The sequence below is a fragment of the Serratia sp. H1w genome (assembly GCF_000633355.1).
In the GTDB taxonomy this organism is placed as follows: Bacteria; Pseudomonadota; Gammaproteobacteria; order Enterobacterales; family Enterobacteriaceae; genus Chania.
Genome location: NZ_AYMQ01000024.1, coordinates 1 through 48,195 on the forward strand (window position 1 = coordinate 1; position 48,195 = coordinate 48,195).

Genomic DNA, 48,195 nt, shown 5'->3' on the forward strand with positions numbered 1-48,195 from the left:
ACACATTGAATACTTGACCGTTTATGTCGCTGGTCAACGCCATTGGCACCAATTGCCTGTCGTTATTGTTGCAACAGCGCGGCCAACAGGCAGGAAGTGCCAGCGCCCTGGCGATCTCGTTGCAGTTTGGTATGGGCGCGCTGGCAAGCGTGGCCGTTTCCTGGTTGCAGGACGACACTCCGTTCGCCATGACGTTGGTGATGGCCGTCTGTGCGGCGTTAGGTTGGCTAGGGCAGCGGATGTCTGTGGCGCGGATTGGTTCGCAAGTACAGCAGAGTGGTTCTGAGTAACTGAAATCCCTCATTCGCATTCCGTTGCCGGCAATGCGAATGAGGAGTAGCGACGTAAACTTACTGGCTATTGGCAATAATACCGCGCAACAGCTTCTTCAAAATGCCGACTTCGTCTGCCGAGAAGGCGGACAGCACCTGTTCCTGTTGTTTGGCGGCAATATCTCTCAACACGCTGGCCTGACGTTCGCCTGCCTCGGTCAGGTGATGACCGCTCTCGGTGCTGGATACCAAGCCTTTGCGGCACAAGGCTTCCTGCGCCTCTTCGATCTCTCTGGTTGGCATCGCCATTTCTGCTAACAGGCAGGCCTTATCCAGACAGGCAGCGCTATCCAATACCAGCAGCATTCTGGCCTCGCTGGCCCGCAACCCGGTGGAGAGCTGCTTGGGCTGGTAACTGCTTTGATAGCTGCGCAACGCCTGGGTGAGCAAGTAGAAGACGTTGTTGTTCAAACGCTCCTGTCTGGCGCTGGGCACGGCGTCCTGTGCAACGCGCTCTGCCACCTGCGGATAAGGTAGCACCATGGAATAGGCCCCTTGGTGATACACCAGCGGCGCGCGGCCTAAATCGTCAAACGCCACGACTTTACCAATCAGGATCCAGTGGTCACCGCCGTCTACCTGCTGATATTTCTCACACTGAAAACGTGCGGCACAATGGTCGAGCAAAGGGGCACTGCCCGCACCGATACCAATTTCGATCCCAGCAAATTTGTCCTCGCTGGGGCGAGCGAAGCGATTGGAAATATCCATCTGATCGGCGGCCAGCACGTTTATGGCAAAGTGGCTGGCCTGCTCAAAAATCGAATAGCTGCCGGAACGTTTATCAATGCTCCACAAGACCAACGGCGGATCCAGTGACACCGAGTTGAAACTGTTGGCCGTGACACCCACCCGGGTGCCATCTGCCGTTGCTGCTGTTACTACCGTCACCCCGGTGGCGAAATTACCCAGCGCACGGCGAAATGCTCGGGGATCCAGATCAGGTTCTGTGTGATGTGTCATCTAATAGGTTCTCCTGCTCGTTACACCATCGTCGGATCGGGTTCTAGCCCCATCAGTTCGCGCCCCAGGATCTGCGCACAGACATCGTAATCGGTATAGGCGTGTGCCCCGGTCATATGAGCATCGCGGAACAGACGCTGGATTTCATTGCTTTCCATCCAACTGGTTGCCCCTGCGGCGCTGAACAAGCGATCGACCGATTCGATGCACATTTTGACCGCATAGGCCTGGTTGGTGCGCCAGAACGTCAATGTCTGGTGAGTGGGATATTGGTGCTGGCGGCCGTGTTCGGCATGTTCTTGCCAGGTTTTTTCCAAAAAGGCGCGGGCGGCGGCAACCTGGTGGGTCGATTCTGCCAGACGCATCAGCGCTGGGGTCGCCGTGCCCACGCTGGCTCCGGTATAGGCCCGCACGCGGTTTTGGGTTTTCTCTTTAAAGGCGACCAGCATACGTTCTGCCACGCCGAGGCTGATGGCAGCAAATCCGCAGGCAAAGTAAGGGCGATAAGGAGAGTAGAAGATATTGCTGTCTGGGTAGAGACCGTAACCCGATGAGCGCCCGTGCATCATGTCTTGAGCCGCTTCAATGCGGTGGTTGGGAACGAAGGCATTTTTGATGATCAGCGTTTTGGAACCGCTGCCGCGCATACCTACGGCAAACCAGTCATCGCGAATTTCGTAGTCGCTACGCGGGATCACGCCAAAGCTGTAGAGCAACTCGCCGTCGGCGTTTTTGCGGCGGAAGCCGACAATCGCCCATTCGGCATGGTCACAGCCGCTGCTCCAACCCATTTCGCCGCTCAGATAGACACCGCCTTCGGCCTCTTCAATACGGCCAAATGGGGCAATGCTGCTGCTGGCGGTTGCGTCTGGGTTATCACCCCAGATCTCTTGCTGTAGCTTGGGGGAAAACATGGCGATCTGATGGCTGTGGGTGCAAAGCAGGCTGAAGGCCCAGGCCGTTCCACCGCAGGCTCCTGCCAGCGCAGCGACACAGTCGGTGAATTCCGGTAAGGAGATTTCCAATCCACCGAATTTTTTCGGTTGGAACACCCGGTGCATACCTATGCTTTTTAACAAACGGATATTCTCTTCCGGTACTTTTCGTTCGCTTTCAGCCTGGGCGGCATTGGCAGCGATAAGTGGCAGAATCGGCAGTAATTTTTCCAGCATCGGGTTGCTAGTTTTCATCAGTTGGTTCCCTCGGTAGGGGTGGGCGTGCGATGAGTATGCGGCAAGGTTATTTTAATGGAATGTAACATTCAGGTAAAAAATTGTACTTTTCATGTTAAATGTTGCGAGTGTGATCTGGGGCAGGTCTGAGAGGGGGCTAGATGTGAGTCTCTCAGTCAGTCAGCTAATGTGTAATGGCTGAGATTGCATAAATATTAGTCATTATTTGGTTGAGTTATGCCGGTAACTTTCATAAAATCCGCACGATAGGAGGGGGCTTGTCAAGCCTCAGAAAAAATATCAACTAAGAGTTTTTACCATTGTTATTTGACTACATTTTTGTAAGTTTTCCCACCAGCCGATTTGAGTTGTACTAGTCATACCCTGGCGAGTAAGGGACTTTCAGGGGATATACATCTAAAAAGAGGGAATTTACATGGCAAATAATATCTACTTGACGATCAAAGGTAAGAAACAAGGACTGATCTCTGCAGGATGCTGTACACTTGACTCCATCGGAAATAAATACCAGATAAGGCATAAAGATCAAATTCTTGTGTTGCAGTTTGATCATGCTATCAGCCGTAGCCAGCATACTAACCACCATCCGATAAAATTCTGCAAACCTATCGATAAATCCTCGCCACTCTTTGGTATCGCAATCTCGAATAACGAAGAACTCGACCTTCTTTTTGATTTCTATCGCACGACCCAGATGGGGGCTCAGGAAAAGTACTATTCAATCATGCTCACTGGAGCGACCTTAAAGAATATTGCTGTTTCCTATCCACATGCTTTGAACCATGCTGATAGCCAACCGGAGGAAATGATTTCTGTTGCTTACCAGAGCATTGATTGGAAACATCATATCGCCGGAACCGGAGGCTATAGTATCTGGGATGAGCGAGTGTATTAATAGGGAGCAGAGACATGCGAGACAGTATAGTTGCACGGAATCAGTTCTGTGATATCACCCAAGTTGGGTTTAGAAAGTGGGATGAAATCGACGCGCTTTTCTGGAGGCTGACGAAAAGCAATCCAGAGAGAAAAAGTGGAGAGTTTTACTTAAACGCATATAAGGATGCCTATGTTCAATACAACAAAGACAGGATTAAAAATTACGCCTACCAGGCAGGTATTCTTCCTGAACTGTTAGGAGGAGTTGCGTGGATTGAGTCAGGAGGAATGCCTGAGGAATATAAGTTTCAGATATTCGAAGCAAAACGAGCTTTGGGTCTTAAGGCTTTTCCAGAGGATAAAACCTCTTTTGGTTCTGTTGCCATGCAAATTCAGGTCGCAGCAAGCACACTGGGGTTAGATCCTAATACGCTGACAACACGGGATCAACTTGAGCTTGCAACCTGTTTGATGGAGGATGATTTCAACCTGTGGATCGTTGCCCAACATCTGCGGGATATGACCCTCTACGACTATCCAAATGTGGCAAGCCTTTACCTGTCTGATGAACAGTACATGATGGCTGGGATTCGCTATAATCGTGGCATAGAAAGAAGGTTGAACGACTTTATTCGCTTCATCCATATGAAACCGGAAAGGGGTTCTGTAGAGTTTGACTATATCTCGTATGGTGCTCGATTATTACAGATTCGGAACCATATCAGAAAGTTGCTGGGACTAAACGCCTAAAATGAAAATGGATAAAGAAAAGGTTATCGATATTATTTCTATGCTGGGCTATTTTGTCCTTGCCTATTTTTCTATTGAGTTATTTTCTATCAACAAATATGACTGGATGATGGACGTGGGGGATACTGTGTGCAGTATTCCCCATCAATCGCTTAGTAATCGAACCCTCCAAGCATCTATAGCTGCATTTTTTCTGGTTACCCCCTTGCTGATTGCGTTACTGCGCAATATCTACATTCGAAACCGTTATAAAACGTGGCTTTACACGTCAGGGATACTAGGGGTTACTATTTATGGTGGCTGGATGTTCTTTGGAAGATTTATCTGGTGTTAGTTTAATGTTAAAAATAAACGTATCGAATTCAAATTGATAAAATCATCTAATGATTATCGATTCATCTTACTTGATTTTAGTATCATTTTTGATACTGACATTGATCGTAACCTGATGTAATAAAGCTCTTAAATAAGTAATTAAATTCATAACTATATGATATATATAAATAAAAAATAGCATGGCTGTCACTAATTTTAATCGGTCGAGAGAGAAGTGTGATTTACGTCCTGAAAATCTAAAAATTTAGACAAAATATTTGACTACCCCACTGGAGTTAGGGATAAAGTAGCTATCAGCCACGTTGGTCAGCAGATGTATCATTGTTGTAGTCTAATTTTATAGACAACACTCGGGTGGCAATCAATCAGATCCCTATAGAGGTAGGCAAATGATTCAGCAATGCTACACCATGCATGATATGGAAACCCTTTTTGAAACGCTGAAAACGTTTAACAAACCTGGCGAAATGAAGGGAATCACTCGCTTGGCTTACAGTAAGGAAGACGAAGCCGCTCATCAATTTATGGTTGAGACGATGGGGGAGCATGGCTTATTCGTCCGTAAAGATGCGATCGGCAATATTTTTGCCAGACTTCCTGGGCAAAATAGCCAGCTACCCGCGGTAGGAACAGGCTCTCATTTAGATACGGTCCCGCAAGGTGGGGCTTACGATGGAGCGCTGGGTGTCGTCACTGGCTTTTATGCGTTAATGCAATTTAAAGCAGGAGAGCTATTACGCGATCTGGAGTTAGTGATTTTCCGTGCCGAAGAGTCCAGCCGGTTTGGCTTCTCCTGTATTGGCAGCAAGGTAATGACCGGCAAGGTAAAAGCGGATCAATGGGCAGAAAACGTTGATGATGAAGGCCAGAGTTTTTTCCAGGTGAATGACGACGCAGGCTATGCCAGTGAAAAAATAGCCAGTTGCTGTTTACCTGATCATTATTTCTCAGCCTTTATTGAACTGCATATTGAGCAAGGTAAACGGCTTGAAAGTGACGGTTTGACCATTGGTGTCGTAAATGGTATCGCAGCGCCAACCCGATTTGCCGTGTTAGTCAGAGGGCATGCCGATCACTCAGGAGCAACGCCAATGTATCAGCGGCAGGATGCGTTAGTTGCGAGTGCAATGATCATTGAGGATATCAATCATGCCGCGTGCCGAGAATCTCCCTGGGGCACGGTGGCCACCGTGGGCAAAATGGAAATTCAGCCGAACTCAATGAATGTCATTCCTGGCGAAGTGACGTTTTATGTTGATATTCGTGGTATTGAAAAGTCCAGTATTTCCCGGGTTGCCAGCAGGCTGCAAGAGGCGGTGCATAAGGCTGAAAAAGACAATGATGTCACCATTACATTGAGAGAGATCTCGTCGGAGGAGCCGGTCAAGTTGGATGATGGCCTTTGTGATGTGCTAGCTCAGCAGTGTGAGAAAAATGATATCAGCTACATGAAAATGTTGAGCGGGGCCGGTCACGATACCATGAACCTGGCTCAGAGGTATCCGGCGGCGATGATTTTCACTCCGTCAAAAGGGGGTATTAGTCATCACCCGGACGAGTTTACCCATTTCTCAGATATTGAAGTCGCAGCAACCTTGCTAAAAGAGACCTTGAGGGAGTTGGGAAACCGTCAGTAGCGCTCAAGGGTTTTCTTTAGCAAATCGATAGCATCACTTTTTTTGGTGGATGTTTCCCAGAGCTTATTAAAGAAATGATGATAAGAGCTAATAGCTTCTTTTGAGTTGGTTACGGATGCTATTCCCGCAGAGACGTTCGGTAATTCACCCAGCCGAAATGGGCTGACGGCGACGGATAAAGGCATGGAGTGTTGATAAAAGATCTGGAAGGTAAGGGATGGGATCGCATCCTTGGAAATAGCTATTTCAAGGGGGCTTGAACCTTCTTCGATGACATCGATAAGATGCTTTATTTCATTCCTGGCGTGGAGAACACGTTCCATTCTGGTACTGGGGGGAAGGTTCAATGAACCAATCAGGCCAAGGTGAAGGAATTTTTCAATTTGTTGAATACCGATTAAATTGAATAGTTTTGGCGTGTGTTTATGTATGCTCTTTTTGCGTTGGCTCAGAATAGTAATAGTATTGAGTTCTTGCTGAGTTGGCTGAGATTTTTCCGCAGAGGTTTCGGCTAACATCAATTGCAGAAAATCATCGTATCTGTCTGATGTCAGCAAGTAAGAAAAAGGATCGAAATGAGAATAAATATGGGTAGATGATTCTTCCAGTTGTCTCATTCGCTCAAAGAAACCGGCGGCATTAGAGTAGTATTCGGTATCAACCCCTAACAAACTGAGTAAAGAGGTATTCAACAGTTGCGCTAATTTTTCCAGCGTTTCTATTTTAACAATTTCACCTTTTTCAAGGCGATATACGGCGGCTCGTGAAATACCAATATTATCAGCAATCTGTTCTGCTTTTAACCCAGCGGCTATCCGATAGGCTCGTAGCCGTTGACCAATGGTTTTGTAGTCGATCGTATCGTGTTTCATTGGCATGCTTAAAAAAATAAAATTTTCAATAATCTAACATAAAATGATGTTTTTTTCAACATTGATAAAATAACGGTCTATTCGTAACTTTTTGCAACCCGCTGTACTGGAATGATTATAAATAAAATGTGATTGACTAAAACTGGAGTGAATATGAATAACTCATATCAGAATACGGATCATTATTCTCCTGAAAACAAACTATCTCAGCAGCAACAAGACGGAGAGGAAGAAACCCATAGTTATAAGGTCAAGTCTGTCTTTACTTCGGTTACCGGACTTATGATTGAGGGTTTTGATTTGCTGATGATCGGATTTTTAATTTCGTTTATCACGGTGTCATTATCTGTCACGCCCGGAGAGGCCGGAGCCTTGGTCAGTTGGTCTCTGCTTGGAACGGTTGTCGGGGGGATCACCTTCGGTATTATCAGTGACAAGTACGGACGTGTCTTTGCGCTTCGGTGGGGCATTGTGCTGTACATGATAGCGACGGCACTGTGTTATTTTTCTGTCGGGTATAACGACTTGGTCGTATATCGTTTCCTGGTGGGGTTTGCCATGGGTGGGGAACTTGGCATTGGTATGACCCTGGTGGCGGAAGCCTGGCCTGCTAACAAACGTGCGCAAGTCTCCTCTTATGTTGGCCTGGGATGGCAATCTGGCGTATTTTTGGCCGCCGTTATTCCACCCTTGTTGTTACCTATCATTGGTTGGAAAGGCATGTTTCTGGTTGGCATTTTGCCGGCAATTTTGGCTTTCACGCTGCGTTCTCAACTGCAAGAGCCCAAAATATTCTTACGGAAGGTAAAGGAGCGGAAGGAATAAAATATCGCTCAAGTTGTTATTCAGCGATGCGACAACGACGAAGAACACCATTGGCATCATGATCCTGACCTCGGTACAGAATTTCGGATACTACGGCTTGATGATTTGGCTGCCAACATTTATGGCAAAACAGCTGGGTTTTTCTCTCGGCAAATCCAGCCTGTGGACAGCGGTAACGATTTTAGGCATGGGTGTGGGGATTTGGGTGTTTGGTAAACTCTCCGATTATTTTGGCCGCAAGCCAACCTTCATTTTTTATCAAGTCGGTGCACTGGCCATTATTCTTATCTATGCCCAATTGGACGACCCGATGACCCTGCTGTTTGCTGGCGCCATTATGGGCATGTTTGTCAACGGCATGTATGCGGGATATGGGGTTTTGATTTCTGAAAGCTACCCCACGGAAATCAGAGCGACGGCGCAAAATATTCTTTTCAATGTTGGGCGCGGGATAGGTGCGACTGGCCCTCTGGTGGTTGGCGTGCTGGCCAGCACTTATTCTTTTGCGTATGCGATTGCGCTGCTGGCTTCAATATATGTCCTGGATGTCATTGCTACGGTGTTTCTTATCAAGGAAAGCAAAGGCGTTTCCTTGAAATAATGGTTAGATGAGGTTTTATTATGGCTGCTACAGAGGGTAAATTCCGGGTGCTCGGTAACGATTGGGTCAATCAAGAATACAAGCATATGATTGTTGACGCCGGGCCGCTAGCATTAAACGTTGAACCTGGGCAATTCTTTAATCTATTGTGCCCGCAGACAGACACCGATAAACCTTTCTTTCGTCGCCCGATGAGCACTTATTATGCCGATGAAGGGACGAATACGGTTGAGTTTCTCTATAAGGTCACGGGGGCCGGCACACGAGGGCTGGCAACGCTAAAGGCAGGCGATGGCCTGCAATTTCTTGGCCCGCTTGGCAATGGCTTCACGGTAAAGCCGGACTATCAGCATATCATGGTAGTCGCGCGCGGGGTCGGTCTGGCTACGTTAGCTCCGCTTGCGGAACGGGCAGCAAAAATGAATATTCATGTGACGGCACTGCTCAGCGCCAGAAACCAGCAAAGCCTGATGTCCCAACAGCGATTTCTCAATATTGGGGCCACGGTGATCGAAGTTATTGATACCGATGATTCCAGTTCTGTTGCTAACGTAGAGGCATTAATTCGCCAGGTGCATGGCAAAAGACCGGTTGATGCCATCTATACCTGTGGCTCAGCACGAATAGCTCGGATGTTACAGGCATTGATTGCCGAAATTGATATAGCCGGAGAAGTGGCATTGGAGCAACACATGGCTTGTGGGATTGGCATGTGCTATTGCTGCGTGCGTCCAATAAAAGTCGGCAAGGCGCTAGCAATGAAGAGCAAGCGCGTTTGCTACGACGGCCCCGTTTTTCATATTAAAGAGGTGGTGTTATGACTGACTTATCAGTTAAGGTCAGCGGCTTGCCACTGCAAAACCCGGTAATGCCAGCTAGCGGTACTTTTGCTGAGGGATTGGCCGAAATCATCGATTTTAATCGCCTTGGCGGTTTTGTTACCAAAACGTTTACCGCGGGGAAACGCCCGGGTAATCCCGTCCCCCGGATCTGTGAACTGAACTCTGCCATGCTGAATGCTATTGGTATACCGAGTAAAGGTCTGGTGGATTACATTGAGCATACCGTGCCTTTTTATCAGCAATTCCAACCGCCACTGATTGCCAGTATTTCGGCAAACACGGCGGCTGAATTTGGCGATTTGGCTGCCCGGTTAAGCGACGTGCCAGGGATCAGTGCCATAGAAGCTAATATTTCCTGCCCTAATATCGAAGCGCACGGCAAAGCCTTTGCGATCGATCCGGGCACCACCGCCAGCGTGATTAAAACCTTGCGGACCTCAACGTCGCTTCCGTTGTGGGCAAAGCTTACGCCCAATACGGCCGATATTATCGGTGTCGCTCAGGCCGCTGAGAGTGAAGGTTGCGATGCGTTGGTTGTGGGTAACACGCTGTTGGGAATGGCTGTGGACATAGAAACCCGGCGGCCAAAGTTAGGTAACATCATGGGGGGAATGTCTGGCCCAGCGGTTAAGCCCGTTATGTTACGCATGACATATCAATGCTTCAAACATGTCAATATTCCCATTATCGGCTGCGGGGGAATATCCAATGCTCATGACGTGATTGAATATATGCTGGCCGGGGCAACGGCCGTTCAGGTCGGGACAGCGACGTTTATCAACCCAGCTACGATGATCAATATCATTGATGAGTTAGCGACATGGTGTGGGCTGCATGGCGTCGAGAGTATTTCTGACTTGACCGGTAGGCTCGATGATTCGCCATTTGAAGCTTATACCGCGCTTTCCTGAATGAGGAGTCGTTATGATTTCAGAACTTGAACTTCGTCGTCCGGATGATTGGCATCTGCACTTGCGCGATGGGGAGATGCTTAAGGCAGTCCTGCCGTATAGCAGTCAACAATATGGTCGGGCAATCATCATGCCTAATCTGGTGCTCCCGCTGAAGAGAACCAAAGACATTGTGGCCTATCGCGAACGAATTCTGGCGGCCTTACCTGAAGGTCATCAGTTTACGCCATTAATGACCATGTATCTCGCCGACGATACCGATCCAGACGATTTGGTTGCAGGCTTCAATGGCGGTATTGTGGAGGCCGTTAAATTTTACCCAGCCAATGCGACGACAAACTCGGCACAGGGCGTAAGCTCAATCGATAAGGTCAGCCGGATACTGGATGCCATGCAGCGTGCTGATATTCCACTGCTGATCCATTGCGAAGTGACGGAAGCGGAGGTGGATATTTTTGACCGTGAAGCCCGGTTTATCGAAACCATTTTGCTGCCGATAACGGTTCGTCACCCTGAACTGCGTATTGTGATTGAGCATGCCACCACGGCCGAAGCAGTCGATTTCGTGATGGAAAGCGGCAGTAATATTGGTGCAACTATCACGCCTCAGCATGTTTTCCTGAACAGGAATGCGTTGTTTAAGGGAGGGATCCGCCCACATAACTATTGCCTGCCAATTTTAAAACGCGAAAAGCATCGTGCGGCGCTGGTTAAGGCCATTACCTCCTCCAGCGGTGAACGTTTCTTCCTGGGAACCGATTCTGCACCTCATAGTCGAGGGAAAAAGGAAAGCGCCTGTGGGTGTGCCGGGGCCTTCAATACGCCCATTGCCCTTGCCTTGTATGCTTCGGTGTTTGATGCGGCCAATGCGCTGGATAAACTGGAAGCTTTTACCTCCATTAATGGCCCCAACTTTTACCGTAAGCCGGTGAATGAAGAAATCGTCACTCTGATCCGCAAGGAACAAACGGTTCCCGAAATTATTAATGTTCCGGACATGGGGGAGGTGGTGCCTTTTCTGGCAGGCGAGAAAATCAACTGGATGGTAAAAGACTCAGAAAAGTGAGCATTATCTTCACTGCGTGCTTTACGGCGCAGTAAGTTCCCGCTTACACCACGTTGTCGTCAGCAACGTCGACGCTTCACGCCCAGAAAGAAGCGCTTGATACACTGCCTGTTTGCGAGACTGTTAGCAACATGCCAGCAACTCCTGCTCACATACAGTGAGAAATGGGAACACCTCTTCCGCTTTCTTGTTTATGCCAGTGCATTTCTTTCACCGGTACGCCATTCTGATGATTATAGCATTGCATCTATATAGCAATTGACCTATATTCATCAGGAGGCCCCGTGTGGTCGATTAAAACAACGGACACGTTTGATCATTGGTTTATCTCACTTAACGATAGCGATCGGGCCAGTGTACTTGCTGCGCTGATGGTGTTGCGAGAAAAGGGGCCTGGATTGTCCAGACCGTATGCCGACACGCTCAAAGGTTCCTGTTTCAGTAATATGAAAGAGTTGCGTATACAAAGCCGAGGCGAGCCGATGCGGGCATTTTTCGCCTACGACCCGGCCCGAACTGGCATTGTGCTTTGTGCCGGAAATAAGGTCGGTAATGAAAAGCGTTTTTACGCTGAGATGAACCCGGTTGCAGACCGGGAATTCACCAACTGGCTGAACACCTTAAAACAAAAGGAGTAACGTGATGGGCAGAACGCTGGAACAGCTTATTGCGGATGAAAAGCCGGAAGTCGTGGCCGAAGCTCAGGCGATGGCGACGGACATCCTGCTCAACATCCATCTTGCCGAACTGCGTGAGAAAGTGAAGAAAACGCAGGTAGAAATGGCACTGGCTCTGGGCATCCGGCAACCTACCGTCGCCAGCATGGAAAAACCGGGCCGCGACCTGAAACTTTCTACCCTTAAGCGCTACGTTGAGGCTGCTGGCGGCAAACTGCGCCTTGACGTTGAATTGCCGGATGGCTCTCACTACGGGTTTTCACTATAAATACGGTAGTAACCAGAGTGCCAATCCTGAATGCAAAAAGCCCGCTTAAGTTTCCTTAAGCGGGCTTCTCTAAATATGGCTCCTCTGACTGGACTCGAACCAGTGACATACGGATTAACAGTCCGCCGTTCTACCGACTGAACTACAGAGGAATCGTTTGAACGAGCGGAATCATAGCGGGGCGCCGGGGGGAAGTCAAAGGGGATTACGCATTCTGCGTTCGTTTGCTTACAGAACGCGCAAGCCGTTGAGGTTTTGGCAGATTTATCTCATGGCTGAGCGTTTTAAACGCCACCGATAGTGATAATGCCCTGCGGTCAGCAGGAAGTCCTCATTCACGCTTGGGATACGGGAAAATACCCCACCCGAAAGACCGGGCGGGGGTGGCAAGCTTACTCGTCGGCCAGCACGAACATGCCGAACGGATGGATTTGCAGGAAATAGCTATCGCCCGGTTCTGGCTGCAACTGCGTGGCGTTGACCTGTAACAGCAGCGACTGATCGTGCCAGTTCACCAGCACTTCATACTGTGGCCCCATATACGCCACTTTGCTGATGGTGCAACGCTGGCTGGCTTCCCCTTGCTGGCTGAGGGTGATGGCTTCCGGGCGAACGCCAACGGTGCATTGCTGCAAACCGGGGGCAAAGCCCTGCGGACGCGGCACCGGGTAGCCAAAGATCTCTACGCCGCTGCTGGTCACCTTGGCCGGGAAGATGTTGGCATCGCCCATAAATCCGGCCATAAAGCGTGAGGCCGGGTAGCGATACAGCGTCTGCGGCGCGCCAATCTGCATGATTTCCCCTTTGTTCATTACCAGCACGGTGTCCGAAACCGCAAAGGCTTCACTCTGATCGTGGGTAACGTAAAGCGAAGTGATATTGAACTGCTGCTGCAACTCGCGGATCTTCTCGCGCATGCTGCGGCGCAGGTTGGCATCCAGGTTGCTCAACGGCTCATCGAACAGCAACACTTTGGGTTTCAGGATCAGCGCACGTGCCAGGGCCACACGTTGCTGCTGGCCACCGGAAATCTGATCGACATAGCGTTCCTCAAAACCTTCCAGATCGACCAGCATCAGGGCTTCACGCACCCGATCGCGGATCTCCGCCTTGGGCCTGCCCAGCATCTTCAGGCCATAGCCGATGTTATCTCCCAGCGACATATGCGGGAACAGCGCGTAGGACTGGAACACCATACAGATGTCCCGCTGCTGAATGGAGCGATCGGTTACGTCCTCGCCGTCGATAAAGATCTGCCCGCCGCTGGGCTTTTCCAGCCCGGCAACCAGGCGCAGGACCGTGGTTTTACCGCAGCCGGAAGGGCCAAGCAGCGTCACCATATCCCCGCGTGGGATGGCCAGGCTCAGGTTTTCAATCACGGTGTTGGTGCCAAACCGCTTGGCAACGTTTTTCAGTTCAACGAAGTGCTTTTTAGTTTGTAGTTCAGACATGTTGTTCATCCTTCTCCGCCGGGTATCAGGCCGCATTTCGGGCTTTGGAACGCGCGACCCGCGCTTCGCCAACCAGGAAATCAAACAGGAAAATAATCGCCAGCATCACCACGATCAGGATCGAACCGTAGGCGATGGCTACACCGTACTCGCCGTCTTCAACCCGATTCAGGATGTAGGACGTTGCGACACGTGTATCAGGCGTCACCAGGAAAACAATGGCGCTGACGGTGGTCATGGCGCGCACAAAGCTGTAAACCAACGCCGAGAGGATCGCCGGGCGCAGCAAAGGCAGCAGGATATACACAATGGTGCGAAGCGAACCGGCACGCAGGCTGAGGGAAGCCTCATCCAATGACTTGTCCAACTGCCCCAAACCGGCGATACCCGCGCGGATCCCCACCGGAACGTTACGCATCACCATCGAAATGATCACGATAGCCGCGGTGCCGGTCAGGTAAACCGGCGCGCTGTTAAACGCCAGGATGTAGGAAACACCGGCCACGGTGCCAGGCACTGCGAAACACAGCATGGTGCTGAATTCGATCACTTTTTTGCCCTGGAACTGTTGGCGTACCACGATATAGGCAATCAACAGACCGAAGATGGCGGTGATCGGTGCCGCAATCCCGGCGTATAGCAAGGTATCGAGCAGGGAAGGCCATGCGCCGTCGCTAAATCCTTGGCCGAACAGTTTGCTGAAGTTGTCCAACGTCAGCGTGTAGTCCACGCCCCAGTTGACGGTAAAGCTGCCGTAGAAAATGCTGCCGTACAGCAGGATGTTGAAGGCGATCCACACATACAGCATCAGCGAGACGCCCCACACCAGCGTTACCGGCAGCGGCTGTACGTCGCCGTGGTTGGATTTGCCGGAAATGGTCACGTAGGAACGCTTGCCGATCCACATGTACTGCACGCAGAACACCAGCAGTGAGAACATCAACAGCACGACGCCCAGCGTACTGGCCGCCTGATAATCAAGCTGTGCACCGGTAATGTAGAAGTAGATCTGCGTAGCCAAGACGTCGAAGTTACCGCCGAGGACCAACGGGTTACTGAAGTCCGCCAGCGATTGAACGATCACGATCAGGAACGAGTTGGCCAATGCCGGTTTCAGCAGCGGCATAAACACCTGGGTGAAGGTCTGGAAGCGGTTGGCTCGCAACGTGTAGGACGCTTCTTCCAGCGACGGATGGATGGTTTTAATGGCCCCATCGAGGATCATGAATGACATCGGCGTAAAGGCCAGTACCTGGGCCAACCAGATGCCGGTAAAACCGTATAGCCAGTTGGTGTTGGTCAGGCCAAACCAGGTCACCATTAATTCGGTGATGTAGCCGGAACGGCCCATCATCAGCGTAACCCCCAAGCCCACCACGAAGGGTGGCGTCACGATCGGCAGGATCGAGAAGATACGGCCAATCACGGCCGAACGGCGGGCAATACGCGTGGTATAAATCGCCAACACCATGCCAAAGAAGGTACAGCCAATGCCTACGGCAACCGACAGCAGGAAGGAGTTCCAGATCACCTGTAGGATGTGCGCCTGCCCGAGCGTTTGAATAAACGCCAGCGGGGCGAAAGCACCGCTCTCATCGGTGAACATCGGGATAAAGATGGCGATGCTGGGATAAATGATAAACAGCACGATCAGGGCGATCACCGCTACCAGCGAACCGAGCACGAAACGATCGCCGCCCAGCCATTCCAGCCTTGAAAGTGCAAGGGTGATCACGGCGCCCAAGGCCAACAGCAACGGCAAGGTAGCGAACCCCATCCCGGTACCGGTTGCAGCGGCGCTGATAAACACCAAAAGCCCACAGGCCAGAGCATAACCGGCATCAAACAGGTGGCGGCTACGTTGTTCGCGGCCTGTGGCAATTTGTGGGCGCACAAGCAGCAGCAGCGGGGCGGCAAACCACAGCACGGCCAAGCCTGCATGCGACCATCCGTAGGCCGCCAGCAGCTCTTCGCTGGTCGCTTCCAGCAGCCCGTAGTCCAGGCTGTAGGACGGTAGCAGGGCGAACCCGGCCAGTGCCACCAGCAACCAGTAGAAAATGGGATCCCGCCCCTGCGCGCTGCGCAAGGTAATGGTTTCAGACATGATATTCCCCGGAGTTGACTAAATTGAAGCGGGCGTAATAACTACGCCCGAAAGATACGGGATGGGATCAGTGGCCCATCTTCACGTCGTTAACCCACTTGGTGATCAGCTTTTTACGCATGTCGGAGGCACCGTAGGTATCCATGTCGTAGTCGATCAGTTTCAACTGATCCAGCTTCAGCGAGTTAGGGGAAGTCTCTGCCGTGGTGTTGGTCAGGATCTGGTAAGACTGGCCTTTCTTCCAGGACAGCTCCTGGGCTTCTTTAGACAGCGCCCAATCGACGAACAGCTTGGCGTTCTCCATATTACGGGCGTTCTTGAGAATGCTGATGCCGCCGATTTCATAGCCGGAACCTTCGCATGGGGAAACCAGCGTCAGTGGAGCGCCTTTCTCTTTTTCCAGCGAATAGTCGTGCAGGAAGCCGATGCCGATGGTGGTTTCACCGCGAGCGGCGTTACGGGCCGGGGCGATACCGGACTTGGTATACTGCGAGATGTTGCCGTTCAGTTGTTTCAGGTAATCAAAGGCGGCCTCTTCGCCCCACAACTGCGCAAAGGTGGCCAGTGCGGTGTAAGCGGTGCCGGAGCTTTGCGGATCGGCGATCTGGATCTCCCCTTTGTAGATCGGGTTGGTCAAATCCTTCCAGCACTTGGGTTCAGGCAGATTTTTCTCTTTCAGGCGGTCAGTGTTGACGCCAAAGCCGAGAATACCGATATACACCGCCGAGGAGTAGTTGCCTTTACGTTTGGCCGGATCGCGGAACTGCGGCATGATTTGCTCCAGGTTGGGTGACGCGTACGCCTCCAGCAAATCCATTTCCCCCGCCTGCGATTGCGGATCCAGCGTGCCGCCATACCACACGTCGGCCTGCGGGTTTTTCTTCTCCGCGTCTACCTTGGCCAGGGTGCTGCCAGAGCCGTTGCGGATAAAGCTGGTCTTGACGTCGTATTTTTCCCCGAACACTTTGGCTTCTTCTTCGCACATGGCGTTGGTGGCACTGCAATAGATCACCAGACGGCCTTTGGCCTGCGCGGTTCCGGCCAGGGCAGTCAGCGCCAGCGTAGTGGCCAGCAGGGTATTGAGAGGTGTCAATTTCATGGTGTTGTCCTTTTTTGTTGTTGTCTTTGTAGGGTAAAGCAAACCAATTTCTTCTCTGATAAAGGGGAACTACGGCGAATTCTTTCTCCCTCACCCCAAGGAGATGGAGCAGCGGTCAGGCTGTGTAGGGGCGCTGCATGCTGCGCCCGTGTAAAGGCCAGATGCGGGATTCAATTTGTGGCACATTCGGTCCCCTCTCCTTGGGGAGAGGGTGAGGGGAACAGCACCGGATCTACCCCTCTCCACCGTGTAAAAATGACGCTTATTGTTGCCGTATCTGCCCGGCCATCAGCAGTGGCATCAACAGCAGGCCGACGCAGGTGGCGGCCAACGCCAGCAGGGCAAAAAAGCCATACCAGCCGTAATGCTGTAACACCTGAGCCAGCGGCCAGCCGGCCAGCGCGGCTCCCAGATAGGCAAACAGGCCGAGAAACCCGGTCACGGTACCGGCCGCATCCTTATGGCAGTGCTCCGTGGCGGCCAGCCCAATCAGCATCTGCGGCCCAAACACAAAAAAACCGAGGCCGAAAAAGCAGGCCGAAAGCAAGCCGTAATGGTGCAATGGGGCCAGCCATAGCGCAGTAGTCGTCAAAAACAGCCCAATGGAGAACAGCAGGATCATCGGCGCCCGCAGGCCGCGAAACAGCAAATCCGAACCCCAACCGGCAAACAGCGCGCCAAACAGCCCACCCAATTCAAACAGTGACAACGTGGCATTGGCCTTCATCAGGTTGACGCCGTGGCTCTCCGCCAGCCAGATGTTGCCCCAATCGTTTAGCGCGATGCGTATCAGGTACACCAGGATGTAGGACACGCCGAGCAACCAGATGGTCGGATTGCGCAAAATGGTGTCATACAACATCTGCCGCATCGGCATGGGCGGACTTTGTTGCTCTTGCCACAGCTCCAGCGGATCGCGTCGCCAGCGGCCTACGCTGGGTAATCCTTGCTGCTGCGGTTTGCCGCACAGTTGCCAGCATAGCCACAGCCCGATCAACATCCCGATGGCTCCTGGCAGTAACAAGGCTGCCTGCCAACCATAGTGCGAAGCCATATAGCCAGACAGCAACGGTACGGCTGCGCCGCCCAGGCTGATCGAGGTATTCCAGGTGCCCCACCAGAAGCCTCGCTCATTGCGTGAATACCAACTGGTGAGCATCTTGGCGCAGGGCGGCCAACCCCAGCCCTGAAAGAAACCGTTTAACGTCCAGACCACCAGCAACGCCGTCAGCGAATGGCAAAAGGCGAATACGATGTTCAACACGCCTGTGATAAACAGCCCGACGCCCATAAACCAGCGCGCCTGGCTGCGATCGCTGACGATGCCGGAGACAAACTTCGAGCCGCCGTAGGCCAGGTAAAACAGCGTACCCAGCAGGCCGATATCCCCTTTGTCCAACCCCAGTTCGAGCTGCATCACCGGCATGGCATAGCTGACGCTTTTACGTGTCAGATAGAATGCGGCGTAGCCGACGATCATCGAAAACATCAGGCGCGGTCGCCAGTAGCGATAGCGGGCACTGATTTGCTCAGCAGTTAGCGTGGCCGATGCCATGGGTTCCTCCAGACAGTGAAAGCAGTGTAGGTAGTTGAAAAGTGAAATGGATGAGACAAGGTTTTAGGCGTCTAAGACTTAGTCCTAGTCAGCCGGGGTTTTTGTTCAATTTTGTGGGCAGGTTAACAATTATGCGTGTGCCGTTACGCCGCTGGAGCCGCCAGTCGCCCCCTAATGCACGCACCCTTTCCTCAATACCGCGCAGGCCAAAGCCGCTGGTGGGTTGCAGCGGCATTCCCTGCCCGTCATCACGCACTTCCAGGGTGATCGTTTGCTGGCTTTGCGTCAGGCTCAAACTCACCTGGCTGGCGCAGGCGTGTTTGCTGATGTTATTGAGCAACTCCTGCGCGACGCGGTAGAGGGTAAATACCAGGGTTTCATCATCTGGCGTGGCGGGCAGGCGGTAATCCAACTGGAAGCCGATCCCCTGTTCGGCAAAGGAAAACTCATCGGCCAGGTGATGCAAGGCTTTTTCCAGCGCCATCTCTTCCAACACTGGCGGGCGCAATTGCCGTAGCAGAGTGCGCGTGGTGTGGTGGATACGCTGCGACAACGAATCAATCTGTTCGGCGGCCAGGCGGGTCGCCGGGGCGGTGGCGCTGCGGTTCACCAGCATTGCCTGGATCTGGATGGCGGTAATATTCTGGCCGATCTCATCATGCAATTCGCGTGCGATGGCCTTGCGCACTTCTTCTTCGGTCCCGATCAGCCGCTCCATCAGCTGGCGTTTGGCCGCTAATTCCTGCTCCAACTGTTGGCGATAGCGCTCTAGCTTTTGCGCCAGTTGCTGCTGGCGGCTGATGGCAATCCCCAAGCCAATGCCCAACAGTGCCTGGGTGGATAGAAATAGCTCCAGCTCACGCAACTCCTGGAAAGCGCCACCGGCCTGGCGGGTGAGGGTAATCATCACGCTGCCAAACAGCGCCGCCAGCACGCCCCCTTGCCAGCCAAATCGGTACGCCATAAACACGTTAGGCAGAAAGATGAAGATCAGCAGCAGCCGCTCCATCTCTGGAGCGATCGCCAACTGTACGCAGATGCCCATGGTGAGAAATAGCGAACACCACAGCAGCAATGAGGTACGTAGCTGTGGCGTCGGGGGGCGTGGAACGGGCATTGACGTCACCAACTGCTCGCGCAGGTAGGTATAAATCAGATAGACAAAAGGCACCAGCAGCACGCCGCCGGTAAAGCTGGTGAGCAACGTTTGGCTGACGGTGATGGGCAACCACAACCCAGCCAGTAACCCGCACAACAGCGCATTGACGGCGATAGCCGCCAGCAATAGCGACAGGCGCTGCCAATACAGGTGATAGCGATACCAGAGCTGCTGCGTGCCCCAGGCGGGTAGCAGGCTTAGCCAAGGCAGTAATAGCACCGAGCGATCGCTCAATAATTGCTGCTCATACAGCCACAGCAGCGTAGCGGCTTCCGCCAATAGCAGCGTAGGCCAGTAACGCCGAGGTAGCAGGATCAACAGCGCTAGCCGTAGCCCTTGGGGAAACAGCAACACGGCGTGTTGGCCGTCATGGCTCAGGTGCAGGCTGATGGTCCACAGGGCCAGCCAACTGAGGGTAAAAAACAGCGCCAGAAACAGCGAAAGCGCCAGTCGGCGCACCATTGGCGGCACCGGTTAATTCCCTGCAAGCAATTGATGTTGCAGCGCGAAATGCACCAGTTCAACGGTGGTATCACAATGCAGTTTGCCGAGGATATTGGCGCGGTGCACCTGGACGGTTTTATGGCTCAAGGTCAGCTGCTGGGCGATGGTTTTGACACTCAGGCCGTTGACCAGCAGATCGAAGATTTCTTTCTCGCGCGGGGTGAGCACCTGTAGCTCTTTTGCTGGCTGTGGCGTATGACGCAGTGCGCGCAAGGCATCTGCGCACAGATAAAGCCCACCGCTGCTGACGGCGCGTACCGCCTGCACCAGTTCATGAGGGCCGCAGCGTTTGGTGAGATAACCACCGGCTCCGGCATCGATAGCGCTTTGCACAAAGGCATTGGTGTCGTAGATGCTGAGAATGATGGCGCGAAAGGTAGGGCGCTGTTGGCGCAAACGCTGGAGCAGGCTGAGGCCACTTTCGTTTGGCATGGCGATATCCAGCACCGCCACGTCGATCGGATCGCGCAGCAGATGCGGCCAAGCCTGTGCCGCCGAGTCGAACTGGCCGACGATACGGATATCTTCTTCCAGCGACAGTAATTGGGCAAACCCGGAACGGACTACGATGTGGTCATCTATCAGCGCAACGTTAATCATATGGCCTGTAACAAAGTATGTAGATTTTCCGCATCATGCGCAGGAAAACGCTGGCTGGCAACTGCTGCACCGCAAAATGGAAGGGAGTTAACAAACTTGACATTAAAATGGCGGAAACCGCTGACCAACTCTCTCGGACTCACTACGTAGCGGCGCTGCATGCTGCGCCCATTTGGATAATCAGTAGATTGGCCAGGGTCGAACATGTTCGACCCTACAAATTCAGCAACATTGCCACTTTGTCAGCAGCCTTCTCCTGGCCGCTCCCCGCTGGATCATGACACCCGTCGCAAACCCGGAAAGTTGCAGGTTTGTCCATATAAATAGCATTCAAGGATATGGGGAAAATAGCTATCGAGGTTGTAGAGTCCCTCTACGGGAAATGTTGTGCAGATGTAAAAATCAGCATCCCGCCCAAGCCTCACGTTTAAATAAGACCAATAAAATAGAAATAATATCAATACGTTATTTAGATATTTAACTGCTATCGCCTCAACCTACATTCGATCCGGGAGCCTCAATAAATGAAAAAACTGAGTGTTAAAACGTTATTGGCCGCCAGCCTGTTCAGCATGATGGCGTGCTCGGGAAGTGCATTGGCGCAGGAAGTGGAAGTCGTCAATATCTCGAAAATCGCCGGCATGCCATGGTTTAACCGCATGGGGGAAGGGGTGGAACGTGCCGGTAAAGATCTCGGGATTAAAGCCTATCAGGTTGGCCCCTCCAGCACCGACGCACCGCAACAAGTGAAAATCATTGAAGACTTGATTGCCAAGAAAGTCAGTGCCATCAGCATCGTGCCAAATGATGCCGATGTGCTGGAGCCGGTATTCAAGAAAGCGCGTGACGCCGGGATCGTGGTATTAACCAACGAATCTCCGGGGCAGCCAAGCGCCAACTGGGATATCGAAATCATCGATAACGCCAAATTCGCCGCCGACAACGTGGAAGAAATGGCCAAAGCGATGGGCGGCAAAGGCGGCTATGTCATTTACGTTGGCAGCCTGACCGTACCGCAACATAACCTGTGGGCCGATTTGTTTGTTAAATACCAGAAAGAGCATTACCCGGAGATGTTTGAAGTGACCAGCCGTATGCCTGTCGCCGAGAGCATTGATGACTCGCGCCGCACCACGCTGGATCTGATGAAAGCGCACAGCGATCTGCAAGGGATTGTGGCTTTCGGTTCGCAAGGCCCGATTGGGGCAGGCCGCGCAGTGAAAGAAAAGCGGGCGAAAAACAAGGTCCACGTGTTTGGCATGATGATCCCTTCTCAGGCTGCGTCGCTGGTTAAAAGTGGTGATATCGCCATGGGTGTCACCTATGATCCAGGTTCTGCCGGTTATGCATTAACGGCCGTCGCCGACAAAGTGCTGAAAGGAGAGAAAATCGAAACGGGGATGGAGATCCCAGGGGTGGGTAAAGCGGAAGTTGATCAGAATAAGCACCTGATCCAGTTCCACAACGTATTGCGCGTCACCAAAGACAACGTGGATTCTCTGTATTGATTCACCGCATTACCGCAGAGCCGGAGGTCTGTTCGGCTCTGCAACCCATACCCGCCTGGCGTAAGAGGATGTATGCAGCCATTTATTACCCTGGAAAATATCAGTAAAACCTTTTATGGCGTCAAGGCACTAAATCAGGTGGCGATGACCCTGCTGCCGGGCGAGGTGCATTGCCTTGCTGGGCAGAACGGTTGTGGTAAATCAACGTTGATCAAGATTATCTCCGGCGTTTACCAACCCGATGCGGATGCTGCCATTATTATTGATGGTAAAACCTATGCCACTCTGACACCGATTGAATCTGTCCGCCTGGGGATCCAGGTTATTTATCAGGACTTGTCGTTATTTCCTAATCTGACCGTGGCCGAGAATATCGCCATGAACCATTACCACCATCAGCTATGGGTGAATAAACGTCAGATGCGCGAAACCGCCGAGCGGGTGATTAACAGTATTGATGCCCACCTTAATCTGGACGAATTGGTGGAGAATTTACCGATCGCCCAGAAACAGTTGGTCGCGATCTGCCGGGCACTCGCACAGGATGCGCGCCTCATCGTTATGGATGAACCGACCGCGTCGCTGACCAGGCAAGAGGTCAACGGCCTGCTACGGGTGGTACATGAACTGAAATCGCGCAATATCTGCGTAGTGTTTGTCAGCCACCGCTTGAGCGAAGTGCTGGAGATTTCCGACCGCATTACCGTATTGAAAGATGGCAATTGGGTCGGTACTTATCCTGCCGTCGAGGTGGATAATCACCGGCTGGCCTGGCTGATGACGGATATGAAATTTGATTTTCAGGTATTGCCGCCATACAGCTCAACGCGCCCGGTTGTGCTGGCAGTGGAAGGACTTTCCCGTGGCAACGAATATCAAAATGTCTCATTGCAGTTACATCCTGGCGAGATTGTCGCCCTGGTTGGTCTGCTTGGCTCAGGTCGCACCGAACTGTGCCTCAGCCTGTTCGGCTTGACTCAACCTGAGTCGGGGACCATTCGCATCAACGATAAGCCGATGTGTTTTACCAGTAACCGCGATGCCATTGCCGCTGGTGTGGGCTATGTCTCTGAAGACCGCATGAGCACCGGGCTGATTATGGAGCAATCGATCCGCGACAACATCAGCGCCACGGTATTACACCGGCTGAAAAATGCCTTTCACCTGATGCGGGCCGAACGGGTCGATACGCTGGTTGAAGATATGGTCAAGCACCTGGCGATCAAAATCGGCAACAGCGATCTGCCGGTGAATACGTTATCCGGCGGCAATGCGCAGCGCATCTCCATCGCCAAATGGTTGGCTACCGACCCGCAAATCCTGATCCTCGACTCGCCGACCGTTGGCGTCGATATCGCCAACAAAGCCGGTATTTATAATATTATCAATGCATTGTCAGCTCGGGGGATCGCAGTGTTAATGGTTTGCGATGAGATTGATGAAGCTTACTTCAATAGTCACCGTATTATCGTGATGCGGTCCGGGCAACTGGTGCAGGAGTTCTTGCCAAGTAACAGTAGCGAAGCGGCCATTGCGGAGGTGGTCAATGGCTAATCCTCATGTACTGAATAAATCTACGATAACCAAAACCGGTTTATTGACTAAAGAACACCTGAAACGCCATGAAGTGATGCTGGCTTTCACTATCTTGATTATTTCGACCTATCTTGCTTTCACCAGCCCGGATTTTCTGACGCTTGCCAATATTTATGACCTGATTAATAACTATGCCATGTTGACCATGTTGGCGTGTGGCCTGTTTATCGTATTAATTTCTGGCGGTATTGATATTTCATTCCCGGCGATGACCATTATCTCGCAATATGTCATGGTGACCTTGATTGTGAAGTATGGTGGCAACTTCCCGGTGGCTTTTGCGCTGGCGGGGGGCATTGGTTTATTGCTGGGGCTGATTAACGCGCTATTGGTTAATCGTCTGCGGGTGCCATCGATCATTATCACCATTTCCACATTGAACATATTTTACGGGTTATTGTTGTATCTCAGCCGAGGTGTCTGGCTGTATACCTACCCGGAGTGGTTCGAACATGGGCCGATGCTGTTCTCCTTCACCGCTGCCGATGGCTATGACTATGGTCTTTCGCTGCCCATTTTGACCTTGCTGACGACGATTATCGTCACGGCCTTGTTGATGACCCGCACCAGTATTGGTCGGCAGATTTATGCATTGGGCGGTAATCAGGAAGCGGCATCCCGCATGGGTTTCAGCATCCTTAAGCTGCAACTGTTTGTTTATGGCTATATGGGCTTTCTATCCGGTATCGCCGGGGTGGTGCAGTCCTATACCGTCCTGACGGTGGCACCGGACTCATTGCTTGGCTATGAACTCACCGTGCTGGCGGCGGTGGTGTTGGGCGGAACCAGTATTGTCGGCGGGCGTGGAACGCTAACCGGTACGTTACTGGGGGTGATCCTGCTGGCCATTTTGCAAAATGGTCTGAATTTACTGGGGATTTCGTCGTACTGGCATACCGTGGTGATCGGGCTGGTGATTGTCATCAGTATCAGTATGACTGCCTGGGGCCAACGTCATAAGGTAGGGATATAACCATGTCGAAAACAACGCAACGTGATCATACCGAGCGCTGGCTGGTGGCACTGTTGGTGCTGGTAGGAGCCGTATTTAGCGTGCTGATCCCGCAGGTCTTCTGGTCTGCGGCCAATTTCCAGTCTATTGCCGCACAAATCCCCGTCGCGGGGATATTGACGCTGGCCATGGCGATCACCATGCTGACCGGGGGAATAAATTTATCTATTATCGCCACGGCGAATGCCAGTGCGCTGGTGATGGCCTGGGTTTGTACCCACCTTGAGCCAACGCTCAGTTCGATGATCTTGATGTTCGCGGCAGGGGCTGTGGTTGCCCTGGTGGTCGGGATTATCAATGGTGTGCTGATCTCGGTGGTGCGGGTTTCCCCGATCCTGGCGACCCTGGGCATCATGACCTTGCTCAAAGGCGTGAACGTGTTGATCTCCAAAGGCTCGGCGATATCTAACTTTCCGAACTATGTACTGGCATTGGATCGCAGTTATTTCCTTGGGGTTCCAGTTCCGCTGTATCTGTTTGCCGCAGTGGCGTTGCTGCTATGGCTGGTGTTAGCCAAAACCCCGCTGGGCCGCCATGTTTACCTGTCTGGCTCCAACGAAAAAGCCACCTTTTTCTCTGGCATTAACACCCGTCGTACGCTGATTTGGGTCTATGTGATTTCGTCGTTACTGTGCGCTGTCGCGGCGTTGCTGATGATGTCCAAACTCAATTCGGCCAAAGCCTCTTACGGTGAGTCACTGTTGCTGATCACGATCCTGGCGACGGTATTGGGCGGGGTTAATCCCGATGGCGGGTTTGGCAAGATTTTCGGTATTGTATTAGCGCTGTTCCTACTGCAAATGCTGGAGAGTGGGCTGAATATCATGGGCGTCAGCAGCTATATCACCATGGCGTTGTGGGGCGCGCTATTGCTGGCGTTTATTTTTGTTAAAGGTGCCAATATTCCGGCACTACGTTTCTTACGGCAGAACAAGCCGCTGCATTAATGGCGCAAACACTGGGAGCAGCCCACTAGCTGGGCGCTCCGATTTACTCATTGCCAGCAGAACGGTAGATCCGCTGTGGTCTGCCCACCTTGCCGTAAATAATCTCCGCCACCAGCTGACCGTTGGCCGCGAAAAACTCCAGGTAGCGCCGGGCGGTGGTACGGCTCAGTCCGATTTGCTGCGCCACGCTTTCCGCTGTATGGCGTACCTGCGGATCCTCGAACAGGGCGCGGATCTTCATCAGCGTAAGTTCATCAATACCGGCGGGCAACGCAGCCTGATCGCCACCGCGGGCGTAGGTGTTGAACATTTCATCGATGCGGCGCTGGTTGACCCGCGCTTTGTCTTTCAACGCTTCGCGCCGTTGGCTAAAGCGTTGCAGGGTTTGCGCCAGCCGGTCATAGGCCAGAGGTTTGATCAGATAATCGAATACGCCATAGCGCAGCGCCTCGGCCACGGTGTCCATATCGCTGGCGGCGGTAATAAACACAATGCCGCCGCCGTAGCCTTGTAGCGTTAGTTCGCGCAGCAACTCGATACCCTGGCCGTCCGGCAGAAAATTATCCAGCAGGATTAGATCGGGTTTGAAGCGCTCGGTCATCGCGCGTGCCTGTGTCAGGGTGCCCGCCAACCAAATCTGCCGGCAACCGCCGTTCTGCTTGATGAATTCCGCATGCATTTCTGCCAACGGCGTTTCATCTTCAACAATCAGAATATTTAGCCATTCCATGTTAATTTCCCGTTGCTTAATTACGTTGCTAATTAAATGTAACCGAGATGATTATTTTATTAAACACTATGTCGGCAATAAAAACTATAAAAATAATTAAGTAAATAAAAACCATTAAACAACTTATTTACTGCGGGTAGATTGTGAAATAGGTCAATAATCAGGGGATTATTTGAGTTTAACATGGCGCCATTAAATACCCCATTGGCGTTATAGACCCATTCAACTTAATGGTTTTTAAGGTTTTTATTGCGTCTTAATGTTAACCCTAATGGGATTTTGTATTTCAAATGTTATTGATAAGTTATTTTAGAGAGACTGACATGTTGGGCGATACCGTATTTAATCGGGTGAAAAGATCGGATCATAAAAATATAGCGGCTATTAACGCTTTTTTGCGTAGTAACGATCTGAATATTGATACCACGGTCGAAGTTTTTATCACCGTGACCCAGGGCGAACAATTGGTTGCCTGTGGAGGTATCGCCGAAAATATTATCAAATGCGTCGCCATCAGCCCGCAAATGCGCGGTGAAGGCTTGGCATTGTCACTGGCGACCGAACTGGTGAATCTGGCCTATGAACGCCATCACACCCAGCTGTTTATCTACACCAAAGTGCAGAATGAGGCGCTGTTCCGCCAGTGTGGTTTTTACCCGATTGCCAGCGTGCCGGGCATCGTGGTGCTGATGGAAAACAGCCCGTGCCGCCTGAAGCGGTACGCCGCGCAACTGGCTGGTCAGCGCCAGCCGGGCAAGATCATTGGCAGCATCGTGATGAATGCCAACCCCTTTACCCGTGGCCACCAATATCTGGTACGGGAAGCCGCCGCCCGCTGCGACTGGCTGCATCTGTTCCTGGTGAAGGAAAATACCTCACGTTTCCCGTATGAAGATCGTCGCGATCTGGTACTGAAGGGCACCGAGGGGATCACCAATCTGACGGTGCATGAGGGGTCGCAATACGTGATCTCCCGCGCCACCTTCCCTTGCTACTTCATTAAAGAGCAGGGGATTGCCGACGACTGTTACACCGAAATCGATCTGAAAATCTTCCGCCAATATTTGGCGCCTGCGTTGGGCATCACGCATCGATTTGTCGGCAATGAACCGTTCTGCGCCGTAACGGCAAAATACAACCGCGACATGCGTTACTGGCTGGAAACCCCAGCGCTGCCGAGCCCACCGATCGATCTGGTGGAGATTGAGCGTTTGCAGTACCAGGGCACGGCGATCTCGGCCTCCTGGGTACGCAAGCTGCTGGCCGCAGGAGACTTCCACGCCGCCGCTCCGTTGGTGCCGAAAGACACGCTTTATTACCTGCAAGATATACAGGCAAAGCGCCGGGCCAAGCCAGTACAGCAAGAATTTGAGTCCGCACAATCAGGTGAACAATGAAAATAATCCGAGAAGCAATGGCCGGCACGCTGGAATCCAGCGATGTCATGGTCCGTATCGCGCCAGCAGAAGGCCCGGAGCACGATCTGCTGATTGCCAGCAGCGTGGAAAAGCAGTTTGGCGATGCCATCCGCCACACCCTGTTGCAGGTGTTACAGCACTACAACGTGCCGCCGGTGCAGGTGATTGTCGACGATAAAGGCGCATTGGACTGTGTGCTGCGTGCCCGGCTGGAAACCGCATTGATGCGTGCCAGCGAAACCGCCGCACTGCCATGGGAGGAACGTTGTGAAAACGCTGAATAAACACCGCATGCGCCGCAGCATGCTATTCGTGCCGGGGGCTAATGCCGCCATGGTCAGCAACGCCTTTATCTATCAGGCCGATGCGCTGATGTTCGATCTGGAAGACTCGGTGATCCTGCGTGAGAAAGACGCGGCTCGTCGCCTGGTGTATCACGCGTTGCAACATCCTTTGTATCAGGAAGTGGAAACCATCGTGCGCGTCAATGCGCTGGATTCGGCCTATGGTCTGGCGGATCTGCAAGCGGTAGTGCGTGGCGGCGCGGATATCGTCCGTCTGCCAAAAACCGATACTGCGCAGGACGTGGTGGATATGGAGCGTGAAATCGCCGCCATCGAACGTGCCTGTGGTCGCCCGGTCGGCAGCACTGGCCTGCTGGCAGCGATCGAGTCTGCGCAGGGCATCACCAACGCGGTGGCGATTGCGCAGGCTTCCCCAAGATTGATCGGGATTGCGCTGGGTGCTGAAGACTATGTGCGCAACCTGCGTACCGAACGCTCGCCGGAAGGCATCGAACTGCTGTTTGCCCGTTGCTCACTGTTGCAGGCGGCTCGTGCCGCCGGGATCCAGGCGTTCGATACCGTCTATTCCGACGCCAACAACGAAGCCGGTTTCCTACAGGAAGCAGCGCTGATCAAACAGCTGGGCTTTGACGGCAAATCCCTGATTAACCCACGCCAGATCGAACTGCTGCACAACCTGTATGCCCCAACCGCCAAAGAAGTGGCGCATGCCCAACGGGTGGTAGATGCAGCAGAAGCAGCGGAAAAAGAAGGGCGCGGCGTAGTCTCGCTGAACGGCAAGATGGTGGATAGCCCGGTGATTGAACGGGCCCGCCTGGTACTGCAACGCGCAGCGCTTTCCGGCGTGCGTGAAGAACCGAACCACAGCGAGGAAGCATGATGAAACGCCAACAACGCCTGATGACCTTGAACAATCACGCCGAGATGCGGCTTTATCAGGAAGCCTCCAAGGCCAACCTGCAAGCGCGCAAACCGCGCGACCTCAAACGCTGTGAGTCGCTGGAAGTGGCGATCCGCCGCAGTGGTTTGCAGGATGGCATGACCATCTCTTTCCATCACGCCTTCCGTGGTGGCGATCTGGCACTTAACCAGGTGATGGAGGTGCTGGCGAAGATGGGGTTCCGCAACCTGACGCTGGCTTCCAGTTCATTAACCGATTGCCATGCGCCGCTGGTCGGCCATATCCGCAACGGGGTGGTGAGCCGTATTTACACCTCCGGCCTGCGTGGGCCGTTGGCCGATGCCATTTCTCGCGGCCTGCTGAAAGAGCCGGTGCAGGTTCACTCGCACGGTGGCCGCGTCAACCTGGTTGAGTCGGGTGAATTGCAGATCGATGTTGCCTTCCTCGGGGTGCCGACCTGCGATGAATTCGGCAACGCCAATGGTTACACCGGCGATGCCTGTTGTGGTTCGCTGGGTTACGCCAAAGTGGACGCCGCGGCGGCCCGTAGTGTGGTGCTGCTGACCGAAGCGATCGTGCCTTATCCGCATCATCCTGCCAGCCTGGCTCAGGATCAGGTCGATCTGATCGTGCAGTTGGAACGAGTAGGGGATGCCGACAAGATCGGGGCCGATGCTACGCGAATGACCTCCAACCCACGCGAGTTGCTGATTGCCCGCCGGGCTGCCGAGGTGATCGTCGATTCCGGTTACTTTACCGAAGGATTCTCCTTACAGACCGGTACTGGCGGCGCTTCGCTGGCGGTAACCCGTTTCCTGGAAGACAAAATGCGTGCCCGTGGTGTCCGTGCCGGTTTTGCATTGGGCGGCATCACCTCCACTATGGTGGATCTGCATGAGAAAGGCCTGATCGGCAAACTGCTGGACGTGCAGAGTTTCGACCGTGCGGCAGCCATGTCACTGGCTCGTAACCCAAATCATATCGAGATCAGCGCCAATCAGTACGCCAACTTCAGCTCCAAAGGCGCGTCGGTTGACCGCCTGGACGTGGTGGTACTGAGCGCACTGGAAATCGACACCGGCTTTAACGTCAACGTGCTGACCGGCTCCGACGGGGTGATCCGTGGCGCTTCTGGCGGCCACTGCGATACCGCTGCTGCGGCACGGCTGGCAATTATCGTTGCGCCGTTGGTGCGTGGCCGTATCCCTACGTTGGTTGAGCAGGTCACCACCTGTGTTACGCCGGGCTCCAGCATCGACATTCTGGTGACCGACCACGGTATTGCCGTTAACCCGGCCCGCCCAGAGCTGGCGCAGCGCTTACGTGATGCCGGATTACAGGTCGTGACTATCGAATGGCTGCGCGAACGCGCACTGGTACTGACCGGTGAGCCGAAACCGATCGCCTTTACCGACAACGTGGTGGCCGTAGTGCGCTATCGCGACGGTTCAGTGATCGACGTTGTGCATCAAGTAGCGGAGTAACCTCATGGCTTACATCTCCCCCGAATTGGCCACCAGCCATGCCGTAAGTTTGCCCGAACTGCTTTCCAGCCGTGAATGCCGGCAGGCAAGGCAACAGGCGTGGCTGGCGCGCCATCCTTCTGCCACGTTGGTGGTACTCACGCTGGTGGTGCCGGGGGCGGTGAAAGACAGCCCCATGACGCGGCGCGTGTTCAACCTGGGCAGGCAGGCTTTGCAACAGATGTATCGCCAGCAAGGTTGGCTGTGTTTGCAGCAGAAGACTCTGGCGCTTGCCACCGGCTGCGAGGGTTATCTGGCGCTGCAAGCCGATGCCCGTGCAGTGAAAGAGGCGACTATTCAGTTGGAAATCCAGCAACCGATTGGTCGCCTGTGGGATATCGATGTGTTGACCCCACAAGGGCAGATCCTGTCGCGGCGCGATCTTGGCCTGCCTGAGCGTCACTGTCTGCTGTGCGATCAGCCAGCCAAAATCTGCGCCCGTCAGCAAAGCCACAGCACCGAGCAACTGCTCAATGCCATGGAAAGGATGCTCGATGATGCCATTCCAGCCTGATTGGCAGCCAGCGATTGCCGCCCCTTCAAGCGGCCAGCGCTTTGCCCGCGATGCCTATCGAGCGTTGTTGGTAGAGGTCAATCTGACCCCTAAACCGGGGTTGGTCGATCGTCATAACAACGGCGCACATCGCGACATGAACCCGGGTCATTTCTACCGCAGCTCGCGGGCGATTGGCCGGTGGCTGCCCTATTTTATCCGCCAGGGCAGGATTGATGCCGCTTTACCCGCAGAGCAGCAGCTTGCACGTCTGCGTCCAGTGGGGATGGCCTGCGAGGAACAGATGTTTCGCGCCACCGGCGGCATCAACACCCATAAAGGCAGCGTGTTTTCATTGGGATTGCTGTGCTGTGCCCTTGGGCGTCTACAACAGCAACAACGGCAGATCGATGCCGAAAGCCTGTGTCGCGAAGTGGCCCAGATGTGTCGTGGGCTGGTCCGCCGGGAACTGCAACGCAACAACGCGGGCCAGACAGCCGGGCAACGGCTGTTTACCGAGTTTGGCCTGAGTGGTGCCCGTGGTGAGGCCGAGTCTGGTTTTAAGCTGGTGATCGACGGTGCATTACCGCTCTATCGCCAAAGGATCGCCGAAGGTGGTGGCGAACAGGTCGCGCTGATGGACAGCCTGTTGTGGCTGATGGCGCATAACGATGATACCAACGTCGCCTCGCGAGGCGGCATCAAAGGGCTGCGCTGGTTACAACACTATGCCAGCCAGCTATTGGCACAGGGAGGGGCTGGTGCGGAGCAAGGACTTGTACGTTTGCGTCAGTTCGACGTTGCGTGCATCGCCCGCAATCTCAGCCCCGGCGGTAGTGCCGATTTATTGATAGTCACCTGGCTACTGGCGCAGTTGCCGTAGACGGGGGCATAAAAAAATAACGAAGCCTTCAGGAGAAGTGTCCATGTCCGAAACCAAAGAGAAAATCTGGAAAGCGATCGCCCCGTTGGTGGTGCTTGCCGTCCTGTTAATGATACCCACGCCGGAGGGCATGCCACCGCAAGCCTGGCGTTACTTTGCCATCTTTGTCGCGATGATTGTCGGCATGATCCTGGAGCCGATCCCGGCGACGGCGATCAGCTTTATTGCCGTGACCGTCAGCGTGCTCAGTTCCAACTGGGTGCTGTTTGGTGCCGAAGAGCTGGCTAACCCAAGTTTTAAAGCCGGTAAAGAGGCGCTCAAGTGGGGGCTGGCCGGGTTCTCAAGTACCACCGTCTGGCTGGTATTTGGTGCCTTCATCTTCGCGCTGGGCTATGAAGCCACCGGGTTAGGGCGGCGCATCGCGCTGTTCCTGGTGAAGTTCATGGGCAAACGTACTCTGACGCTGGGCTATGCGGTGGTGATCATCGATATCCTGTTAGCGCCGTTTACCCCGTCCAACACTGCGCGTACCGGGGGGACCGTGTTCCCGGTGGTGAAAAACCTGCCGCCGTTGTTTGACTCCTTCCCGAACGATCCTTCCTCACGCCGCATCGGGGGTTATCTGATGTGGATGATGGTGGTGGGTACCAGCATCAGCTCCTCCATGTTTGTAACTGGCGCTGCACCTAACGTGTTGGGTATCGAGTTCGTCAACAAGATTGCCGGGATCAATATCACCTGGATGCAATGGTTCCTGGCCTTCCTGCCGGTTGGGCTGCTGCTGCTGATCGTTGCGCCGTTGACCTCCTACTACCTGTATAAGCCAGGCGTTACGCACAGCAACGAAGTGGCTGGCTGGGCCAATACGGCACTGGGCGAAATGGGTAAACTGACCCGCAAAGAATATACCCTGATCGGCTTGGTGTTACTCAGCCTGTGCCTGTGGGTGTTCGGGGGTAAAATACTGGATGCCACGACGGTCTGTTTGCTGGCGGTATCACTGATGCTGGCTCTGCATGTGGTCAGTTGGAAAGACATCACCAAATACTCCAGCGCCTGGAATACCCTGGTTAACCTGGCAACCTTGGTGGTCATGGCCAGCGGCCTGAGCCGCTCCGGCTTTATCGATTGGTTCGCCACCACCATGAGCACCCATCTGGACGGTTTCTCACCGAAGATGACGGTCGTGCTGCTGGTGCTGGTGTTCTATTATGCCCACTATCTGTTTGCCAGCCTGTCGGCACACACCGCGACTATGCTGCCGATGATCCTGGCTGTGGGTAAAGGCTTGCCGGGCGTACCGATGGAGCACCTTTCCATCCTGCTGGTGTTATCTATCGGTATCATGGGGGTATTGACCCCGTATGCGACCGGCCCTGGGGTAATCATCTACGGCTGCGGCTATGTGAAGTCGAAAGATTACTGGCGTCTTGGCGGTATCCTCGGTGTGGTCTACATCGCGGCGTTGCTGTTGATCGGCTGGCCAATTCTGAGCCTGTGGTACTGAGTTAACCAGCGGCCACCCTAGGGTGGCCGCTGTTGCAATCCCTTCCCCCGTGACACCCATCACACAATTTCCTGTAAAACGCCGTCATTATACAAATCCAACGTTAACCTATTCAAAATAATCATATTTAGGGACCTCTGCGGATGAGAAAAAAAACGTTATTACTTTGCTTGCCTTTGCTGTTCAGCGGCACTGCCTTTGCTGAAAACGACGGTTATCAACTGGAACAGGTGCTGGTGATGAGCCGCCACAACCTGCGGGCCCCACTGGCAAACAACGGCAGCGTGCTGGCCCAGTCCACGCCGAAAGCCTGGCCGCAGTGGGATACGCCAGGTGGCTTGCTGACCACCAAGGGCGGCGTGCTGGAAGTGTATATGGGCCACTATTTCAATGCGTGGCTCAAGCAGGCCGGTATTTTGCCGCAGGAAGGCTGCCCAGCGGGGGACAGCGTTTATGTGTATGCCAACAGCCTGCAACGCACGGTCGCCACCGCGCAGTTCTTCACCAACGGCGCATTCCCTGGCTGTGATATCAGCGTGCATCATCAGGAGAAAATGGGGGAGATGGATCCCACCTTTAACCCGATTATCACCGACACCAGCGAAACCTTTAACCAGCAGGCGCTGAGCGCCATGAATGCCGAGCTGGCGTCGTTGAAACTGGATGCCTCCTACAAACAGCTTGAGCAGATCATCGACTACAAAGACTCTCCTGCCTGCAAGATCGACAAGCAATGCAATCTGGCTGCCGAACCGAGCAAGATGAGCGCGGTTCCGGGGAAAGAGCCGGGCGTTTCTGGCCCGCTGAAGGTGGGTAACTCGCTGGTGGATGCCTTTATGTTGCAGTATTACGAAGGTTTCCCGATGAAAGACGTGGCCTGGGGCAAGATCGTCACGCCGCACCAGTGGCAACAGTTGGCCAAACTGAAAGATGGCTATCAGGATTCGCTGTTCACCTCGTCGGTTGTCGCCCAGAACGTGGCCAAGCCGCTGCTGACTTACATCAACTCGGGGTGATTAGCGAGCGCAAGCCGGATTCGCCGAAGCTGACCGTGCTGGTCGGGCATGATTCCAATATTGCCTCGCTGCTGTCGGCGATGAAGTTCAAGCCGTATCAATTGCCGAAGCAATACGAGAAAACCCCGATTGGCGGCAAACTGGTGTTCCAGCGCTGGCATGACGGTAAGGCCGATCGTGAGCTGCTGAAGATTGAGTATGTCTACCAATCGACCGAGCAGTTGCGTAATGCCGAACCATTGACGCTGAACAACCCACCGCAGCGTGTCACTATGGCGCTGGAAGGCTGTCCGGTAGATAAGGACGGCTTCTGTGCCTGGAGCGACTTCGAAAAAACCATGAAGGACGTCCTGCAATAACTGTGCTGCCGGGGCGAACCGTTTCGCCCCGGCCAACTGCGCGGTATATACTGTCTCAACGGACCCCTTATCACGGATGAAACGTGCTCTCTTCCTTTATTCTCAATGCTGAATTGCTGCCGGTTGACGGCTTTACTGGCCAGATCGCGCAATGCCACTTCTCTGTCGCGGATTATCACGACGATCTGTTTTCTGCCGTCGGTATCGATTTGCCTGATCACCTTGCTTCAGCGGTAGCCAAACGTAAGGCGGAATATCTGGCCGGGCGCTATCTGGCACGCAGGGTGCTGGCAGAGCTAGGGTATCAGGATTTTGACTTATTACGTGGGGAGAAACGTGAACCGCTTTGGCCTACGGGGATTGCCGGGGCGATCAGTCACAATGTCGATACGGCGTTGTGTGCCGCTAAGCATGAGAGTGGGGCAGGTGGTGTGGGCATTGATGTGGAAACACAGACCCCTGTCGCGCGAGCAGAAGAGTTGTGGACCGGCATCGTCGGTGAGGCGGAATGCCAGTGGTTGCGCCAACGGCCACAGCCTTTCAACCTGTTATTGACGCTGGTATTTTCCGCCAAGGAAAGCCTGTTCAAGGCGCTTTACCCGCAGGTGCGCTGCTATTTTGATTTTCTGGATGCACGGATCATCGGGCTGGATATGCAGGCGCAGACCTTTGAATTGGAGTTGCTAACAACGCTGACGCCACTTTGCCACGCAGGCCGCTGCTTTAGCGGGCGTTTCTGGCAGCAAGGTGACGCCGTAACGACGTTGATAGCTTTTTAAAATCAAATAATTAAACCCTTCTTCGTAACAGGTGACGCGTTCTCTCCAGCATCAACAGCATGACCGCTAGCCAGATCGGGATGTAAGTCAGCCATTGGTTGGCGTTAATGGTTTCACCCAACAGCAGCGCGACGATCACCAGTAACACCGGCTCTACATAGCTCAGCAGGCCAAACAGGCTGAAAGGAAGCAGGCGGCTGGCCAGGATATAGCACACCAGCGCCAGCGCACTGATAATACCCAGCAGAGGGATCTGCAAATACAGCAGCGGCTTGGCTGCCAGCGCAGCCAGCGGTTCTGAGCCACCAAGCGCAAACAGCGCAGCAACCGGCAGCATCAGCGCCAGCTCACACCATAGCCCGCCAAGATGATCGGTACCCAAGCGACGGCGCAGAATAAAGTAAATCGGGTAACCGATAGCGACCACCAGCGTTGACCAGGAAACCCCACCTACCAGGATCAGCTCGTTTCCCACGCCCACCAGCGCACATAAGGCTGCCAGTTTTTGCAGCAGGGATAAACGATCGCGGAAGAAGACCCGGCCAGCCAGCACCATGGTCAGCGGCAGCAGGAAATAACCGAGTGAAACATCCAGCGCCATACCGTGCAGCGGTGCCCAGAGGAATAGCCATAGCTGGACACCCAGAATTGAGGTGGTCAGCAGCAATAACAGTACGCGTTGCGGGCGCTGCCGTAGCCAATGCAGCATCTCCTTCACCCGCGCCCAGTCGCCGGAAAACAACATAAACAGCGTCAGAAATGGCAGGGTCAGCAGAGTGCGCCAGCCATAGATCTCTTCACCGTCGAGTGGGGTAAGCATTGAGGTGTAGTAGTACATTACGCCGAACAGCAGGGAAGCGACGACGGAAAATATGATGCCCTTGATCACCAGCGTTCCTGATTATTAATGAATTTTCTGGGACTACTGTAGAGAGATTTTCCGGCAACAACAACGATTTACGCAGGACTGGACAAGTACAGCCAAGCGGTTAGAATTACTACTGGGTATTTATACAGGTTTCGAGCGATGACAATCGATCTGTTTGAAGATGCGCTGCCGCCGCCCTGGCGTGAGGAGATTGCGCCGGGAGCGGTAGTGCTACATGGCTTTGTTCAGCAACACGGGCCGGAACTACTGGCGGCGGTCAATAGCGTGGTTGCACGGGTTCCCTGGCGGCATATGACTACGCCGGGTGGTTTCACCATGTCGGTAGCGATGAGCTGGTGCGGCAACGGTTGGAACAGCGACAGCAATGGTTACCGTTATTCGCAGCGCGATCCCGGAACCGGCAAGCGTTGGCCAGACATTCCGGCGATCCTGATGGCATTAGCCGATGAAGCCGCCTTGCAGGCCGGGTTTGGTCATTACGTACCGGATTCCTGCCTGATCAACCGCTACGATCCGGGCAGCAAGCTTTCGCTGCATCAGGATAAAGACGAGCATGACTTTACGGCACCCATCGTTTCGGTGTCGCTGGGGTTACCGGCCGTTTTTCAGTTTGGTGGTCTGCAACGCAGCGACAGAACACGACGTATCCCGTTGGCCCACGGCGACGTGGTGGTCTGGGGCGGCCCTTCCCGGTTGTGTTTCCACGGCATCATGCCGGTGAAAGAGGGTTACCATTCGTTGGTCGGCTCACACCGCATCAACATCACCTTGCGTAAGGCGCTTTAGCGCTGGCTCCTGGCCCAAACTGGCCACCAGATAATCGATCAACACCCGCAGCTTGGCCGGCATATGCTGAGTTGGGGCATACAGCAGCCACAGATCGCCATGGTAGCTGCTGAGGAAATCCCACTCTGGCAACACCTGCACAATCTCACCGCTGGCCAGCGCCTGGCGGGCGGTAAAATAGGGCAGGCTGCCGATACCGATATGCTGTTTTACCGCATCCAGCCGAACCCCGGTGTGGTTGGCGGCATAGCGTCCCCGAACGTTGACCGAAACCGTCTTGCCGTTGCGGCGAAAACGCCAGCGCGCGTCACTGGGGGTTTCCCCTAAATAAATACAACTATGCTCTGTCAGATCCCGTGGGTGACGCGGTATTCCTTGTTGGGCCAGATAATGCGGGGTGGCACATAATAAATGCTCGATGGTCATTAGCGGGCGGCCGATCAGACCCGGCGATGGGCGATCGGTGATACGCAGTGCCAAATCGACCCGATCGTCGATCAAATCCATGTAACGGTCTTCCAGCCGTAAATGAACATCCACCTGAGGGTAACGGCGCAAGAATTCCGGCATGTGAGGGTGCAGGACAAAGTGCCCGACGGCCTTGGGCACGCTGACGCTAATCACCCCTTCCGGCTCTGCGCTTCCCTGGCTACTGATAGCTATTACGGCGTTGGCGGCATCCAGCATAGTACGGCAGCGCTGAAAAACGGCCTCACCGGGTTCGCTCAGGCGCAGCTTACGGGTGGTGCGGTGTAATAGCCGTACGTTTAACGCCTGTTCCAGTCTGGCAACGCTGCGGCTGGTGGCCGAAGGGGAACTGCCCAGTTGGCGGGCGGCGGCGGAGAAGCTGCCGCTTTCGACCACCTGAACAAAAACGGCCATTTCAACCAGCAACGCGGTGGAGAGATTTGTGCTCATGGCGCAAAAGTCCATTGTATTGAAGACGGATTATCAGCCGATTATGGCACGAATATAATAACGGCGTTAACCAGGAGGAAGCCCCATGACCGAACGACTTTATTACTACCACGATGATGTGCAGCTCGAGGCTCGGGTGTTGGCCTGTACGGCGCAAGAGGATGGCAGCTATGCGGTGCAGTTGGATGCCACGTTGTTTCACCCACAGGGCGGCGGGCAGCCGAGCGATAGCGGTACGATCGCTGGCGTGGAGGTCTTACGTGTTGCTGCGCAGGGCGATCAACTGATGCATTATCTGGCGCAGCCGCTGCCTTGTGGCCCGGTTACGCTGGCGATCGACGGTGAGCAACGCCAGTTACATGCCCGTTGGCATTCGGCCGGACATCTGATTGGCTGGCTAGGGGAAAACCAGGGCTGGCAACCGGTGAAGGCGCACCACTGGCCAGGAGAAGGGCGAATTACCTTTGCCCCAGGTGCACAGACAACCGAGCTGGAACAGGGATATTTGCAACAACGGCTGACAGAATTGATCGCCGCAGACTTGCCGCGCAGGCAACAGGAACAGCAAGGCATGCGTCAGGTCGGGTTCGGCGAACTCCCCGCTTATGGTTGCGGTGGCACCCATGTGCGCTCGCTGGCGGAGATAGGAAAGGTGCAAATAACCGCCGTCAAAATGAAGAAAGGGCAGTTGATAGTGCAGTATCAACTGGGATAAATCGGAGGGCAGATGTTGCCCTCCGTAGGGCGTCAAATCAGAATTTGATCTGAACTTTGCATGACAGCGTTTTATCCGCGGCAGCGATCAGCGCATCTTCGATTGCTTCAGGGGCATATTCCCCGCTGAGCAAAGGAAGGGGATTGATGCGGCCATCTTGCAGCCAGGCTACTGCGGTGGAGAACTCATCGATAAAGCGGAAGGAGCCAACCCAGCGGATTTCTTTCACCAACATCGGCATCACCGGATATTCAACACTGGCTGCACCCATGCCGACCTGCACAACGGTGCCGGCCGGGCGGGTTAGCGCAACGGTTGAAGAGATGGCCGTTGGGCTTCCCGATGCCTCAAAGACGACATCGAAATATCCTCTGTTGGCCTGATAGGGCTCGCTGCTGCCAGGCTCCTTGGGGTTAAACGTGGCGGTTGCGCCCATTGCCAAAGCCAGTTCCAGGCAGCGGGGGCTGATGTCGGAGGCGACGATTTCTGTCGCACCCGCGCTGCGCGCTGCAGCCATGATCAGGCAGCCGATCGGCCCGGCGCCAATCACCAGTACCTTTTTGCCCACCAGGGCGCCCGCTACGTTGATCGCGTGAATGGCAACGGCGGTGGGCTCAGCAAAGGCCATAACCTGCGCCGGGACGCCGTCATAGGGTAGACATTGAGCTTCAGAGACTGCGACAAACTCAGAGAAGCCCCCATTAACGTGCGGATTAAATTGGGCGCTGCCCATAAAACGCATAGACGAACACAGGTTTTGCTGGCCAGAGAGGCAATTTTCGCAGGCGTTACAAGGCTGCGAGGGATTTACCGCCACCCGCTGGCCGACGCGTAATGCAGCACCGGCAGGGGCCTTGGCAACAACGCCAACAAATTCGTGCCCTACTACCATCGGATGCTTCAGTATCGACATTCCGGCACGGCCATGCTGATAGTAATGAATATCGGAACCACAGATCCCCCCACAGTCGACTTTGACTAACACCTCATGATCGTGATATTCCAGTTCACGTTGCTCTACACGGACATCTTTTTCACCATAGGCAAAACAGGCTTTGCAGGTGATCTTCTGTTGGTTACTCATGTTTTAGGCCTCAATTAAAGTTCTTGCGCGGTGAGTTGTGGGCGATGCTTTTCGACTTTGGGTGGGACGATCACTTCGATTTTGTCAACCAGGAAGATGTAGGCCAGCAGACCAGCCAGTGCGACTGCGGCGATATACCACATGGCGTATTGGAAGTTATTGGTACGTTGCAGGATCACGCCAATTACAATTGGGCTGATGATGCCGGAGAGGTTGCCACAGATATTCAGGCAGCCGCCCATGGTGCCAATAAAGTTACGGGGTATCACATCGCTCCACACCACCCAGCCCAAATTTGAGAAGGCGTTGGCGAAGAACGCAATGGACAGAATGGCGATAGCGATCACGGGTTGGTCTTCGAAGAAATTGACCAGACAGATCACCATCGTCAGGCACAGGCCACTTATTACCGGTAGCTTGCGGGCGAAGGTGCGAGATTTGCCTTTTTTCAACAGTATATCGCTTAACGTACCGCCACATAGCACGCCAGCCATTGCCATCAGGTAAGGGAATGACGCACCAAGACCGGCTTTGGCAATGGACAGGTTCAGGCCTTTTTCCAGATAAACGATGAACCAGGTCAGGAAGAAGTAAAGGGTCGAAGAGCAGGCGAACTGGGCGATAAACAGACCCCAGATAGTCCGGTTTTTCAGAAAGAAGCGGATATCGCTCCAACGTACTTTTTCACTGATATTGGCCTGGTTATTTGAGCCGTAACCTCCCCCTTCACGAATGTAATCCAGTTCCTGTTGGTTGGTGCTGACGCTGTGTTGCGGATCGCGATATTTCAGCAACCAGTAAATACCGAACAAAATACCGACGCCACCGGACAGGTAGAATGACATTTCCCAGCCATACTCTGCGACGATAAACGATAGCGCTGGGGTTAACAGCGCCAGACCGATGTACTGTGCGCTGGAGTAAATCGCTGTTGCCCGCGCTCGTTCATGGTCGGGGAACCAAGTGGCGATAATTTTGGTGTTGGAAGGGAAAGAGGGAGCTTCGGCAATACCGATCAATGCGCGACAGGCCAGTAACATCAGGAAGGACGCCGTGGCTGTGGCAAACAAATGATGCGAGGCAAATCCCATCAGGAAGGTAAAGATACTCCACAGAATAATGGCGCTGCCATACAGGATGCGTGAACCGATGCGATCCAGCACATAGCCTACCGGGATCTGGCTGGCGGCATAGAACCAGGTAAACATGGAAAATAACAGGCCAAGCTGGGTGGAGCTTAAATCAAATTCGGACTGAATTTTACTGCCAGCGACGGACAGGTTGGCCCGGTCCATATAATTTATTGCCGTCACAATAAACAACAGCGACAGAATAAAGAATCGCGACTTTGTTGCTTTCATTTTAGGGTCCTGGTCAGTTGTGGGTGAACAAACAGCCGGATGCAGAGAGCTAGCCCACAGCTCAGGAGCCGTGGGTTAAGGTGTTTTTCAACTAGATAGGGGAGTGGTTACAAAACGGCTAACCAACCGCCATCAACGTAAATTATCTGGCCGTTGATATAGTCCGAAGCGGCAGAAGAGAGGAATACGGCGGTGCCGATCAGTTCTTCCGGTTTGCCCCAACGCTGTGACGGGTTACTGGCTTTAACCCAGCTATCGAACGCTTCGTTTTCAATCAGCGCGGTATTCATATCGGTGAGGATATAGCCAGGGCCTATAGCGTTGGTCTGGATGTTGAATTCGGCCCATTCGGCAGCCATGGCGCAGGTGAGCATCTTTATCCCCCCTTTGGCTGCGGTGTAAGGGGCGACGGTAGGGCGGGCTGCCTGGCTGGTCAGTGAACCGATATTGATGATCTTACCGCCTTTGCCGCGTGCGATCATACGTTTGGCCGCCGCGCGGGAAACGATAAATGCGCTGGTCAAATTGGTGTCGATCACTCGTTGCCACTGTTCCAGTTCCAGCTCAACCATAGGTTTGCGATACTGGATACCGGCGTTGTTGATCAGGATATCTACCAGCAGATCCTGTTGTTCCAGAGAAGCAAAAGCGCTTTCCACCGCCTCTTCATTAGTGACATCAAATGCCACTCCGTGCGCCTGGTAACCTTTGTCGCGTAGCTTGGCTACCGAGCCTTGCAATAACTCTTCGCGGATATCGTTCAGGATCACACAGGCACCCGATGCCGCCAGTCCTTCCGCATAAGCAAAACCCAAACCGCGGGCGGAGCCCGTTACCAGTGCCGTTTTCCCGGTCAAATCAAATAGTGCAGCAGACATAGCAAACCCTCATTAGTGTTTTTATCAATGGACATGACTAACTTGTATGACATCATTCATATTTAAACTGAGTTATGGCGGTATTTAAAGCAACACACTTGATTATGTTTTGCCATCAAGATCACAAAATAAAATTTTCTCAAACGATTTTATCATTATAAAACAGTTATATATTGATGGTGTAAAATGAGTTTGTGCGCTAGCGCGCAAAATCAAACCTGTGCGGTTGGGTAAAAAAATGTTCGGTGATATAAGTAAAATAACTTGTAGGACAACAGTTGAGTTGGTAGATCTAACCTGTCTTCGTGGTTCGCCGTAAAGCAATGGCAGCCAGTTATCCATCATGAAGTTAACGACTCAGGCTTTTAAATTAAGGAGTTACTGTGAGTAATCTAAAAATCACTGCGGTGAAAACCATTCTGACGGCACCGGGCGGCATTGATTTGGCCGTGGTCAAAGTAGAGACCAACCAACCGGGACTTTATGGTTTGGGATGTGCCACCTTTACCCAACGCATTCACGCGGTGAAAACCGCCATTGATGAGTACATGGCGCCGTTTTTGATTGGCAAAGATCCGGCACGAATCGAAGATATTTGGCAGTCTGCCTGCGTGAGTGGTTACTGGCGCAGTGGCCCAATCATGAACAATGCGTTATCCGGTGTGGATATGGCGCTATGGGACATCAAGGGTAAATTGGCAGGCATGCCGGTATATGAGCTGTTGGGTGGGCAATGCCGTGACGGCATTCCGCTGTATGTGCATACTGACGGCAGCGACGAGTTTGAGGTAGAAGATAATATTCGTGCCCGTATGGAGGAGGGCTATCAATACGTACGTTGCCAGATGGGCATGTATGGTGGGGCAGGAACGGACGATCTGAAACTGATCGCGACTCAATTGACCAGAGCCAAAAACATTCAACCCAAGCGTTCGCCACGTACCAGCACTCCGGGCATCTATTTTGATCCCGAAGCCTATGTGAAAAGCGTCCCGCGCCTGTTTGACCACCTGCGTAACAAGCTCGGTTTCGGCGTTGAGTTCATCCATGATGTCCACGAGCGTGTGACACCCATCGCTTCCATTCAACTGGCAAAAACCCTGGAGCAATACCAGTTGTTCTATCTTGAAGATCCGGTGGCACCAGAAAATATCGACTGGCTGAAAATCATGCGCCAGCAAACCTCAACGCCGATCTCGATGGGGGAATTGTTTACCAATATCAACGACTGGAGGCCGCTGATCACCAATAATCTGATTGATTATATCCGTTGCCACGTCAGCACCATTGGCGGTATTACACCGGCGAAAAAACTGGCCACCCTCAGTGAAATTCACGGTGTACGTACCGCCTGGCATGGCCCGGGAGATATCTCACCGGTGGGCGTTTGCGCCAACCTGCATCTGGATATGAGCATTACCAACTTTGGGATCCAGGAATATACGCCGGTGAACGACGCACTGCGCGAAGTGTTCCCAGGTTGTCCTGAAATCGAGCAGGGCTATGCCTACCTGAGCGATCGTCCAGGATTGGGGATCGATATTGATGAGAAGAAAGCGGCGCAGTATCCCTGCATTGGCGGTATTCCTTCCTGGACCATGGCGCGGACGCCAGACGGTACGGCTTCCCGGCCATAAGCAATAAAACAGCAAGGGGTGATGTCCCTCCCTCAATTGGGGGAGGGGAGTGAAAAGTCAGTCTGCATCCGGGGTCGACTGCTTCAGCTTTTCAATTGCCGTAACGTTTTCCGACATGGCTTCATTCAGCACCGCTACGGCGGTGCTGGAGTCACGGTTTTTGATCGCCATAAAGACTTTGATGTGTGCTTCAACGCTTTCCAGCGAGATGCCCAAAGCGCGATTCAGCTCTTCCAGGTAGTAGTAATAGGTGTCTTTAATCGAGTTCATCACGCTATAGAACACCTTGTTCTGTGATGCTTTGGCGATCGCCAGATGAAAGTCAAAGTCGGCCTGGGAATATTTCTTATAGTCATCCTTGTTGACCAGCATACGATTTAGCGCCTGCTCCAGCGCGGTAATGTCTTCTGGCGTGGCGTTCAGCACCGCCAGCTCCATGCATTTGAATTCAACCGTTTGGCGAAACACCATCATGTCGTGAAACTCTTCGCGGCTGAGGTGCATGATAGGCTGCTGTTCATTAAGCAGGCTTTGCTGGTTGAGGTTTTTGCTGACAAAGCTGCCTTTGCCTTGCTGAGTGACCACAATACCCAAATCACGCAGACGTTGAACCGCACTGCGGATGCTGACGCGGCTGACGTTGAAGGAGACTGTCAGTTCAGCTTCAGAGGGGAGTTTACTCCCTGGCGGCCAGCTGCCATCAAGCAGCTTTTCTTTGATCTGCTCGTAAACCGCATTGACCACGTTGTGCTTTTGGATCGATTGAATGCTCATAAGCTCCGTCATCGGGGTTGTCCTACAACATGCCAGTGGTATAGCACGCTCGGCCCTGGGTGTGAAGCGGTGGCGAGTGAATTTGTGTCTTGGCTCTGAACTGGCAGCAGAAAATTAATTTTGTGATCGAGATTTTAAAATGTCGTATTGGCTATTGATCGGGGCAGTAATGTGTCGCATTTTTAAACATGAATGATGTCATACAAGTTAATGTATGACAGGTTCAAGAGCAAATGGACTAACAAAAAATGCGGCCATTGGCTGTGCAGGCTGCCGATCACCACTCACCGTTGGGAAAGTATTATGAGCTTGAATTTGCCACAGAAATTGGCACCGATCCGCTGGCGAAAACTGATCCCGCTGGCATTTATCACTTACAGTCTGGCCTATCTGGATCGCGCCAACTACGGCTTTGGTGCCGCCTCCGGGTTGGCGCAGGATCTCAATATCACGCCAGGCATGTCTTCGCTGTTGGGGGCGTTATTCTTCCTGGGCTATTTCTTTTTCCAGGTGCCCGGCGGCATCTATGCGGAAAAGCGTAGTGCGAAAAAGTTGATCTTCTGGAGTCTGATACTGTGGGGCATTTTGGCGACCGCCACCGGGATGGTGCACAGCGTAGCCGCATTGGCGGTGATCCGCTTCCTGTTGGGGGTTGCAGAAAGTGTGGTGATGCCTGCAATGCTGGTATTCCTTAGCCACTGGTTTACCAAGCAGGAGCGTTCAAAGGCCAACACCTTTCTGTTCCTGGGCAATCCCATCACCGTGCTATGGATGTCGATCCTTTCCGGCTATCTGGTAGAGGCCTTCGGCTGGCGTGGCATGTTTATCATTGAAGGCGTGCCTGCCATTATCTGGGCGGCGATTTGGTGGGTGATCTTTGTCGATCGTCCTGCCGATGCCAAGTGGCTCAGTGACCAGGAGAAGATCGATCTGGAGGCGGCATTATTGGCTGAGCAAGCCGAGATGAAGCCGATCAAAAACTACGGCGAGGCGTTCCGTTCCCGTAAAGTATTGTCACTGTCATTTATCCACTTCTTCTGGAATATTGGCATGTACGGCTTCATCATGTGGCTGCCGTCGATCCTGAAAACCGCCTCTGGGATGGGCATCGTTGCAACGGGTTGGTTATCTGCGGCACCGTACCTGTTGGCAGTACCCTTGATGCTTACCGCCTCTTACTTTTCTGATAAATACCAACAACGTAAATTGATCGTGCTGCTATTCCTCGGGCTTGGAGCGGTCTGTTTCTGTGCTTCATTTACGTTGGGAGCCAACCACTTCTGGCTGTCCTATATCCTTCTGGTTATCGCTGGTGGAGCAATGTATACGCCTTATGGGCCATTCTTTGCCGCCATCCCAGAGCTGTTGCCACGTAACGTGATGGCGGGTGCCATGGCGTTTATTGTCAGCTTTGGGGCGTTGGGGTCCTTCGTCGGGGCATGGATAGTCGGCTATCTGAATGGGATTTTCCACGGGCCACAGGCATCTTACGTCTTTATGGGCAGTTCGCTGGTGATTGCGGTGGTGCTGACGGCGTTCACACGCTTTAGCAATAAACCTTCGGCTACCGGCTTCTCCAGAGCGGTGACGGTATCTTGATTCACTCCAGGCCGGTTATCTAACCGGCCTGGCATTGCGTCACTGGCAGCGACAGGTCCTTGTGCGTTTTCCATCATTAGTTAGCTAAATTAGTTCGTTCAACTCTGTGCCGTTTTGGTTTGTTATCTAACCCATAACATTCCGACATATAAAGAAGGCACGGCACCCATGTTTAAGTTTCCTTTGAAGGCGTTAACCAGTGGATTGGCAGTAATAGCAGGGACAGCCGCAGCGCTCAGCCCAGCTATCGCGGCGGTGCAGGGCGGTACTCTGATCTACCTGGAACAGCAGGCGCATACCAATCTGTATCCCCCTTCCGGTGGTTTTTATCCCAACGGCGGTATTCTTAACCAGATCACCGACAAGCTCACCTACCAGAACCCGAAAACCTTAGAGATTGAGCCCTGGATCGCGGAGTCCTGGTCCAGCAATCCCGATAAAACGGAATACACCTTTAAGCTGCGCCCCGACGTGACCTTTTCCGATGGCACACCGCTGGATGCCAACGCGGTAGCAAAGAACTTTGATACTTATGGCCTGGGCAATAAAGCGCTGCGCTTGCCAGTTTCCGAAGTGATCAATAACTATGAGCGCAGTGAGGTCATCGATCCGCTCACGGTCAAATTCTATTTCAAACGCTCATCCCCTGGTTTCCTGCAAGGGACGGCGACCATTGGTTCCGGGCTGGTCTCGCTCAGCACGTTGGCGCGCCAATATGATGAACTAGGTGATGCACGGCATATCATCGGCTCCGGCCCGTTTGTGGTGAGTGGCGAAACCCTGGGGCGCGAGGTCGATCTCAGCGTGCGTAAAGACTATCGCTGGGGGCCCACCAAGCTGGCTCAACAAGGGCGGGCCAATCTGGATGCCATCAAGGTGATCGTCACCCCGGAGGACAGCGTGCGGATTGGCGCGTTGCAGGCCGGACAGGCGGACTTTATTCGCCAGATCCAGGCTTACGATGAGAAGCAAACTCAGGATCAGGGCTTTACTATTTACGCCGCGCCAACCCGTGGCGTTAACGACAGCATTGCCTTCCGCCCAGATAATCCGCTGGTGGCCGATATTCGCGTGCGGCAAGCGCTATTACATGCCACCGACAGCAAGCAGATCGTCGATACGCTGTTCTCAGCCAACTATCCCCAGGCCAAATCGGTGATTGCTTCTTCGGCCGCTGGCTTTGTCGATCTCTCCGACAAGTTGACCTTTGATCTGGCGAAAGCCAACCGTCTGTTGGATGACGCCGGTTGGCAAAAAGGCAGCGATGGCCTGCGTCAGAAAGAGGGTAAGCAACTGCTGTTAACGGTGTATGAGTCGCTGCCGCAGCCGCAAAACAAGGCCGTGTTGCAGTTGGTCTCGCAGCAGTGGGGCAAGGTGGGCGCACGGTTGAATATCCTGGCGGGCGATGCGGGCAGCCGGGTGGCGGATAACCTCGATCCGCAAAAGACACCGGCTTCGGTGGTCGAAGTGGGTCGCGCCGATCCCGATGTGATTAAAAGCCAGTTTTACCCCACCAATCGTGATGGCCTGTTGCAGCAAGGGGGCACCAGCCAGAACAGCAAATTCATCGATAGCGCACTGAACCAACTGCTGTTGGGGATCGCCTCTGAGGTGGATCCGGCCAAGCGCTTGCAGATCGCCGGTGAGGCCCAGAAGTATCTGCTGGAGCAAGCCTACGTGATCCCGTTCTTCGAAGAGCCGCAGGTGTTTGCCGGCGCTCCTTATCTGAAAGGCGTCAATTTTGAAGCCGTGGGGCGGCCTAGCTTCTATGGCGCGTGGTTAGAGAAACGGTAAGCCCGAGCTGCTTGCACCCCTCACCCCAACCTTCTCCCCAAAAAGGAGAGGGAGCCAGTTCAGCGTGGTGGTCAGGTGCGGAGTAAATCGAGGTACGGACAGTTCTGCCAATATGAGCACCAGTATAAAACGTGGCACGGACGGTCCCCTCTCCCTGTGGGT

The 48,195-nt window shown here is 53.3% G+C and carries 42 protein-coding genes, 1 tRNA gene and 3 pseudogenes; 29 read left to right on the top strand and 17 right to left on the bottom strand.

The window, feature by feature from the left end; genetic code table 11:
• Window positions 1–20: 20 nt before the first annotated feature.
• Window positions 21–290 (top strand): annotated as a pseudogene (locus U869_RS0104370) (Bcr/CflA family drug resistance efflux transporter); the annotation flags it as partial.
• Window positions 291–350: 60 nt separating this feature from the next.
• Here U869_RS0104370 and U869_RS0104375 read toward each other — a convergent pair.
• Both U869_RS0104375 and U869_RS0104380 read right to left on the bottom strand, forming a co-directional pair.
• On the bottom strand, window positions 351–1,295 hold the full coding sequence (locus U869_RS0104375; protein ID WP_025122961.1) for a p-hydroxyphenylacetate 3-hydroxylase reductase component: 945 nt from the start codon (window positions 1,293–1,295) through the stop codon (window positions 351–353).
• A gap of 20 nt (window positions 1,296–1,315) precedes the next feature.
• The gene (locus tag U869_RS0104380; RefSeq protein WP_025122962.1) at window positions 1,316–2,485 is read right to left on the bottom strand and encodes a p-hydroxyphenylacetate 3-hydroxylase oxygenase component; all 1,170 of its coding nucleotides are present in this window, start codon (window positions 2,483–2,485) and stop codon (window positions 1,316–1,318) included.
• A gap of 418 nt (window positions 2,486–2,903) precedes the next feature.
• Between U869_RS0104380 and U869_RS0104385 the strand changes: the two genes are divergently transcribed.
• The 4 genes from U869_RS0104385 (at window position 2,904) to U869_RS0104400 (ending at window position 6,087) form a co-directional block, all read left to right on the top strand.
• A complete protein-coding gene (locus tag U869_RS0104385; RefSeq protein WP_025122963.1) occupies window positions 2,904–3,383 on the top strand; it encodes an Hcp family type VI secretion system effector in 480 nt (159 codons plus the stop codon).
• Between the two features lie 14 nt (window positions 3,384–3,397).
• Window positions 3,398–4,114 (top strand): hypothetical protein, encoded by a 717-nt coding sequence (locus tag U869_RS0104390; RefSeq protein ID WP_025122964.1) that lies wholly within the window; start codon window positions 3,398–3,400, stop codon window positions 4,112–4,114.
• Between the two features lies 1 nt (window position 4,115).
• Window positions 4,116–4,448, top strand: coding sequence for a DUF2645 family protein (locus U869_RS0104395; protein ID WP_051588703.1), 333 nt, complete (start codon window positions 4,116–4,118; stop codon window positions 4,446–4,448).
• Between the two features lie 391 nt (window positions 4,449–4,839).
• A complete protein-coding gene (locus U869_RS0104400; RefSeq protein ID WP_025122966.1) occupies window positions 4,840–6,087 on the top strand; it encodes a Zn-dependent hydrolase in 1,248 nt (415 codons plus the stop codon).
• Here U869_RS0104400 and U869_RS0104405 read toward each other — a convergent pair.
• Window positions 6,081–6,959, bottom strand: coding sequence for a helix-turn-helix domain-containing protein (locus U869_RS0104405; protein ID WP_025122967.1), 879 nt, complete (start codon window positions 6,957–6,959; stop codon window positions 6,081–6,083). The two genes, U869_RS0104400 and U869_RS0104405, sit on opposite strands and share 7 nt — an antisense overlap.
• A 282-nt stretch (window positions 6,960–7,241) precedes the next feature.
• Here U869_RS0104405 and U869_RS32830 point away from each other — a divergent pair.
• The 6 genes and pseudogenes from U869_RS32830 (at window position 7,242) to U869_RS0104435 (ending at window position 12,149) form a co-directional block, all read left to right on the top strand.
• Window positions 7,242–8,385 (top strand): annotated as a pseudogene (locus U869_RS32830) (MFS transporter).
• 20 nt (window positions 8,386–8,405) lie between these two features.
• Complete coding sequence (locus tag U869_RS0104415; RefSeq protein WP_025122968.1) at window positions 8,406–9,206, top strand: dihydroorotate dehydrogenase electron transfer subunit; 801 nt, start codon at window positions 8,406–8,408, stop codon at window positions 9,204–9,206.
• Entirely contained in the window at window positions 9,203–10,138 is a 936-nt protein-coding gene (locus U869_RS0104420) for a dihydroorotate dehydrogenase (protein WP_025122969.1), read from the top strand. Before U869_RS0104415 ends, U869_RS0104420 begins: the two co-directional genes overlap by 4 nt.
• Window positions 10,139–10,151: 13 nt before the next feature.
• Window positions 10,152–11,204: a dihydroorotase gene (pyrC, locus tag U869_RS0104425; protein WP_025122970.1), complete on the top strand. Its 1,053-nt coding sequence runs from the start codon at window positions 10,152–10,154 to the stop codon at window positions 11,202–11,204.
• Between the two features lie 284 nt (window positions 11,205–11,488).
• Window positions 11,489–11,842, top strand: a complete 354-nt coding sequence (locus U869_RS0104430) for a type II toxin-antitoxin system RelE/ParE family toxin (RefSeq protein ID WP_025122971.1) — start codon at window positions 11,489–11,491, stop codon at window positions 11,840–11,842.
• A gap of 4 nt (window positions 11,843–11,846) precedes the next feature.
• The gene (locus U869_RS0104435) at window positions 11,847–12,149 is read left to right on the top strand and encodes a helix-turn-helix domain-containing protein (protein WP_025122972.1); all 303 of its coding nucleotides are present in this window, start codon (window positions 11,847–11,849) and stop codon (window positions 12,147–12,149) included.
• A gap of 76 nt (window positions 12,150–12,225) precedes the next feature.
• On the opposite strand, the gene U869_RS0104440 is transcribed toward U869_RS0104435, so the two are convergent.
• The 7 genes from U869_RS0104440 to U869_RS0104470 form a co-directional block, all read right to left on the bottom strand.
• Window positions 12,226–12,301, bottom strand: a tRNA-Asn gene (locus U869_RS0104440).
• A 240-nt stretch (window positions 12,302–12,541) separates the two neighbouring features.
• Window positions 12,542–13,600 (bottom strand): ferric ABC transporter ATP-binding protein, encoded by a 1,059-nt coding sequence (gene fbpC / locus U869_RS0104445; protein ID WP_198530707.1) that lies wholly within the window; start codon window positions 13,598–13,600, stop codon window positions 12,542–12,544.
• A 25-nt stretch (window positions 13,601–13,625) separates the two neighbouring features.
• Window positions 13,626–15,704, bottom strand: coding sequence for an iron ABC transporter permease (locus U869_RS0104450; RefSeq protein WP_025122974.1), 2,079 nt, complete (start codon window positions 15,702–15,704; stop codon window positions 13,626–13,628).
• A 67-nt stretch (window positions 15,705–15,771) separates the two neighbouring features.
• The gene (locus U869_RS0104455; RefSeq protein ID WP_025122975.1) at window positions 15,772–16,803 is read right to left on the bottom strand and encodes an ABC transporter substrate-binding protein; all 1,032 of its coding nucleotides are present in this window, start codon (window positions 16,801–16,803) and stop codon (window positions 15,772–15,774) included.
• A gap of 262 nt (window positions 16,804–17,065) precedes the next feature.
• A complete protein-coding gene (gene uhpC, locus U869_RS0104460) occupies window positions 17,066–18,358 on the bottom strand; it encodes an MFS transporter family glucose-6-phosphate receptor UhpC (RefSeq protein WP_025122976.1) in 1,293 nt (430 codons plus the stop codon).
• An 88-nt stretch (window positions 18,359–18,446) separates the two neighbouring features.
• A complete protein-coding gene (locus U869_RS0104465) occupies window positions 18,447–19,979 on the bottom strand; it encodes an MASE1 domain-containing protein (RefSeq protein WP_025122977.1) in 1,533 nt (510 codons plus the stop codon).
• Window positions 19,980–19,991: 12 nt separating this feature from the next.
• Complete coding sequence (locus tag U869_RS0104470; protein ID WP_025122978.1) at window positions 19,992–20,621, bottom strand: response regulator transcription factor; 630 nt, start codon at window positions 20,619–20,621, stop codon at window positions 19,992–19,994.
• A 572-nt stretch (window positions 20,622–21,193) separates the two neighbouring features.
• Between U869_RS0104470 and U869_RS0104475 the strand changes: the two genes are divergently transcribed.
• The 4 genes from U869_RS0104475 to U869_RS0104490 all read left to right on the top strand — a co-directional run bounded on the left by U869_RS0104475 (window position 21,194) and on the right by U869_RS0104490 (window position 25,684).
• Entirely contained in the window at window positions 21,194–22,129 is a 936-nt protein-coding gene (locus U869_RS0104475; protein ID WP_232785325.1) for an autoinducer 2 ABC transporter substrate-binding protein, read from the top strand.
• 72 nt (window positions 22,130–22,201) lie between these two features.
• Window positions 22,202–23,683 carry a sugar ABC transporter ATP-binding protein gene (locus tag U869_RS0104480; RefSeq protein ID WP_025122980.1) on the top strand — a complete coding sequence of 494 codons (1,482 nt, stop codon included), beginning with the start codon at window positions 22,202–22,204 and terminating at the stop codon, window positions 23,681–23,683.
• Window positions 23,684–23,759: 76 nt separating this feature from the next.
• Window positions 23,760–24,698, top strand: coding sequence for an ABC transporter permease (locus U869_RS0104485; RefSeq protein ID WP_029988240.1), 939 nt, complete (start codon window positions 23,760–23,762; stop codon window positions 24,696–24,698).
• Between the two features lie 2 nt (window positions 24,699–24,700).
• Window positions 24,701–25,684, top strand: a complete 984-nt coding sequence (locus U869_RS0104490) for an ABC transporter permease (RefSeq protein ID WP_025122982.1) — start codon at window positions 24,701–24,703, stop codon at window positions 25,682–25,684.
• 43 nt (window positions 25,685–25,727) lie between these two features.
• On the opposite strand, the gene dpiA is transcribed toward U869_RS0104490, so the two are convergent.
• Window positions 25,728–26,414, bottom strand: coding sequence for a two-component response regulator DpiA (gene dpiA, locus U869_RS0104495; protein WP_025122983.1), 687 nt, complete (start codon window positions 26,412–26,414; stop codon window positions 25,728–25,730).
• Window positions 26,415–26,737: 323 nt separating this feature from the next.
• Here dpiA and citC point away from each other — a divergent pair, with 323 nt between their 5' ends.
• From citC to U869_RS0104540, 9 genes and pseudogenes are all read left to right on the top strand, one after another.
• Window positions 26,738–27,811 carry a [citrate (pro-3S)-lyase] ligase gene (citC, locus tag U869_RS0104500; protein ID WP_025122984.1) on the top strand — a complete coding sequence of 358 codons (1,074 nt, stop codon included), beginning with the start codon at window positions 26,738–26,740 and terminating at the stop codon, window positions 27,809–27,811.
• Entirely contained in the window at window positions 27,808–28,116 is a 309-nt protein-coding gene (gene citD, locus U869_RS0104505) for a citrate lyase acyl carrier protein (RefSeq protein ID WP_025122985.1), read from the top strand. Before citC ends, citD begins: the two co-directional genes overlap by 4 nt.
• A gap of 7 nt (window positions 28,117–28,123) precedes the next feature.
• Complete coding sequence (gene citE / locus U869_RS0104510; protein WP_115650749.1) at window positions 28,124–29,017, top strand: citrate (pro-3S)-lyase subunit beta; 894 nt, start codon at window positions 28,124–28,126, stop codon at window positions 29,015–29,017.
• Window positions 29,017–30,522 (top strand): citrate lyase subunit alpha, encoded by a 1,506-nt coding sequence (citF, locus tag U869_RS0104515; RefSeq protein WP_025122987.1) that lies wholly within the window; start codon window positions 29,017–29,019, stop codon window positions 30,520–30,522. The genes citE and citF overlap by 1 nt, the downstream gene beginning before the upstream one ends.
• 4 nt (window positions 30,523–30,526) lie before the next feature.
• Window positions 30,527–31,075, top strand: a complete 549-nt coding sequence (gene citX, locus U869_RS0104520; protein WP_025122988.1) for a citrate lyase holo-[acyl-carrier protein] synthase — start codon at window positions 30,527–30,529, stop codon at window positions 31,073–31,075.
• Window positions 31,056–31,937 carry a triphosphoribosyl-dephospho-CoA synthase CitG gene (citG, locus tag U869_RS0104525; RefSeq protein WP_025122989.1) on the top strand — a complete coding sequence of 294 codons (882 nt, stop codon included), beginning with the start codon at window positions 31,056–31,058 and terminating at the stop codon, window positions 31,935–31,937. The genes citX and citG overlap by 20 nt, the downstream gene beginning before the upstream one ends.
• Before the next feature lie 43 nt (window positions 31,938–31,980).
• A complete protein-coding gene (locus U869_RS0104530) occupies window positions 31,981–33,444 on the top strand; it encodes an anion permease (protein WP_025122990.1) in 1,464 nt (487 codons plus the stop codon).
• Window positions 33,445–33,587: 143 nt separating this feature from the next.
• Window positions 33,588–34,819, top strand: a pseudogene (agp, locus tag U869_RS29200) (bifunctional glucose-1-phosphatase/inositol phosphatase).
• 83 nt (window positions 34,820–34,902) lie between these two features.
• A complete protein-coding gene (locus U869_RS0104540) occupies window positions 34,903–35,598 on the top strand; it encodes a 4'-phosphopantetheinyl transferase (RefSeq protein ID WP_025122991.1) in 696 nt (231 codons plus the stop codon).
• Window positions 35,599–35,608: 10 nt separating this feature from the next.
• Here the strand turns inward: U869_RS0104540 and rarD are convergent, their stop codons facing one another.
• Window positions 35,609–36,487, bottom strand: coding sequence for an EamA family transporter RarD (rarD, locus tag U869_RS0104545; protein WP_025122992.1), 879 nt, complete (start codon window positions 36,485–36,487; stop codon window positions 35,609–35,611).
• A gap of 138 nt (window positions 36,488–36,625) precedes the next feature.
• Between rarD and alkB the strand changes: the two genes are divergently transcribed.
• Entirely contained in the window at window positions 36,626–37,273 is a 648-nt protein-coding gene (gene alkB / locus U869_RS0104550; RefSeq protein WP_025122993.1) for a DNA oxidative demethylase AlkB, read from the top strand.
• Here alkB and U869_RS0104555 read toward each other — a convergent pair.
• Window positions 37,235–38,191 carry a LysR family transcriptional regulator gene (locus U869_RS0104555; protein WP_025122994.1) on the bottom strand — a complete coding sequence of 319 codons (957 nt, stop codon included), beginning with the start codon at window positions 38,189–38,191 and terminating at the stop codon, window positions 37,235–37,237. The two genes, alkB and U869_RS0104555, sit on opposite strands and share 39 nt — an antisense overlap.
• Window positions 38,192–38,276: 85 nt before the next feature.
• On the opposite strand from U869_RS0104555, the gene U869_RS0104560 reads away from it, so the two are divergent.
• Window positions 38,277–38,906 carry a serine-tRNA(Ala) deacylase AlaX gene (locus tag U869_RS0104560; RefSeq protein ID WP_025122995.1) on the top strand — a complete coding sequence of 210 codons (630 nt, stop codon included), beginning with the start codon at window positions 38,277–38,279 and terminating at the stop codon, window positions 38,904–38,906.
• A 37-nt stretch (window positions 38,907–38,943) separates the two neighbouring features.
• Here U869_RS0104560 and idnD read toward each other — a convergent pair whose 3' ends face one another.
• The 3 genes from idnD to U869_RS0104575 all read right to left on the bottom strand — a co-directional run bounded on the left by idnD (window position 38,944) and on the right by U869_RS0104575 (window position 42,229).
• The gene (gene idnD, locus U869_RS0104565) at window positions 38,944–39,990 is read right to left on the bottom strand and encodes an L-idonate 5-dehydrogenase (RefSeq protein ID WP_025122996.1); all 1,047 of its coding nucleotides are present in this window, start codon (window positions 39,988–39,990) and stop codon (window positions 38,944–38,946) included.
• A gap of 14 nt (window positions 39,991–40,004) precedes the next feature.
• Window positions 40,005–41,351, bottom strand: coding sequence for an MFS transporter (locus tag U869_RS0104570; RefSeq protein WP_025122997.1), 1,347 nt, complete (start codon window positions 41,349–41,351; stop codon window positions 40,005–40,007).
• 107 nt (window positions 41,352–41,458) lie between these two features.
• The gene (locus U869_RS0104575) at window positions 41,459–42,229 is read right to left on the bottom strand and encodes an SDR family oxidoreductase (protein ID WP_025122998.1); all 771 of its coding nucleotides are present in this window, start codon (window positions 42,227–42,229) and stop codon (window positions 41,459–41,461) included.
• 383 nt (window positions 42,230–42,612) lie between these two features.
• Between U869_RS0104575 and U869_RS0104580 the strand changes: the two genes are divergently transcribed.
• Window positions 42,613–43,866, top strand: a complete 1,254-nt coding sequence (locus tag U869_RS0104580; protein WP_025122999.1) for an enolase C-terminal domain-like protein — start codon at window positions 42,613–42,615, stop codon at window positions 43,864–43,866.
• Window positions 43,867–43,923: 57 nt separating this feature from the next.
• On the opposite strand, the gene U869_RS0104585 is transcribed toward U869_RS0104580, so the two are convergent.
• Window positions 43,924–44,640 carry a FadR/GntR family transcriptional regulator gene (locus tag U869_RS0104585; protein ID WP_025123000.1) on the bottom strand — a complete coding sequence of 239 codons (717 nt, stop codon included), beginning with the start codon at window positions 44,638–44,640 and terminating at the stop codon, window positions 43,924–43,926.
• A 303-nt stretch (window positions 44,641–44,943) separates the two neighbouring features.
• Between U869_RS0104585 and U869_RS0104590 the strand changes: the two genes are divergently transcribed.
• Entirely contained in the window at window positions 44,944–46,239 is a 1,296-nt protein-coding gene (locus tag U869_RS0104590; protein WP_025123001.1) for an MFS transporter, read from the top strand.
• Between the two features lie 168 nt (window positions 46,240–46,407).
• Entirely contained in the window at window positions 46,408–48,033 is a 1,626-nt protein-coding gene (locus tag U869_RS0104595; protein ID WP_025123002.1) for a TIGR04028 family ABC transporter substrate-binding protein, read from the top strand.
• Window positions 48,034–48,195: the final 162 nt, after the last annotated feature.

Bases quoted from the DNA above. Each gene is read 5' to 3' on its own strand.
- U869_RS0104375 (WP_025122961.1), bottom strand. From the start codon at position 1,295: ATGACACATCACACAGAACCTGATCTGGATCCCCGAGCATTTCGCCGT.
- U869_RS0104380 (WP_025122962.1), bottom strand. From the start codon at position 2,485: ATGAAAACTAGCAACCCGATGCTGGAAAAATTACTGCCGATTCTGCCA.
- U869_RS0104385 (WP_025122963.1), top strand. From the start codon at position 2,904: ATGGCAAATAATATCTACTTGACGATCAAAGGTAAGAAACAAGGACTG.
- U869_RS0104390 (WP_025122964.1), top strand. From the start codon at position 3,398: ATGCGAGACAGTATAGTTGCACGGAATCAGTTCTGTGATATCACCCAA.
- U869_RS0104395 (WP_051588703.1), top strand. From the start codon at position 4,116: ATGAAAATGGATAAAGAAAAGGTTATCGATATTATTTCTATGCTGGGC.
- U869_RS0104400 (WP_025122966.1), top strand. From the start codon at position 4,840: ATGATTCAGCAATGCTACACCATGCATGATATGGAAACCCTTTTTGAA.
- U869_RS0104405 (WP_025122967.1), bottom strand. From the start codon at position 6,959: ATGAAACACGATACGATCGACTACAAAACCATTGGTCAACGGCTACGA.
- U869_RS0104415 (WP_025122968.1), top strand. From the start codon at position 8,406: ATGGCTGCTACAGAGGGTAAATTCCGGGTGCTCGGTAACGATTGGGTC.
- U869_RS0104420 (WP_025122969.1), top strand. From the start codon at position 9,203: ATGACTGACTTATCAGTTAAGGTCAGCGGCTTGCCACTGCAAAACCCG.
- pyrC (WP_025122970.1), top strand. From the start codon at position 10,152: ATGATTTCAGAACTTGAACTTCGTCGTCCGGATGATTGGCATCTGCAC.
- U869_RS0104435 (WP_025122972.1), top strand. From the start codon at position 11,847: ATGGGCAGAACGCTGGAACAGCTTATTGCGGATGAAAAGCCGGAAGTC.
- fbpC (WP_198530707.1), bottom strand. From the start codon at position 13,600: ATGTCTGAACTACAAACTAAAAAGCACTTCGTTGAACTGAAAAACGTT.
- U869_RS0104450 (WP_025122974.1), bottom strand. From the start codon at position 15,704: ATGTCTGAAACCATTACCTTGCGCAGCGCGCAGGGGCGGGATCCCATT.
- U869_RS0104455 (WP_025122975.1), bottom strand. From the start codon at position 16,803: ATGAAATTGACACCTCTCAATACCCTGCTGGCCACTACGCTGGCGCTG.
- uhpC (WP_025122976.1), bottom strand. From the start codon at position 18,358: ATGGCATCGGCCACGCTAACTGCTGAGCAAATCAGTGCCCGCTATCGC.
- U869_RS0104465 (WP_025122977.1), bottom strand. From the start codon at position 19,979: ATGGTGCGCCGACTGGCGCTTTCGCTGTTTCTGGCGCTGTTTTTTACC.
- U869_RS0104470 (WP_025122978.1), bottom strand. From the start codon at position 20,621: ATGATTAACGTTGCGCTGATAGATGACCACATCGTAGTCCGTTCCGGG.
- U869_RS0104475 (WP_232785325.1), top strand. From the start codon at position 21,194: ATGATGGCGTGCTCGGGAAGTGCATTGGCGCAGGAAGTGGAAGTCGTC.
- U869_RS0104480 (WP_025122980.1), top strand. From the start codon at position 22,202: ATGCAGCCATTTATTACCCTGGAAAATATCAGTAAAACCTTTTATGGC.
- U869_RS0104485 (WP_029988240.1), top strand. From the start codon at position 23,760: ATGCTGGCTTTCACTATCTTGATTATTTCGACCTATCTTGCTTTCACC.
- U869_RS0104490 (WP_025122982.1), top strand. From the start codon at position 24,701: ATGTCGAAAACAACGCAACGTGATCATACCGAGCGCTGGCTGGTGGCA.
- dpiA (WP_025122983.1), bottom strand. From the start codon at position 26,414: ATGGAATGGCTAAATATTCTGATTGTTGAAGATGAAACGCCGTTGGCA.
- citC (WP_025122984.1), top strand. From the start codon at position 26,738: ATGTTGGGCGATACCGTATTTAATCGGGTGAAAAGATCGGATCATAAA.
- citD (WP_025122985.1), top strand. From the start codon at position 27,808: ATGAAAATAATCCGAGAAGCAATGGCCGGCACGCTGGAATCCAGCGAT.
- citE (WP_115650749.1), top strand. From the start codon at position 28,124: ATGCGCCGCAGCATGCTATTCGTGCCGGGGGCTAATGCCGCCATGGTC.
- citF (WP_025122987.1), top strand. From the start codon at position 29,017: ATGAAACGCCAACAACGCCTGATGACCTTGAACAATCACGCCGAGATG.
- citX (WP_025122988.1), top strand. From the start codon at position 30,527: ATGGCTTACATCTCCCCCGAATTGGCCACCAGCCATGCCGTAAGTTTG.
- citG (WP_025122989.1), top strand. From the start codon at position 31,056: ATGATGCCATTCCAGCCTGATTGGCAGCCAGCGATTGCCGCCCCTTCA.
- U869_RS0104530 (WP_025122990.1), top strand. From the start codon at position 31,981: ATGTCCGAAACCAAAGAGAAAATCTGGAAAGCGATCGCCCCGTTGGTG.
- alkB (WP_025122993.1), top strand. From the start codon at position 36,626: ATGACAATCGATCTGTTTGAAGATGCGCTGCCGCCGCCCTGGCGTGAG.
- U869_RS0104555 (WP_025122994.1), bottom strand. From the start codon at position 38,191: ATGAGCACAAATCTCTCCACCGCGTTGCTGGTTGAAATGGCCGTTTTT.
- U869_RS0104560 (WP_025122995.1), top strand. From the start codon at position 38,277: ATGACCGAACGACTTTATTACTACCACGATGATGTGCAGCTCGAGGCT.
- idnD (WP_025122996.1), bottom strand. From the start codon at position 39,990: ATGAGTAACCAACAGAAGATCACCTGCAAAGCCTGTTTTGCCTATGGT.
- U869_RS0104570 (WP_025122997.1), bottom strand. From the start codon at position 41,351: ATGAAAGCAACAAAGTCGCGATTCTTTATTCTGTCGCTGTTGTTTATT.
- U869_RS0104575 (WP_025122998.1), bottom strand. From the start codon at position 42,229: ATGTCTGCTGCACTATTTGATTTGACCGGGAAAACGGCACTGGTAACG.
- U869_RS0104585 (WP_025123000.1), bottom strand. From the start codon at position 44,640: ATGAGCATTCAATCGATCCAAAAGCACAACGTGGTCAATGCGGTTTAC.
- U869_RS0104590 (WP_025123001.1), top strand. From the start codon at position 44,944: ATGAGCTTGAATTTGCCACAGAAATTGGCACCGATCCGCTGGCGAAAA.
- U869_RS0104595 (WP_025123002.1), top strand. From the start codon at position 46,408: ATGTTTAAGTTTCCTTTGAAGGCGTTAACCAGTGGATTGGCAGTAATA.